We start from the raw sequence: 57,671 nt of genomic DNA on the forward strand, positions 1-57,671 counted from the left end.
TTGAACCCCGACATCGTCTCCACCGCCTGCCCCTTCTGCCTCGTCATGCTCACCGACTCCGTCAACGCCAAGAAGAACGACGGCCAGGCCAAGGAAACCGTCCAGGTCCTCGACGTCGCCCAACTCCTCCTCGACTCCGTCAAAACCCCGGCGGGACCCGAAGGACCGGAGGGTTCAGCGGCGACCGAGAGCGCGCCTGAGCCGGAGCCCGAGCCGGTGAAGTGACGCCATGGACAGACAGCGGTAAGTACGCGGGCTAAAGCTGACAGGGGCCGAGTTTCTTCTCGGCCCCTGCGGCGTTCTCGGGGGCGTACGGCGGTTCGCGGCAGCGGCGTCGGCGTACGCCCGTTCCCCGTCAGGGGTGTACGTAGGCTCCCGTCAAGGGCGTACGTAGGCTCCGTCAGGGGCGTAAGTAGGCTCCCGTCAGGGCGTGCTCAGCGACTGCGTCCCCAACACCCCCACCAGCGCCATCCGTTCGGCGTCCTCCGTGCCGGGCTCGGCCGTGTAGATCATGATCCGGAGGTCGCTGCCCGCGACGCTCAGCACATCGCAGTCCAGGGTCAGGGGGCCCACCTGCGGGTGCTCGATGGTCTTGCGCGAGGCCTCGGGCCGGCCCACCGCGCCCGAGTCCCACAGCTCGGCGAACCGGGCGCTGTTCGCGCGCAGTTCGGCGATCAGCCGCCGCACCCGCTGGTCCGCCGGATAGCGGTTCGCCGTCGCACGCAACTCGGCGACCTGCGTGGCCTCCAGCGTGCGCAGGCCCTCGGGTGTGTGGCGGACGCGGCTGCCCGAGCCGAGGAAGTTGCGCCACACCGCGTTGCGCTCGTTGCCGTGGTACTCGCCCATCAACGCCACGTACGGCGGATTGGCCAGCAGCAGCGTCCACGCCGCGTCGGAGACCGCGACCGGCGTCCCGGTCAGCCGGTCCAGCATCCGCTGCACGCTCGGCGTGATGTACGCGGGCACGGTGCCCTTTCCCGGCGGTACGAGCCCGGCGACGTGGAACAGGTGCTCGCGCTCGGCCCCGGACAGCCGCAGCGCCCGGCCCAGCGCCTCGACGACCTGTTCGGACGGGTTGGCGGCCCGGCCCTGTTCGAGGCGGGTCACATAGTCGACCGAGATGCCGGCCAGCAGGGCCAGCTCCTCGCGCCGCAGCCCGGCCGCGCGCCGGTGCCCGCCGACGGGCAGCCCGGCCGCCTCCGGGGACACCCGGTCCCGCCAGCGCCGCACCAGGTGCCCGAACTCCGTGGTCGCCATGACACCACTGTGCACCGCCCCGCTCGGATCGTCCTGGTACCGGCAGTCCCAGGAAGACGGGACGCCTGGCTGACCACGCCTGCACGGCGCACCGTAGGGGCATGACAACGACACTGATCACCGGAGCGAACAAGGGTCTCGGCTTCGAGACCGCCCGCCGCCTCGTCGCCGCGGGCCACACCGTCTACATCGGAAGCCGGGACGCCGAACGCGGGCGCCTGGCCGCCGAGCGGCTGGGCGCGCGAGCGGTCCAGCTCGACGTCACCGACGACGCCTCCGTGGCGGCCGCCGTGCAGACCGTCGAGGCCGGCGGCGGGCTGGACGTGCTGGTCAACAACGCCGGTATCGAGGAGAGGGCCGGCGACAACGGCGTGATCGGCGCCCCCGACGTGACCGCCGACCTGATGCGGTCGACGTTCGAGACGAACGTCTTCGGCGTCGTCCGCGTCACCCACGCCTTCCTGCCACTGCTGCGCCGGTCCGCCGCCCCGGTCGTGGTGAACGTGAGCAGCGGCCTGGGCTCGATGGCCCGGATCACCGCCCCGGACACCCCGACCTACGGCTACCCGGGCGTCGCCTACCCGGCCTCGAAGACCGCGGTCAACCTGATCACCGTGCAGTACGCGAAGGCGCTCCCAGCCATGCGGATCAACTGCGTCGAGCCCGGCTACACCGCGACCGACCTGAACGGCCGCACCGGCACGCAGACCGTCGAGCAGGGCGCCGAGATCATCGTCCGCATGGCCCTGACCGGCCCCGACGGACCCACCGGCGGGTACTTCGACGTCAACGGCCCGATCCCCTGGTGATCCCCACGTGACCCACCCCGCACGTCGCTCCCCTTAACTCCCCGCCGCAACAACGCCATCATGTGCAGGTTGTTGTTCTGGACAGTGTGTTCGAGATGGATGGTGCGCGTGCGAATAATCGGGCGGCGAAGCGGGAGACCGGGCGGACGCGGAGCGCGTACGACGGCTGCCGGGCTCGGAGGTGTCCTGCTCCTGGCGCTCCTGGCGGGATGCGCGGGAGCGGGCGACGAGAACTCCGGGCCCGACGCCGCCCACGACCCCGTCGTCGCCGCCAAGGCACCCGCCCGGCTCCCCGTACCGCGCGGCAAGGGCAGCGGGACGCCGGACGACTTCAACGGCGACGGCCACTCCGACCTCGTACTGAACGACCTAGTCAAGGGCCCCGACGACACCCACGGCGACGACGCGGGCATCGGCGTCGTGTACGGATCGGCCCGCGGCCTCACCCCCGGCGCGCGCCAGCTCCTCAGCCCCACCCGCCAGGCGGCCGCCACCGACGGCCAGCTCCCCGCCGTCTTCGACGCGGAGGCGAGCGCCGACCTGGACGGGGACGGCTTCACGGACCTGGTGGTCTCCACCGACCCGCCGTACGACGGACAGGGCATGCCCCCCGTACCCCTCCAGATCCTCTTCGGCTCCCCCTCAGGCCTGACCGGCAAGGCGGTCAAGCTGACCATCCCCGCACAGGCGCGGGACGGCAACGAGTGGCCGGACCAGCCGGTCCCCGGTGACTTCGACGGCGACGGCGCGACCGACCTCGTCGTCCACGCCTCGAACGGCCAACTCAGCTACCTGCGCGGCCCGTTCACCCGCAAGGGCGCCCCGCGCACGGCAGGCGCCCCCCTCGCCTCCCCGGGCAACGTGCCGACGGGGCCCGCGGCCGACGTGAACGACGACGGCTACGACGACCTCCTCATCCGTACGGCGGAGGGCACCGCGGCGTCCGCGATCGTGCTCGGCGGCCCGGAGGGCCCCACCCGCACGGGTGCCGCCCTGCCGGCCGGCATCGACGTCGCCCTCGGCGACTTCGGCAAGGGCAAGGCCCTGGACGCGGCGGTCGGCGCGATGGGAGAAACCTCGCTGCGCTACGACCTGCCCGGCGCCGCCCGCGGCACCCTCGCCACCGCGGGCTCGGTACTCCACTCCGGCGACTTCGACGGGGACGGCCTGAGCGAACTCGTCTCCAGCGGCTCGGAACTACGCCTGCTCCGAGGCCGTACGACCGGACTGTCCACGGCGGGCATGGTGACCGTGCGCCCGCCCGCCCAGGGCACCACCCGCGTCCTCACCATCACCGACTTCACCGGCGACGGCCACGCGGACCTGGTCGTACGGACCTACCCGGGAGAGACGAAGGACACCGTCGCCCTGTATCCCGGCGGCGACAGGACGAGCCTGATAGCCCGGAGGCCGACGGTCACCTTCTCCACCTCGGAGTTCCTGGGAATGGACTCCTGACACTTCCATCCCACCGGCCTCAGAAATTTACCGAACACACGTACAACCCTTACCACCCGCCACGGGTCTCCTGTTCGCTGACCGGCACACCCAACCCCGTTACGACGCGCGGTAGTTATGGGCGGTCGGCACCCCGTTCCACCGCGGATGCCCGACCGGCATCCCCCGCCTGCCGCAGGAGACCCCCGCATGCACATGCAGCATTCGCACGCTGCGAAACTCGCCCTCGCGACGGTCACGGCGGCCGCACTCACGGGCGGCCTGCTCACCTTCTCCGCCGCGACGGCGACGGCCGCCGACTCCTTCAGGGTGGCGAAGGCCGACTTCAACGGCGACGGCATCGGCGATGTCGTCGCCTCGGCACACGGCGCCAATGTGAACGGCCACAAGGGCGCCGGCCAGATCGTCGCGCTCTACGGCGGCGCGGGCGGCACCACTTCCGCGAGGCACTCCACGATCAGCCAGAACACCGCCGGTGTCCCCGGCACCGCCGAGGCCGGCGACGGTTTCGGCGCCGAGTCGGCGTACGCCGACCTCAACGGCGACGGGTACGACGACCTCGCCGTGACGGCCCCCTACGAGAAGACCGGCACCGACACCAACGCCGGCGCCCTCGCCGTCCTCTGGGGCTCGGCGAGCGGCCTCACCGGCAAGGGCGCGTCCATCGCCGACCCGGCCCCGTCCGCGCACGACTACTGGGGCAAGGACCTGGCCGCGGGCGACTTCGACGGCGACGGCAAGGCCGACCTGGCCGTGGGCAACTCGTCCGGCACGATCTACGTCTACAAGGGCGGCATCACCTCCGCCGGCGCCCCCGGAAGCGGCCGTTCCACCCTCAAGCCGCCGCTCTCTCCCGGCACCGACAGCAACCCGTACGGCCCGTTGAGCCTCACCGCGGGCGATGTGAACGGCGACGGCCGCACCGACCTGGTGGTCGACGGCTACGAGAAGAAGACCCAATACGGCTGGAACACGAACTACTACGTGCCCGGCACGGCGACCGGCCTCAAGACCGCCTCCGCCAAAACGCTCAGCCCCGGCATCGTCACCGCCATCGGCGACATCAACGGCGACGGCTTCGGCGACATCGTCAGCGGCGCGGGGTGGGACAACAAGCTCAGCGACGGCACGACCATCCCGGGCGCCTCGAACGGCGGCCGGGTGAACGTCACCTACGGCTCCGCGTCCGGCCCCGGCGCGACCACCGGGATCAGCCAGAACACCGGCAAGGTGCCCGGCACCTCGGAGAAGAACGACAGCTTCGGCTGGGACCTCGACCTGGGCGACGTCAACGGCGACGGCTACCAGGACGTGGTCGTCTCCACCCCCAACGAGGACATCGCCGGCGTCACCAACACCGGCACGGTCACCGTCCTGTACGGCACCGCGAACGGCGTGAAGACCGACGGCGCCGCGCAGCTCTTCGCCCAGAGCACGGCGGGCGTCCCGGGCGCCGACGAGAAGGGCGACCTCTTCGGCGCGGACGTCAAGCTCGACGACGTGAACGGCGACGGCAGGGCCGACCTGATCGTCGGCTCGTACGAGAACAGCGCCAAGGGCGCGATCACCTATCTGCCCTCCAACGGCACGAAGATCACCACGACGGGCTCCCGCACCATCGCCCCGAGCACCGTCGGCGTCGCGACCACGGGAACAGCGCAGCTCGGCGCGGTCTTCGCCGACTGAGCCCCTCCGCCTCCGCCGGGTCCGCACCCACGGGCCCGGCGTCCCCCCCTCCTCGCTCACCCAGGAGCCCCATCTTGCACAAGCGCACCCTTCTGCTGGGCGGCTGACCTGGCGCTCAGTCCCCGTTCCGGCACGGCCCCCACCTCCCATCCGGCGGCGGGGGCCGTCGCATTTCCCCACCCCTGACAGCCCTTAGGGGATGTCACAGCTCAGCCGCAAACCCGCGCCCGGAGGGCCGGGTCCGGCACATCACTCTGCGGGACCAGGTACGTTCGATTACGTGGCTGGATTCAGGATCGGACGCAGCGGCCGGGACAACCGGGCCCCGCGAGGGCGACCGCAACAACAGCAACCGTCGTACGGGCAGCAGGCTCAGCGGCCTCCCCAGGGAGACCAGCAGCCGCCGTACGGCTATCCGCCCGCGCCCCCGCAACGGCAGCAGCAGCAGCCGTACGGCGGGCAGCAGGGCGGCTGGCCCCAGGCCGGGAACGGCGGTGGTGGCAGTGGCAGTTATGGCTACGGCGAGCCGGAGTACTTCGGTGACGGGCACCCGCAGCAGGGTCCCGACCCGTACGCGGCGAACCAGCCCGGACACACCCACGCCTTCTCGATCGACGAGGACCACTACAACCAGGGCGACACGTACCGCGCCGGCCAGGCCTCGGCCCCGCCGGTCGGCCCGCGCCTGCACTGGAAGGACCTGCTGAAGGGCGTCATCACCCGCCCCAACAAGACCTTCCTCCAGATGCGCGACTACGCGATGTGGGGCCCGGCCCTCATCGTGACGTTCCTCTACGGCCTGCTCGCCGTCTTCGGCTTCGACGGAGCCCGCGAGGACGCGATAAACGCCACCCTCTCCAACGCGATCCCGATCGTCCTGTCTACGGCCATCGCGATCGTCCTCAGCACGTTCATCCTCGGCGTGGTCACCCACACCCTCGCCCGCCAGCTCGGCGGCGACGGCGCCTGGCAGCCCACGGTCGGCCTCTCCATGCTGATCATGTCGCTCACGGACACCCCGCGGCTGGTCGTCGCCATGTTCTTCGGTGGCGACGAGTCCTTCGTCCAGCTCCTGGGCTGGGCCACCTGGCTCGCCGCGGGCGCCCTGCTGACCCTCATGGTCAGCAAGTCCCACGACCTCCCCTGGCCAAAGGCCCTCGCCTCCTCGGCGATCCAGCTGATCGCGATTCTTTCGATCATCAAGCTGGGGACGTTCTAGACGTTCTTGACGGTGTGGCGGAAGCGGTAGACGGGATGGGAAGGGCCCCGGTCGACGACTCGACCGGGGCCCTTCTCCGTACGGCCTGCACCGCCCCTACGCCTGCCTACGCGTCGAGAACCTGCCCGGCCCTCTTCACCACAGGCTGCTCGACGCTCCAGGCGTCGTTGACCTAATGAGGGTCGTTGCCGACGAGCCATCGCCGCAGGTCAGCGACGCACGGCAACGCCCTGGGGCCCTCAGCTCGATCAGCTGAGGGCCCCAGGCACCTTCTTGGAACAGATCCGGAACTTCGCGAGCAAGTCAGCGCCAGACCGGCTCGATCAAGCTCGGATCGAACTTGCGTTTCCCGCGCCCTGCGGGATGGATCAGCACGGCTGACAGGCTGTGCAGGATCAGCGCTTGCTGACGCTCGATGGGGAGCGATCGGAAGTCCTCGCCGATGTCCGCACTCAGCGATTTCGCCTGCTGCCGTTCCTTGTTGAACCGTCCGCGTTCGAACTTCAGCTCGTCACGACGCCGTTCCAGGTCGGGCAGGAGCTGGAGCAAGGTCGAGACAGTGATCTTCTTGGCCCTCGCGGCTTGGGTCAGTTCAGCGATATCAGCCTCGACGCCGGCCAGCTCGCCTGTCTTCTGCCACTGCTCCACCGGGTCGGCAGCACTGTCGGCAGCCTTCTGACGCTGCTCCGCGAGAATCAGGCTGATGATGAACTCGTCGACGGGATCACCAACGCGTCCGACCTGTCCGCACCCACCGTTGACCACCGAGCACTGATACGTGAACGTGGCGGCCTTGGAACCGGGCTTGCGACGTTTGTTGACCTGCCCTCGGATCTTGGTGTGGCACAGCCCGCAGCGTGCGATGCCGGACAGCAAATACTTCCGTGCCAGCATTCGGCCAGGGTCTCTCCGCTTGCGCTCGGCAACGACAGCGCAGACCGCTTCCCACTCTTCGACGGTGTTGATCGTCTCCCACTCGCCGATGACCGGCTGGCCGGCATCGTTGAGGAGGATCTCTCCGCGGTAGGTGCGGTATCCGCACAGGCGCGGGTTGGTCAACATGTGCTCGACATGGTGATGAGCGGTCCGAGTCGTCCCCTCGCGGGGATGCCCAAGTCCTCTCCTCTGCCAGTCGGTGCGGATGGTCCCGATCCGCACGCCGGCCAGTAGCTGTAGCTGGGCAACACGAATGTGCTCAGCGGCTTCGGGGTCGACCTTGCGTCCGCCCTTCAGCCAGCCATAAGGCGCGGGACCACCGCTCGACTTGCCCTGCCGGGCCAACTCAAGGTGCTTGCGCTGGATTCGGCGCGAAGCGTCATGGGACGACTTGTTGGCGAACGCCACCATGACTCGGGCCATGGTGCGCCCATCGGCCGTGGAGAGGTTCACGTCGTTGGTGACGGTGGCGAACACACGTCGCTTGCGCTCGTCGTAGAGGTCGATGAGGCGTTCAAGGTCCCTCGGCTGGCGGGCGAGCCGATCGAGGTCGTACGCCACGACTCCGTCAATCAGACCGTCCGCCAAGTCGCTCAAGACCAACTCGAACTCAGGGCGCCGTACGTTCCGCTTGAACGCGGAGACGTCGTTGTCCTCGTAGATCTTCGCGACGTCCCAACCTCGCAGCTCCGCAAGTCGCTCGCAGTCCTCCCGCTGGCGTGCAACGCCGAGCCCATCACCGTCATCGTCCCTGGACATCCGCGTATAGACGGCGACCTTGAGAGCCATGACTAGGCCCGCCCCTGGAGTACAAGGAGGCGCCGCACCCATTGCTCATCCCTGGCCGGAGCACGCCGTAGGTGCTTCGCGATCCACTCGTCCTTCGTCATCACGGACTTCCGTACTTGCTGCGGGGACTTGTTGTCGGCCATCAGCCAGCCCTCCGGAAGCAGCAAGTTGTGCCAGCCAGGTGGCAGTCAGTCATTTGGTGGGCTCTCCTTCTGTTCCGGGTGCGGGTTCGAGGGATGCAGCCAGCCAGGCTTCGGCGGCGGACAGGCCGGTTCCGGCAAAGGCCCAGTGCGAGAGGACGAGGGTCGTGTCGGTCTCGCCCTCGGGGGCTGCAGCGGCTTGGACGCGGCGCCATTCGGCGCGGGCATCGCGGAGGGCGCCGAGGGTGGTGGAGTAGCGGCGGGACTTGGTGGAGAAGTGGCCGCGGAAGCCGAGCATGTGGGCCCAGGCTCGGAGCCGGAGGTCTTCCAGTTCCTTGCGTGCACCGAGGGTCCATGCGGTTCGGATCAGTCGGCGGGCATGGTCGCTGATGTCGAGTTGGGCCAGTTCGGCGAGGAACTTCAGCGGGCGGTCGAGGGCTCCCGTCGCGGTTTCGGCGCCCTTGGTTGCGTACTTCGCGATGTACGCGGCTACGGCGCGGTCGGTCAGTTCCTGGCCGCCGTCGAAGTCCTTGCTGCGGATGGTGCGTACGTCGAGTTGGCGGCCGAAGGTGAAGCTGTGGGCGCGTCCGTCGATGACTGGTCCGTCCACGCGGACATGGGCCGCGGCGGCACCGATGGCGTCGGTGAGCAGCTCGGCGGTGGCCCAGGCGGGAGGTGGGGTGTCGCCGCCCTCGGGTCCGTCGATGCGGATGACGGCGTGGAAGTGGACGGCGCCGCGCTTTTGGTACTCGGCGACCTTGGCGAAGGACACCCGGGCGTACTCGCGGAACGCGCGCTGCGAGAGCCCAGCTCGCTTGGCGACCTCCCGGCGCAGGTAGGTCGAGAAGCGGCGCCACAGGGCCCCGGCGTGCGCGTTCCAGAGCACGGCTGCTTCGTAGTCGTACGTGTCCGGGTTGAGCGGGGTGCCGAGCGCGGCGTCGTCCTGGTCGTGGCGAACGCCGCACCGGCAGCGCCGGACCGAACCGGCCGGGCCGGATGGGCTGGATGGGCGGTTGTGGACGGGGCCGAAGCCCGGTGCGGTGAAGGTGGCGAAGACCCGGGGGTGTGCGGCAACACGTTCCGGGGTGCCCTTGCCGCCGCGCAGGCCGGAGGTGATCAGGTGGAAGGTGTCGCGGCGGTAGACCTCGGCGCAGGCCGCGCAGCGCGTCGTACGGCGGTTGTTGCAGCGGACCAGGAGGTGACCGGCCGGGAGAGTGGAGGAGTCGAGGCGGTGGAGGACGTTGCCTATCTCGCCGGTTCGGGTGTTCACGTCGTACTCGGTGCGGTGGCCGTCGAGGCGGATCGGGTGGGTGCAGCCGCCGAGGCCGGAGAGCTGGCGGAGGAGTCCGGGCATGGTGCCGAACGCGGCCAGCTCAGCGAGTTCGGGCAGCGGGGCCGGGGTGGAGCGGGTGATGATGGCTTTCTCCTTCTGGCTTCGGTCAGGAGGGGTAGGGCCCCCGGGGCGGCGGATGCTTGGCGGTATCGAGGCCGTCCCGGGGGTCTGCTGATCAGTGGCTTTCAGCGGCGGTGCTGGTCGCGGAGCATCGAGCGCAGGACCACGGCGGCGACGGCGACCGATATGGCCGTGACGGCGACGGCCGCCAGGAGCGCGGTCAGGACGACTCCGCCGACGAGGACGGCCGCGACCGCTCCGGTGCTGATGGAGATCTGCGGGGCCGCGCGTCGCACGGGTGCCGGATCGGCCGGGGTGTGGGTGTGTGCGGGCGGCGGGGGCGGGTTGTCGGGGTACTTGGGCAGGAACACGGCGAGCCCTCTTCTCATCTACTCGTCTAGTCGTGTGAGCCGTTTATGACGTCCACGCCAGAGCGCGTGCCGGACTCGATGGCCGGAGCCATGAAGGTCTGCGAGAGCCAGAAGCCGAACAGGGCGATCAGGACGACGATCCAGGTACGGACGCCGAGGAACTTGACCGCTCCCCAGGCGAAGAAGCCGAGGACGACAACGAGCGGCAGGCTGACGGTCAAGGGGTAAGTCCTTTCAGCGCACGGGGCATTGGTGGGTACGGGCGGCCAGTTCGGCGGCGGCGCGGCTGTCGTAGTCGGCGGAGAAGCCGCAGCGCGGAGCGGTGCAGGCAGCGGTGTGCTTCTCTCGGCCCCGGCCGTCGTAGGACGTGCCGACCTGAACGGGGCCGATACGGGTGACGGAGCGGAAGCGGCGGTTGGCGGTCACAGCGGATCTCCTTTCAGAGGTGAGCGGCGATGGCCTCGGCCATGGGTGCGGGGACGCCGAGGCGTGCGCGGAGGGTCGGGGTGTCGATGACCGCTCCCGTACGGGTCTGGTGCTCGGCGGCTACCTTTCGGGCGTGCTCGACCAGGGCGGCCGGGACGGGCACGGCGGGCCGGGCGGGTGTTGGATCCACGGCGGGTTGCGCAGGTGGCTCGGGTACGGGTTCGGCGTCGTCCTCTTGGCCCACGGCGTCCTCAGCGGTTGTGGGCGTCGAGTGGGCGAGGAACGTTCCGCCGAGGAAGGCGACCGCAGGCCAGCCCGCGACGAGGATGCGGAGCCAGGCCGGCACCTGGTTCATGTCGAGGAGTCCGGCGGTGGCGACGTTCGCTCCGAGGGATGCGGTCAGTGCGATGACGAACCAGCACCACCCGGCGGCTTTCGCGTCACCGGTCCGCAGTCGGCGCCAGGCGGCGACGAGCAGCAGGTCGCCGGAGATGGGATACGCCCACGCTTTCCATCCGCCCTGACCGGCCGCCGCAGCGATGTCGTGCAGGTGGGCGAAGGACAGCGCTGCGGCGATGACCGCTTGGACGAGCACCGCGTCGACACGGGCCAGTTGGGCACGCATGATGCGGCTCCTTCCGGATTCAGGCATGGGAGGGGTAGGGAGTTGGCGCGAGGGCGGTCACGCCGACCGGGGTTGGGAGGGGAAGGTCAGTCGGTCACTGGACGCGGCTGGACGACCGGCTTCGGAGACTCGACAGGTCGTACAGGCACGTCGGGACGGAAGGGCTTGAGCGCGGGCAGGTCGGGCACCAGGTGCGCGGACTCCCGGCAGACCTCGGCGGCATCGCCGAGGGACAGGTACGGCGTACGGATGCGGGACCAGCCACCGGAGGTGTCACCGGCCACGGCCAGGCCGGGCCGCTCGGGAGCGATGGCGCAGGCGGCGGAGACTGCCTCGGGGGCGATGTCGCCGAGTGCCATTTTGGCGGAGGCTTCGTCGTTGACGCGGTGGCAGACACGGCCGGTCAACTGGGCCCGGAGCATCGTCGCGCCCTTGCCCAGTTCGGCGCCGAACCGCTGTCCGCAGACCTCCAGGTAGATCCCGGCGGCACGGCCGAGCTGAGCGAGCCGGATGAGCTGAGTGACCATCTCGTCCCGCCGTTCCTCATCCTTGCGGGTGGCCACGAGGAAGAGTTCGGCCACCTCATCGACGAACAGCACGATCGGTACCGGGCGTTCGTGCTCGGGCAGGCCCCAGACGTCCGAGGTGATCTCCTCGGCGGGCATACCCGGCGCGATGCCCTGTCGTGCCTTGATGAGGTCGTACCGGTCCTCCATTTCCTTGATGAGCACCGGCAGCAGTTCGGCCGCCTGCGCTGGATCAGTCGCCAGTGCCGAGAGCCGCGAGGCGAACGGCGCCAGCTCCACGCCCCGCTTGCAGTCGATGCCGACCAGGGCGACAGATTGCCGGGCGAGCCCGGTGACGAGGTGGCGCAGGTACATGGACTTGCCGGACAGCGTTGCGCCGAGGGTCAGTTGGTGCGGAACGGCCCGGTAGTCCCGTACGAAGGGAGTGGCGTCCTCCCGCAGAGCCACGGGGACCTTCAGGAGCCCGGACACGGCCTTGCGCGGCATCTTCACGTTCCGCAGTACGTCGAAGCCGACGAGCCGCAGCTCGACCACACCCGGCTTGACGGTCGTGACGTAGACGGCGTGAACTCCCCAGGCGTGCCGCAGCCGTTCGGCCGAGGCGGCGACGTCGGCGGGTTCCTGCCCGGGGGCGAGCCGCAGACATAGCCGCAGCCCGGTCGAGGTGGGCCGGATGATGCCCCGACGGGGCGGTACGGGGCGGACTTCACGTCGGGTGGTGGCCTTGACCGCCACCACTCGCAGTCGGGACGGAGCCACGGTCAGCCCGCAGGCTTCCATGACCGAGCTGTACGAGGTGAGCAGCCGGGCCGTAGAAATCGGCAGGCCGACCGCGGACCAGTAGACGCCGGGGTGTTGGGCCCGGGCGTAGGCAGCCCCGCCGCCGAGCGCGGCGACAGGACCACCCACCTCCAGAAGCGTTGTCAGGTCGGTCATCAGGCCGTGGCCCCTATGCCAGCCGGGAAGGCAGCCGGGGTTACAGCGGCGGCCCGGAACGCGATCCCGTGCCGCTGCTGCCCGTTGAACACGCTCTCCCACGGCCGGGCGACCAGCCCCGGCAGCGAGACGGGAGCTCCGAGCGCGAGCCCCTCGGAGACACCACTCTCGGGAACCGTGACCTTGATGAGCGACGACTCCCCCTCCTCGATGTAGACGACGCCGAGCGTCATCAACGCTTCGCCGCTTACGACGTCCTTGGCGATCTCGCCGGTCTGACGGTCGCGGACCTTCGGCTCGGGAGCTTCGGTCAGCAGGATCGTCGCGGCGGCGGTCTCCACACGGATGGTGCGCAAGATTTCTTCCTATCTACTCGTCTATATGAGTTGCAGCCTTCGAACCCGATCTCCGGGAACGACGACCACCCTGCCACACAACTTGCCCACTCGTCTATACGAGTATGCCTGTTGGAGCATACGAGTTGAGGAGGATAGACCGCGCGCCCGACTCGGCAACCCCGACTGTCAGACCCGTACGGCACGATCTGATCATGCTGATTGCCACGAACGCCCGAGGTCACACGGTGAAGCGCCCTTCGAAGCCCGCGATAGGCACCATGCTCGCCAACCTGGGGCGCGACAACGAGCACATGGTCGTCGAACGGCAGGACGAGGATCTCGCAGGTGACTGGTACATCCAGGTTCTGATGCGTGAGAACAACACGTACCAACTGGAGTACCGGGACGGCGTTGCGGCGGAGCACTACCAGACGCAGACCGTCTCGCAGAAGAAGGTGCTCCGAGCGCTGCTCGGCTGGGCGGCCGGCACATCGGACTGGCGAGAAGACTTCATGTGGAACAACATCAGCTCGATGTTCGAGCCGCCCGCCGCCGTGGGCATGGACGAGCCAACTGCCTGACGTCTGCCCGCTACTGGCCACACGATCACGTCGCCGGAAGTTGGTACGACAGCACGTACGCGTCCGCCGCCATGACCGTGTCGCAGACCTCTACGGCCCGCCCGTCGGTGTCGTACGCGGTACGGATCAGGTGAATCACCGGCACACCGGCAGCCAGCCGGAGCGTCTTCACCTCGGAAGGCGAGGGCATCCGGGCCCGGATCTCCTCCTCGAAGTGGTCGAGGCGGTGGCCCAGTTCCTCAAGGCGGGCATAGATGCCGCCAGGTCCGGGATTGGGCTCAGCGATCTGAGTGCCCCGCGCGATGTCGAGCGGGAGGTACGAGGCGGCGAACTCGACCGGACGGCCGTCGAGCAGGTACCGGCGCCGACGTGCGAGTACGCGCCGCACGGAACCGAGGCGAGTGGAGATGTCCTGGCTGGCCTTCTCCTCCTTGACCTCAAGGCTGTCGACCTGGGGGTGACTGCCCGCGGCATCGGCCTCGACGATGAACGCGGACTTGCCCTGCTCGCGGTGGCGCCGGGCGAACCGGTCGGAGGCCAGCCGGCGGACGGGCGGGCGCGGCCGTACGAAGACGCCTTTGCCGTGCTCCGCGTGCACCAGGCCCTCGCCCTGGAGGATGGAGAAGGAGTTTCGGACCGTCATACGGGATACCCCGTAGTGGTCGACGAGCTCGGCTTCCGAGGGCAGCTTTTCTCCCTCGGTGAATCGCCCACGGTCGATGGCCTCGCGCAGCTGGTCGGCGATCTGCCGGAACACCGCACGGTCGCTCGTGGGGTCCAGGTCGCCGAGCTGGCTGGTCGGGAGTGAGGTCACGTTTACTCCTTTAGGTATCTAGACGAGTGGGCGAGTTTTGTTGCTACGGTGGAGAGCCTAGCCATCCGAGAGGGCAGAGGAACGTGAGCACTGACCGTCCGCACTCCGTGAGCGTTGCCGGAGTGATCATCGACGACCAGCGCCGGGCCCTTTTGATCAAGCGTCGCGACAACGGTCAGTGGGAACCTCCGGGCGGCGTCCTCGAACGCGACGAAACCATTCCCGAGGCACTGCAACGAGAAGTCCTCGAAGAAACCGGAATCAAGATCGCGCTTCCCGCGACCCTCACCGGCGTCTACAAGAACATGACAGGCCTGATCGTCTCGCTGGTCTTCCGCTGCGAAGCCGCCGACGGGACGCCCGCCACCGGGGATGAGACCCGCGCACTGCGCTGGGCCACACGCGAAGAAGTCACCGAACTCGCCGACGAGGCATACGCGATCCGCGTCCTGGACGCACTCGACTCCCTCGACGGGGCATCCCCGCCGGCCATCCGCGCCCACGACGGCGTGAAACTCGTCTAGCCCGAACCCGCTGCACATGGCGGCCTACCAGCATAAAGGAACTTGTATGCACGAGTATACGAGCACCGCTCGGGTCTGGGGCCTCACTTGCCCAGGTTTCCCAGAAGAGGTGAGCCGAGCGCGCCGCTGGACACGGGACATCCTCAGAGGCTCACCCCTGGCCGAGGATGCCGAGGTGATCGTGAGCGAGCTGAGCACGAACGCGATCCTCCACACGGCCAGCGGCCAGGAGTCCGGCAGCTTCCATCTGGCGCTCGCGGTGTCCGCGCAGGTCGTCGCGCTCTCGGTCACGGACGGCGGGGGCAACGGCAATGCCCCGAAGGTCGAGCACCAGGACGAGGACGCTGAACACGGCCGGGGCTTAGGCATGGTCAGTGCCATCGCCCACCGGGTGGTCGTCCACGACAGCAACGGCGGCTACACGGTCACCGCAGAACTCTTCGTCGATGCTCGGCCAGGAGGTCACCCGTGCTGATGGACAAGCCCCGCCGCGGCTACTGGTGCGAATGCTGGACCCAAGACATTGCCGAGACAGGATGGCCGTCCCTCCTGGCATCCTTCGACGCCTACTCGGCACCCCAGGCAGACAGATGGGTTGCAGTCGCGCTCCGCACCATCTCACCAGCGCTCGACCCGGAAGCCTCCGACGAGGCATGGGCCTGGCTGTACGAAGGTCGTGCCGAGACAAGGAGGGCTCTCCTGTGCTCCGAGCCCTGCACGGTCTCCGTCACGCACACCAGCACCCGCATCACATGGACGATCCGCCCCGTGCTCTTCCTGCCGCTCGCACATCGCCATGCCGTAGAACTCCCAGACTGCGCAAAGGAGTTCAAGCGCTCCTAGCGAGGGCGTCGGGCGGCAGCCTCGGACTTCTCGACCCAGTCGAGGTACCAGTCTGCAAACTCGGCCTGCACGTGCGGCGCTCCGAGGGGATGGAAGATGCCGTCTCCCGCCCGCTCGTCAAGCCACATACGGCCACGTTGCGGACCGGAGACGACGAGCCAGGAGCAGTAACCGCAGCCCTCGTGGCTGAGGTTCACCGCGCCGGACGTCGACCAGTCGAAGAGCGCCTCATCCTCCTCCAACCAGGCACGATAGGCCTCACGGAACGCGTCCTCATCCTCAAAGGCAGACTCCACAGGCTCCTTGGCACTGTGCTCGGCCTGGACCAGTGCGCTTTCTTCCGCTGCCGGGAAAGGGAACCGCAACCGGTCGTGCAGCATGCCGCCGCCCACGTCGGTCCACAGCCACCCGGCGTCGCTCCGACTCAAGGAGCTGAGTCCGTAGCCCGGCCCAGCGCCGCCGGCGCCAACCTCAAGCAGAAAGCCCCGGTAGTCCTCGGGTAGCTCAAGGGCCCACTGAGCCTCTGACTCGCTGACTTCTGATTCCGAGAGTGGATCAGCAAGCCGGAAGTGATGGCCACGTGCCCCGTACCGGTCCCAGGCGTCAAAGACTTGCCGTGCCCGATCCGCGCGAGACAACTCCTCAACTCGCTTACGGACACCGCTCCAGTTCATTGCCCCCATGAGCCGAAGCGTAGGCCAAAGCACCTGAACCCCAGCGAGCGTCACGCACCAACTGCAACCCCGGCGTCAAGCATCAACCGAGACCCGACAAGCCCCACGTGTCCGACTGAGTTACAACTTTCTCTACTGGTTCAAGTCCCGGCTGCGCTCCGCTCCGCCGGGCGCGCTCCACGGCTCCGCTCCGCCGCCGCTCCTGCCTTCGGCCCGCTCCGGCGGGCTGCGCCGACGCGCGCCCACATGTGGATAGGGCCGGTAGCCATGAGTCGAGACTTGGCACCACAACAAGGACATGCCTCTGGCGGGGGCGCTCAGACTCTGGGATGGAGGGGGCTGCGCTCGCGAGTGCCGGCCGATCGTGGCGAGCGTCGTAGGCTCCCATCCCGTCCACCGTCGACCCAGGCAGAGCCGAGCAGACGAGGCCCAGGGCGTCAAGGTCGTTCGTACAGTGGCGCGCTCCACCTTGACGCCCTGAACCACGCCTGCTCCACGGTGTGTGGGTCGACGGCGGACGGGATGGGAGCTGGGTTGAGTGGTGGGTAAAGGAGGGGGCAGGTGCGGCAGGTCGTTGGTTTCACGTGAAACATCGACACGCCCCAACTCGCTTTTGAGGAAGCAGACTTGGGGGCGGTAAGCCCTGACTCACCCGAAGCCAGTGGGATCACGATCACTCGCCCCATCGCGGCTCCTGGCCAAAGTCACATGCCGCCCGATGTGCCACGGACCGCGAGAAGGGAGCGCACACGCTACGAATGCGCCGGGGCGATGCTCCCTGCGCCTACTCATGTCACTCTGGGGTGAGATGCGACGCTAGGAGGCCAGCCTTCGGGGGCCATCCTGATACGCAGGAGTCCGCGCATGATGAGCACGCAAACCCTCCTCCTCATATTGCTACTCACGCTTGTAGGCGCCTTCTTGTTGGCGTTCTTCCTAGGATGGCTGGTTAACAGAGAGCCGGAGGCGACTCAAGTGTGGCGGCCGTGCAGGAACACACCGAGTCACGCCATCAGGTATGTGACCGGCACAGGTGGGGCCGAAGCCCACTGCAAGGTGTGCCCTATCCCCCGAGCAACTGCACAGAGCTCGACAGCCGGCTAGCGGCTCATCGGAGCTTTGAGTCAGGCCGTCTCTGGGCCGTCCGACAGCAGTCAGCGACGACCAACGACGACAGTTGACGTCAGATCTCCCCCAGCTCAGAGGGGGATCACGAAGTATCGCCGCAGGTACCAGCCTCCGGACGTAAGTTGAGGTCGTACAGGTGGGCTCCCGCAGCACAGCAACAGCGATCATCCGCCGTGCCACTGTCGTGCCAGAACAGGCGGGAACTCACGGTAAATCACGGGGAAAGCCACGACAGGAACAATGGTACCCATGGCGGCATTTCGCCTGGTCAGACACGGAACTAGCCGCCAAGTCACCTGAGCTTCCCAAGCTGATGGTGTGAGGCGGGAAATCCAGCATGGGCGCGCAGGAACCGGGGCGGGCGCTTCGGGCGTTTTGGCTTCAAGACAGGGGCAGCGTTTCTACGCTGGGTTCTTTCGAAGCTGCGCAGATCGGGGGATCAAGTGAGTGCTGAAATCGTGCCGTTGGTCGAGCAGGCAGGCCCGTGCCTGACGGCCGCGGTGGGGGCTTACGGGGCAGCGGTACTGACCCGGGCCCAGGACGTTGCTGCCGACGCCACGGTGGGTCTCGGGCAGCGGATCCTTCAACTGGTCTGGCGCCGCAGGGACGAGGCGGGCCAGGCCGAGTTGAAACGCGTGGTGGACGAGGCCGCCGACGAGCAGAACGACGCGTACTCCACAGCGGTGCTGAGCAGGCTACTCAGGCGCGCGTTGCAGGACGATCCCGGCCTGCGGGAGGAACTGGCCGCCCTGCTGCCAACCCCGGCGGCGGGCACGTTCAACATCACAGCGTCCGGCAAGCGGTCGATTGCCGCCCAGCACATCGACACCGCGATCACCGGTGACGGTCACCTCCAGCCGCGGCCATGAGTACGGATGATGCCGCGTACAGGCTTCGGATCGAGACCCCCGGTGAGCGGGCGATCGGGGCCCAGCAAATCAGAGACGCCTACACAGGCGATGTGAACGTCCTGCCGGCCAGGGCGCTGTACGCCGCGAATAGGGTCACCGCGGCCCCGGGCACCTCGAACCTGCCCCCGGCCACGCTCTGCCTGGGCCGTGAGGAAGAGCTCACCTGGCTCCGGCACATCCTGACGGATCAGTGCGAAAGTGCGATCACGCAGAGCGGGGCGGTGCACGGGCTGGGCGGGATCGGCAAGAGCACCTTGGCCCTGCGCTATGCCCACCGCCACCGTGACGACTACACCTTGATCTGGTGGATCAACGCCGCCTCCCCCAACGAGATCGAGACATCCCTAACTGAGCTCACCCAGGCTTTGGTCCCCGACTTGGCGGCCACGGCTGAGCGCAAATCGCAAGTAGCGTGGGCGATGCAGTGGCTGGCCTGGCATCCGGGCTGGCTGCTGGTCTACGACAACGTCGAGGATCCCGACGACCTCGCCCCGTACACTGGCGCACTTCACCAAGGGCACCACCTGGCCACCAGTCGGCGCGCCACGGGCTGGCCCGACAGCGCCCCCACCTTGACACTGGGCAACCTCAATCCCGACGATGCAACGACCCTGCTGTGCCGTCTCATATTCAAGGGCGCCACACCCACGCCACGGCAGCAGGCGGACGCTCACGCCCTCACCACCGACTTGGGATGCTTTCCTCTGGCGATCAAACAGGCTGGCGCCTATCTGGCCCAGAACCGAGGCATCAGTCTCGACGCCTATCGCCGTCGCTTGGGCACCAAACTCGGTAAGGCCGCCCACGGCATCGACCGGAAACGCACCATCATTCGAGTATGGAGCGTCACTCTCCACGCCTTGGAAGAGGAAGATCCGCTGGCTGTGGAGGTACTGCACACTGCCGCCTGGCTCGCCCCCGATGACATCCCGCACGCGCTGCTCAACCTGCCCGGCACCGACGCGGACGACACCGCAGAAGCCATCGGCACCCTGGCCGCCTACAGCATGGTCACCGACACGGGGACTGCACTGCGCATACACCGACTGGTTCAAACCGTCCTACGCAGCTCCCTGGGCACTGACGGCACCCAGCCGCCCCGGCACCTTCAAGGACGCGACAGGGCCGAACAAACGGTCCTCCACCACCTGGCCCCGCCTCCAGGCCAGGAGAGCACAACCGAAAGGCAGTGGGACGCGCTCACACCCCACCTGGTCACCCTTGCTGCGACCACCCCGCCAGGACACGACAACGCTCCACTCGCCGACGGATATATCACCGCTGCCTACCGTCTCGACCAGCAGGGCCACACCGCCCGCACTATCCCGCTGTTCCAGGCCGCTCTCGCCCAACGTAAGCGGGCATTTGGCGATGCCCATCCCGAGACCCTAACCTGCCGCAACGACCTCGCTCACGCCTACCTTTCGGCGGGGGACCTGGGGCGAGCCATCCCTCTGTTCGAGTCCACGCTCGCCCAGCGCGAGGAACTGCTCCGCGATACCCATCCCGACACCTTGCAAAGCCGCAACAACCTCGCCAACGCTTACCATTCGGCTGGGGACTTGGGGCGAGCCATCCCTCTGTTCGAGTCCACGCTCGCCCAGCGCGAGGAACTGCTCCGCGATACCCATCCCGACACCTTGCAAAGCCGCAACAACCTCGCCAACGCTTACCATTCGGCTGGGGACCACAGAAGGGCCATCCCTCTGTTGGAGGTCACGCTCGCCCAGCGCGAGCAGTTGCTCGGCGATACCCACGTGGGGACCCTGCAAAGCCGCAGCAACCTCGCCTACGCCTACGGGTCTGTGGGGGAGCACAGGAGGGCCATCCCTCTGTTGGAGGTCACGCTCGCCCAGTACGAGCAAGTGTTCGGCGATACCCATCCCGACACGCTGACCTGCCGCAACAGCCTCGCCAACGCCTACCGGTCTGCGGGGGAGCACAGGAGGGCCATCCGTCTGTTGGAGGTCACGCTCGCCCAGCGCGAGCGGGTGCTCGGCGATACGCATCCCGACACGCTGACCTGTCGCAGCGACCTCGCCTGCGCCTGCCTTTTGGCGGGGGACTTGGGGCGAGCCATCCCTCTGTTGGAGGTCACGCTCGCCCAGCGCGAGCGGGTGCTCGGCGATACGCATCCCAGCACCCTGACTAGCCGCAGCAACCTCGCCAACTCCTACGGGTCTGCGGGAGACCACAGGAGGGCCATCCCTCTGTTGGAGGTCACGCTCGCCCAGTACGAGCAAGTGTTCGGCGATACCCATCCCAGCACCCTGACCTGCCGCAACAGCCTCGCTCACGCCTACCTTTTGGCGGGGGACTTGGGGCGAGCCATCCCTCTGTTGGAGGTCACGCTCGCCCAGCGCGAGCGAGTGCTCGGCGATACGCATCCCAGCACCCTGACCTGCCGCAGCAACCTCGCCAGCGCCTACCATTCGGCGGGGGACCACAGAAGGGCCATCCCTCTGTTCGAGGCCACGCTCGCCCAGTACGAGCAGGTGCTCGGCGACACGCATCCCGACACCCTGACTAGCCGTAGCAACCTCGCCTACGCCCGTGTCGCTGCCGAGGCCGTACAGCAACCGGATACAGCAACCCCAGCAACAGCCCCCCACCTCCAGCCCCCCTCAGGCACTTCCGGCTAACCGGAACACCCCTCAGCGACCGATCCACATAGAGCTACGGATCAGAAGGTGACCGTGCCTTTGCCGTGCCCGATCGAGCGGTAGCTGACGGGGAACCACGGTGGTTGGCGGACAGCGCGCATGAGAACGGCCCCCGACCGAATTCCGGTAAGGGGCCGTTCACGTGCGGTGGGTGTGGGATTTGAACCCACGGTGACATCGCTGCCACAACGGTTTTCAAGATCGCTCAGGGGTTCACTCACACATCGAGACTGCACCGGATTCAGCTCTGACCACCAGTCGCAGGGTCTTCCGGGGCAGGCTCATCTGGCGGGTTGAACGTCTGCTGTAGGCCGATGATGCAGAGGCACACCACAAGGACAAGCAACACGCTAAACAGGACCCACGACCACCAGACCCCTGGAAGAACAAGCAACCAAAGCAGCGGAAACCCGATCACTATGATCATGCACACGGCGCCCAAGCTCGCCCAGTTCCGTCGATGCGCAACGTATCGGGATTGCCGGGACGCAACTGCTCCAAGCTGGCTCCTGATCAGGGCGTCCAGCTGAGCAATCTCGTGAGTCCACTGATCCGGAGGCCCAGCTCTCAGCTTGCCTAGCAATTCCCAATTGCGTTCAAGGTCAGCGATAAGTCGAGCGTCGCGACGATTCTGGATGATGCCGGTGACCAATGGTCCCGCTGCCGCAGCGGCCACAACAACTATGCCCCCCAGAAGCGGCGTAAGCCATGAAACCAACCGCGTTCCCCTCACCGTTCGCTGCGTACACCGTGACTGTCAGCAGCCTAGGACTCGGCAGTGACATCAGGGGGCGAGGAAGCGACTCCGGGCAGCCCTGGGGCCGTCAAAGGCTGCTCAACGACGACCAACGCTGACAACCACCGACAGCTAAGCCGCAGTCGCAGCCTTGAACGATTACTCGGCCGCAGGTCAGAGATCCGGCCCTGCACTTCTTCGGCAACTGACCTCAACCTCGCCGATCAGCGGCAGACAGTGAGGCTTAGGCCTATAACTGCAGTATGGAGTTCTTCCTTCCGGAGCCCAGCTCCGAGATCGAGATCGAGGCGCAGTACGCCATCCTCGCGAAGGCCGCACGGTGCGAGGTACCGCCGTCTGACAAGCGGATCTATTCCGTGACGTACATACACGACGGTGTCGAGTACGAAGCCACCGTTGGGCGTCGCCGTCAGGCGACTGCCCCGTCGCGCACCAGGCCGAAGGCAGGACGGCCCGCTCCGTCGCCACGGCGCTACCCATCTGGCCGGGTTGTTCAGGCAATCTTCGCTGGGACCCCCTACATGGTTTGGCAGGTCCCAGGACATTCAAGTGAATGGGCGAATCCGGCGATGGTCGGTCGACCCACGGAGATCATCTACTTCGATCCCGCGTGATCGCTGCGTGTCCGAGCTAAGCCACAGGTCAGAGAGCTTCCGTGTTTGGCTTGGCCGCTTCCCCCGACTTATGTACTGGAGGCAACACACTCCACGGAAAGTTGATCCACTCATCGGTCCGCTTCCACACGTACTCGCACTTCACGAGTGACTGGGGCTTCTCGTAGATCACGGCGCTGCGGACCTCGGCGACGGCGTCGACGCAGAAGTCGCGGACCAGTTTGAGCGTCTTGCCGGTGTCGGCGACGTCGTCGGTGATCAGGACCTTCTTGTCGGAGAAGTCGATGGTGTTGGGGACGGGCGCGAGCATGACGGGCATGTCCAGGGTGGTGCCCACGCCCGTGTAGAACTCGACGTTCACGAGGTGGATGTTCTTGCAGTCGAGGGCGTAGGCGAGGCCGCCGGCGACGAAGACGCCTCCGCGGGCGATGGAGAGCACGATGTCGGGCTCGTACCCGTCGTCGGCGATCGTCTGGGCGAGTTCGCGGACCGCGACGCCGAACCCCTCGTAGGTGAGGTTCTCGCGCACGTCGCCCGCGCCGTCCCCGCTCACACCTGGGTCCGGTGGAAGTTGAGGAAGGAGCGGGACGCCGTCGGGCCGCGCTGCCCCTGGTAGCGGGACCCGTACCGGTCGCTGCCGTACGGGAACTCGGCCGGCGAGCTGAGCCGGAACAGGCACAGCTGCCCGATCTTCATACCCGGCCAGAGCTTGATGGGGAGCGTCGCGAGATTCGACAGTTCGAGGGTGACGTGCCCCGAGAAACCGGGGTCGATGAATCCGGCGGTGGAGTGGGTGACGAGGCCAAGGCGCCCGAGCGAACTCTTCCCCTCAAGCCGCGAAGCGAGATCGTCGGGCAGTGAGATGACCTCGTACGTACTGGCGAGGACGAACTCCCCGGGGTGCAGGATGAACGGCTCGTCCCCGTCGGGCTCGACGAGGCGAGTCAGATCCGCCTGCTCGACGGACGGATCAATATGTGGGTAGCGGTGGTTCTCGAACACCCGGAAGTAGCGGTCGAGCCGCACGTCGACACTCGACGGCTGCACCATGGATTCGTCGTACGGATCGATCCGCACCCGTCCGGCATCGATCTCGGCCCGGATGTCCTTGTCTGAGAGAAGCACGCCCCGAGGATACGCGGGGGGCTGTCCGCAATCGCGCACAGTCCCCCACGCCTCACCCACGGCCGACCGCCGGCTGCCACTGAATGCCACATGCCTGCCACTGGCTGCCGCCGACAACTACTGGTTGCTCTCCACTACTGCCGGCTACCGCTTCTCGAGCGTGACCGGTACGACGTTCCTTAGCCGCGCACATCGCGGACACCGGATCAGCCGGCCAGGGCCGAGCCTCTCGGCCTGCTGCATCGGGAACGAAGCGGTGCTGAACACGTGCCCCTCGGCACAACGGACGACGGTGCGCTCCATCAAGTCCTCAGAGTCCCTTCCCCAAGAGCCGCGTCTGACTGACGACGAACCTCCACATTACGGGACGAACAGGATGACCATCGAGGAGGCACTCCGGTCACACACGGCCCCTCTTTCCCGTCCCCACGGTACGCCCCAACTCCGGCCCCCCGCAGCCGCGTCCCCTCCCCCCAAACGCACCCTGACCCCGCGGCTTCAACGCCGGGGGGTCGGGCATGAGGTAGAGTGAGCGGGCATTCGACACCGGCTCAACCGGCGTCTTTCGCGGGTGTAGTTTAGTGGTAGAACATCAGCTTCCCAAGCTGAGAGTGCGAGTTCGATTCTCGTCACCCGCTCCAGTTGGAACCCCAGGTCAGTGGCCTGGGGTTTGTTTGTTGTCCAGTCCGGTTCGAGGGCAGCGCGCCCTCCGCGTGCGCTGACTAGTCCGGGCGACCGCCGCGGCGCAGTGCGCGGGTGCACCAGCCGATGATCGCGGCGTTGACCGCTGCCCCGAGAGCGACGGCGATGATGGCCATGACGTTGTTGTCCGGCAACACGAGGAGCACGAGGCTGGCGGGGGCGGTGGCGAGGAGCGGGATGACGCCGGCCATGGACTCGTCCGAGCTGTCGCCGATGGTCACCACAGTGCCCACGCGAGCAGGACGGCACAGACGCCGAGGTAGGCGAGGCCGACGACGCCGATGTGGTCGTGCAGTCGGCGTGGGACAGATCGGCCGGAATCAGTACCGGTACCGGTCATCAGGAGGGACCCCTTGGTTGCGTCTGGGTGGTCAGAGGTGGGTGCCGGGCGGGTTCGGGCGGGCGAGGCCGAGGTCGTACGCGAGGATCGTCGCCTGTACGCGGTCGCGCAGGCCGAGCTTGCGGAGCAGCGCGTTCACGTGGGACTTCACGGTGCCTACGGTGATGCCGAGTTGCTCGGCGATCTCCGTGTTGGTGAGTCCGGCCGCGACCAGGGTGAGGACGCCCCGCTGGCTGCCGGTCAGGCTGTCCAGTTCGGGGGAGCTCCCGACCGGGACCGCGGCTGGTGGTCCGGACGCGTAGTGGCCGATGAGGCGGCGGGTCGCGGACGGGGCGAGTACGCTCTCGCCGGCCGCCACCTCCCGGATGCCCTGCAGTAGTTGGGAGGGGAGTACGTCCTTGAGGAGGAAGCCCGAGGCGCCGGCGCGCAGCGCGTCGAAGACGTACGCGTCGAGGTCGAAGGTGGTCAGGACGAGGACGCGGGGCGCGTTCTCCCGTCCGGTGATGATGCGGGTGGCAGCGATGCCGTCCAGTTCGGGCATGCGTACGTCCATGACGACGACGTCGGGAGCCAGCTCTTCGGCCAGCCGCACCGCGGCGGCGCCGTCGGCGGCCTCGCCGACGACCGTCATGTCCTCCTCGGCGTCGATCACGGCGGCGAACCCCGCCCGTACGATGCCCTGGTCGTCGACGACCAGCACGTTGAGGCTCATCGGTGTCTCTCCTCGTTGTCCGGGTCGTCCTGCGTGACGGCGAGTGGCAGCCGGAGACGGACCGTCCCCTGCGGGCCGGTGGTCAGAGTGCCGCCGAGCGCCGCGACCCGCGTGGTCAGCCGCTCCCGTACGGCGGAGTCGGCGGCGCGGGGCACACCAGTGGCCGTGAGCGTCAACGTACCGTTGTCCACGTCGAGTTCGAGCATCGCGGGCTCCTCGCCGCCGGCCGCGAGCACCGTCTCGGCGGCGCGGTAGGCGGCCAGGTCGACGGCGGTGGGCAGCCGTTCCGGTACACGGTCGGTCAGCCGTATCTCGATGTCCCGGCCGGTGGCCCGGAGCTGGTGGGCGAGCAGGTCGAGCGCCTGGAGGGTGGGCTGCGGCCGTAGTTCGGCCCCTGTCTCGCCCTCCCGGACGGTGTCGAGCAGGGTGCGCATCGCGGCCAGAGCCTCGCGGGCGCGGGTCGCTGTCGCGTCGAGTCGGCCCGCCTCCGCCTCGGTGACCATGTCGGCGGTGCGGGCCAATACCGTGGTTTCGAGACCGGCGGCTATGCGGCGGCGCTCGGTCCAGGCGGCGCGGACGGCCTCCTCGGTCCAGGCGGCGAGGCGTTCGTCGTGGGCGCGGCGGTCGGCTTGTCGGCGCCGGGTGCGGAGGCCTCCGGCCAGGTGAGCCGCGGTGCCTGCGAGGGTTGCGCCGACCGTAGCTCCCGCGACGACCGCCCAGATGGGAGCGGCCGTACCTCGGTCCAGAACCGCGGTGGTGGCGGCCACGGCGTGCACCAGCACCGTGAAGACCGTGCGGAGAACGGTCGTGACGTGGCCGCGGGCCGGGGCCGGTGGGGGCTGGTCGCTGCCCCGCTCATGAGGGATCCCCCTCGCCGCGGAGCCGCCTTTCGACACAACTCCGCGCCCCTTTCGAGGCGTTGCGGTTCGGGTCGGTTCCATCGCGAGCGCCGCGCACGTGGCCAACAGGCTCAGCGCGGGCGGGAGGAGGACGGGGCCGCTGTAGTTCCCCACCGCCATCGCCACCGGCCACAACAGCGCCAGCCCCAGCAGCATCCCGTACGCCGTCCGCGGGGCCCTCCGCAGCCACAGCAGGGCCACCGCCTGGCCCGCCGCCAGCAGGGCGAAGAAGACACCCGCGGATACCCGCGCCGCGCTCGACGCGTCCTCGGCCCGGATGACCAGCACGGGCAGCAGCGGCTGCAGGACCAGGCCCGTCGCCGCCACCACCTGTGCCACGCGGTAGGTCCTCGGCGCCGACGGTTCCACCGTCGTGGCCGTCCGGCCCGGCAGTACCGCCCGTACCTCCCAACCGCCCTCCGCCGTCGGGCCGCTGTGCACCGTGCCGCCCGCCTCCCGTGCCCGGGAGCGCAGGAAGCCCTGCCCGCGGCCACCGCCGAGTCCCGCACCGTGCGCCACCGCACCGGCCGACGGGGGCGTGCTCGTGACCACGACGTCGGTGCGGGTGTCCCCGTACCGGCACAGCACCCTCGTATGCGCGCCGGGGGCATACCGTGCCACGTTGGTCAGCGCCTCGCGCACGATGCCGTACGCCGCCTCCGCGACGGCGCCGTCCGGCAGGGGGTCGATCTCGCAGTCCACCCGCTGGTCCAGGCGCCGGAACCCGGCGGCCAGGCCCAGCAGCCGTTCCTCAGGTGACGGCACATCCCCGCGGGAGGGCGCCGGCGCTCGTACCGCGCCAAGCGCGCGGGTGACCTCGCGGCCGGTCTCGCCCGCGAACTCCAGTGCCTCCTCGGCCAGTTCGGGTCGGCGGTCGCGCAACCCGAGGGCCGCTCCCGCCGTGACCACCACGGCCGTCAGATGGTGGGCGCTGATGTCGTGCAACTCCCTTTCCATACGGCGCCGTTCGACCGCCGGGAGCCGGTGGCGCTCGGACTCGGCCCGCTTCAGCAGTTGTTCGGCCGCTCGTCGTGCGCGACGGGTCCGCCGTACGAGCAGGCCGGCGCCGCACGCGGCGGCGTACAGCAGAGCGGTCAGGACGAGGTCGAGCCCGTCGCGGTCGCTGAGCCCGTGCAGGCTGATGCCCTGGAGGAACTGCCAGGCGGCGAGCGCCACCACACACAGCACGGCGGTGAAGGAGTCGCGTTCGGTCGCCACGGTGAACAGGGCCAGCGCGGCACCCGCGGTCCCGAGCACCGCCATCGCCCCGGCCGGCAGCGGCCCGGCACCCAGCGCGCAGGCGGCGGCGACCACGACGAGGGTGGCCACCGGGCGGGTACGGCGCAGGGCGAGCGCGGCCGTCACCACTCCGGCGACCAGGGCCGCCACGAGAAGGGCGGACGCGGGCGGGACGGCCCCGCGCACCAGCGGCGCCCCGGGCCACACCACGGCCTGGGCGCAGATCAGCAGGACCGGGAACAGCCGGTCGTCGGTTCGATTCATGGCGGATCAAGGCTATGGCCGCAGGTGAGCGGCCAGACTCCGGCTGGAGGCGGATTCCGTTCTCTTACCTGGGTTGCAGAGTCTCTACCTGTGGTTCGACGCACCAATCGTCCCGCAGCGCGAGGACGGCGCCATGCCCCCGGCCATAGGCTCGATCACATCGAGAACGCGGTCGGCCACCGCTTCTACGACCACTTCCAAGACCGGCTCTACCAGCGGTTCTTCCACGCTCTTCCGCGTATCCAACCCAACTCTCCACCCAGTTCAAGGGGATCACCATGTCCAAGCGCATTCTCTTCTCGTCGCTCATCGGCGCCGTCGTCCTCGGCGGAGTGGCCGCCGGCGGTCTCGCCCTGGCCGCGGGCCCCACGGAGCCGACCCTGGAGCACGGATCGGCTCGCTACACGGCTCCGTCCGACGGCAGCGCGGGCTCGCTCACCTACACCGTGGACGTGAGCGACGACTCAGGCATCCGGAGCCTCAAGGTCCTTGCCTGGCCCGCGAGTTCGAAGCTCGACCCGACCGCGGCGGAGCTTCGCTCGGCGGATGAGAGCGCCAAGTGCCGGAGCACCTCGGACGAGACCGCCCGCTGCACCTACGGGGAGAAGGTCACGAAACAGGAGGCGGCCGACCTGGCCAAGGGCACCTGGTACGTCTCGGTACTGGCGACGACCAAGGACGGGGACACGACGTTCGTGCCCCGCGCCGCCACGTTCGACGTCACACGCTGACACGCCTGTCGAACCGTCGTTCAGTGAGGCGGTCTGCCGGAAGCGCGGCTTCCGGCAGACCGACCCTGCTTGTGCGCCGACTCTCCGCGGTGCCGGACTTCACGGCGCGCACGTCTTCCCGGGCCCTCACCGCGCCACTCGCCCAGAACCGGATTTCCTACGCGGCGCACGCTCCGCCGCCGACCGCGCACAACGGCGGACTGGTGGTCCAGGAGATGCTTCCTTGCTGTCGCCACACGCCGGACCGATGGCCACAGGCGTGCCTTGCGGACGGTCACGTCGAGCCAGGCAGCAACCTTCTGCTGTCGCTCGTCGTCGGAGTGCTGATAGATCGCCCGGGCACACCATGCGCGAGCGTGAACCGGCCCGGCGCCGACTCGGCCAGCCGCGCGCGACCGGGCGTTTCGCCTTCGACCGCAGAGCCTCCACCCGTGCCAGAACCACCTCCATGCCGAGCACGGCGGCCATCTCCTGTCTCGTCAGAGGCCCTTGACCGAGCCGGAGCAGGACACCGCACAGCTCGCGGCCGCACCCACCCCAGGCCACTGACCAGTCGTCAGCGGCCTGGGGGTCCTCAGTCCTCAGCCGTCAGGATGCGGGTGAGGGTTGGGAACGGATCACGCCGGCACCAGCTGCCATTGCTGGTTGGCGCCGCCAGCGGCGGTCCACTGCACGACCTTGGCGTTGTCGCCGGTGTCCCAGCCGTACACGTCCGCCGCCAGCCCGCTGTCGTGGCTGACGATGGTGAAGTACCCGTCGCCGGTGGGTCGTAGGTACCACCGCTGGTTGGTGCCGCCGGTGGACGTCCATTGCTGAAGCTGGAGCCCGACGGTCGAGGAGTAGCCGTCGACGTCGAGCGCCTTGCCGCTACTGACGTAGCTCAGTGTGTACGCGCCGCCGGGGGCGGTGTTGATGGTCCAGGCGCCGCCATCCGCCTTCTGGACGATCAACGCGCGGTCCGCGGACGAATCACCGGCCACGGCGAGCGCCTTGCCGCTGTTGCGGTTGACGATGCGGTAGTCCGTGCCCGCCACCGGTTCGTTGGCGATCACAAAACGGTCGATGGTGCCATAGTCGTTCGTCGCGGCGGCCCGCTTGGTGCCGGTGACGCGCACCTTGATCGTGTGCGTGCCGGAGGTCAGCCGGGGGCTGGTCCACACCGAGACGTCGCCGGCGCGCGACGCCGAGTACAGGTCGACCAGCGCCTCGGTCCCGCCGTCGATGGAGACACCCACGATGCCGTGGCTCGGCGCCGTTACGGCGCGCAGGGTGACGCCGGTACCGGTGAAGCTCAGCGTCGCCGCGTCGCCCGCGGTGTCACTGTAGGAGTTCGTACCGGCGTACGTGCCGGACTCGTCGCTCGCGTGGCCCCAACTGCCGTTGTAGGTAACCGCGGTGGCGGCGTCGTCCACATTGGCCGCCGCGCTGGTGCCCAGGTTGAGGTACTCGACCGAGTCGGTGAACGTGGTGGTGCCCGACTTCGTGGTCGACAGCACCAGGTACACCCGGGACCCGCTGGCCGGCGCGGTGAACGAGACCGGCCGGGTGACCCGGGAGCCGAGCGGGATGGTGAGGGGTTCGCTTCCGGACGCGATGACCGCGCCGTCGGGCCGGTCGAGTCGCGCCGTCCAGTTGAAACCGACGGAAGTACCGCTCAAGTCGTCGTTGAAGACGGTGATGTTCCGGGTGACGGTGCTGTTGTGGGCGTACGAGTCCACCTTCTCCGGGAGCGGGAAGGTGCCGTTCTCGTCCGACTCGCCGGAGGCCGACCAGTAGGGCAGGTCGACAGCGGCGATCGGGTTGAACGCGGCCTGGATCCGCTGGATCTGCGGGTTGCTCCACGGGGCGGACAGGTTGTCCTCACCGTAGACGGGGTTACCGCCCTCTTCGAGGATGAAGTCGGTGCTCTTCACGCCGGGTACGAAGCCGGCCCAGCCGGACAGCAGGGTGTAGGGGCGCAGGTCGCTGGCGTCCTTGGCGCGCTTGGCGATCGTCGTGGTGGCGAACCACTCGAAGCCCTGCTTGGTGTTGGCCTTGTTCCAGACGTACTCGCCCTCGCCGTCGGGCCGGCCGGCCAGGTCGGCGCGCGCCTCGCCGTACTTGCCGATGCCGTCGATGTAGTGGGAGAAGACGGCGAAGTTGCCGTTCAGCATGTTGGGGTACGGGTTGGTGTTCCAGGCGGTGTCGACGCTGACCGGCCGGGTGCCGTCGTTGCCGTTCATCGCCGCGTACAGGTCCTGCTCGAAGGACTCGGAGTCGAAACTGCTGATGTCGTTCTCGTTGCTCTGGCTCCAGCGGATGATCGAGGGGTGGTTGCGGTCGCGCAGGGTCAGCGCCTTGGCGTGGCTGACCATGTTGTCGTGCCCGGCGACGAAGTCCTGGCAACTGCAGGTACCGCGGATGGCGGTCTCGTCGATGATCATCAGGCCCATCTCGTCGGCCACGTCGAGCATGTACGGGCTGCCCGGCTCCTGATGGATGCGGACCACGTTGTAGTTGAGCCGCTGGTAGTTGTCGACCGCCTGCGGCCAGCCGCCGTTGCCCGCGGACGGCGGGAGGAAGCCGGGCAGCGTGTCAAAGGCGTCACCCTTGCCGCCGTTGTCGATCCGGTCGTAGTTCGCGCCCTGGAGGCTGTCACCGCGGAAGTTCATGCGGACGCCGTTGACGTAGTAGTACTCGCCGTTCTGGGTGGTGTCCCGGAACCCGAACCGGTAGGTGGCGTCGCTGGTACGGCCGTCGTCGGTGGACGCGTGCACCGACAGCTGGTGCAGCTGGGCGCGGTACCCGGCGCGGTAGGGCACGTTCGGCCACCAGTACGAGGAGGAGCCGAGGTTCCACGCCACCGGACCGACCGTCACCTTGGCGGTCGAGTGGGCGGCCACGGTGACCGTGCGGCTGGGCAGCGACGGGTAGGTGAACGACCCACCGCCGTCCGAGGCGAGCGAGCCGGTCAGCGTCACCGAGCGCGAGCTGCCGGAGGTGTTCGTCACGGACACGTCGTAGGTGAGGGTCTGGTTGGCCACGGAGGTGCGGACGAACGCGTCGCTGACGTGCACCGCCGGGTAGACGCGCATGAACGCCGAGCGGTAGATGCCCTGGGGGATCGCCTCGGACCAGTTGGCGGCGTCGGGAACCAGGGTCTGGTTCCCACTCGCGTTCTTCAGGCCGTAGCGGCCCTTGACGTTCACGGTGATCGTGTGGGTGGTGCCGGGGGCGGCGAAGGCGGATATGTCGAAGTTCGACGGCGTGAAGGAGGTGGTCTGGGTGCCGACCACCTGTCCGTCCACCGACAGCGTCGCCTCGTGGTTCACCGCGCCGAACTCGATCCACACCGACTGCGGCTGACCCGTGTTCGGCACGGTCACGGTGCGCGAGTAGGTCGCCTCGTTCACGTCGGTGAAGCCCTGCTTGTACCAGCCGCCGCCGGGCACGTTGATCGACGTCGCCGCGCGTCCCTTCGGCGTGAAGCCCCAGGTTCCGGCCAGGTCGACCGAGCTGAGCGCGCCGTTGCCCGCGGTGAACCCGTTGATGTCGGTCACCGTCGTGGCGGACGCCGTCGTGGCGGACGCCGATACCGGCGCGGCGGACGCCGATGGCGGCACCGCCAGGACCCCGGCAAGCAACGCCCCGAGGACCGCAAACAACTGTGCGAAACGTCTCCGACGTGGCGGCGGGCTGTGCTGGTGCATGATTGCTCCTCGGTGTGCGGATCGAAACAATGTGAACGCTCACATCCGCCGCCCACGGCCTGTTTTTGGCCGTCACTGCTGGGGTGGCGAACGCGCTCGAAGACCGGCTCTCGCTCAGACCCGTCTCGGTGTGCCGTCAAGCAGCGTTCGTGCTCAAGGACTGGCGACAGCGGCTCCCGTACGTTGGCCCACCACGGGACCGCGGTGTGTCCGCCTGGACAACGGGCACTCGAGAGCTCGACTTGCGGTTGGCGGTCGATGAGGACCCGGCGCTTGCAGTTCGTGATCGGGACGGGGATCTGCGCTGGTCACTGGTACGAGTACCTGATGGGTGCTGTGGCCTGCGCCTTTCCCCGCCGCGAGACCCACTTCACCTTCTGGCAGCCGGCTGAGGGACTGCTGCCGGCGCTGGAGGACGTCACATGCCGAACCCTGACCGAGGCCATCGGCCACACCGGCCCGCACCGCCCGCTCCCCCCGCGCGAGCTGGGACGACCGCTTGGTCCTGGACACGGCTGCCGCCCGGGCCGTGGCCCACCTCGACGGCGACGGCGTTCTGATCGCGGACGAGACCGGCGACGGACAGGCCGACGGCGAGGTCTCGGTGCTCCTGGCCCGCCGTCACCGCTACACCCTGGCGGTCTCCTACCACCGCTGCTGGAGCCCGACGCCGGTGAGCCTGGCGGGATCGGTGGGCGTGGTGTGCCTGCGCTGGGAGAACGAAGAAGACCTCCAAGCCGCGCAACAGGCGATCGGTCTGGACAAGGGCCAGGGCACCAGCCGGACCAGCCGACACCACTGGACCAGCGTCGCCCTGGCCGTCGACGCCTTTCGCGGTCATCAACTCGGTCATCGCGCCCGTTGCCCTCGGCTCGTGAAGCCGTGTTGATCACTCAAGGACATACGGGCCCCCGTCTTGATGCGTCAAGGAGATGTCCGGCCCACGACGACAGCAGCTGGAACATGGGATGTATGTATAGGGGGCACCGAAAGCGTTGTCTATGCTTCGCACAGAAACGGCAGTCGCGAAGAGCTCTTACCTGCGGTTACAGTGAAATCGACGTGAACCTGTGACGACGCGGTCACTCAGCTCCTACCTCAGTCATAGGATGGCTTGCCAGGTTGCCGCCGCCTGGGCGACGAGCAGGACACCCAGGTTGTCGGGGTCGACGACCCGGCGATCGAGCGGAGGATCACGGTGAAAGCTGCCGCCCAACCCCGAGACGCGGTCGACACCAGGGGCGCCAGCGTCACCCGGACGTTGGTCTACGCCTACCGCACGACCAGTTGACCCGAAAAATACTTCCGGCTCGAGGCAACCCTTTGCGGGGCCTGTGACCACAAGGAGTCGGATCCGGCCTTCGGAGCCTGGATCCGCCTTTGTCTGGTGAACGGCATGCAAGGAGAGCACCTCCCCATGAAGAACCCCACGACCGGCGGGCGCCGCGGGCGTCACCGCAGGCGCTGGACCGCGACCGGTCTGCTGCTCGGCGCGCCTGCCCTCGTCGTGCCGTATCTCCTGTTCACGCAGGAGGACTCGCAGGCCGCGACGGTCGACGGTGACGCCTACTACCGGCTTGTTTCCGTGCGCAGCGGCAAGGTGCTGGACGTCAACAGCTTCTCCACCGCCGACGGCACCCGTATCCAGCAGTGGACCGACCAGAACACCGCCAACCAGCAGTGGAAGCTGAAGCCCACCGGGGACGGCTACTACGAACTGGTGAACCGCAACAGCGGCAAGGTGCTGGGCATAGCCGGCGATTCGACCGCCCAGTCGGCCGCCGCCGAGCAGCAGACCGACAGCTCCGCCAAGTCCCAGGAGTGGCGGATCGACGATGTGAGCGGTTCCGACGCCGTCACCTTCACCTCCCGCGGGAGCGGTCTGGTGCTGGACGTCTCCGGAGGCTCCTCCGCCCAGGGCGCGACGGTCATGCAGTATTCCGACCGGGGCAGCACCAACCAGCAGTGGAAGCTGGTGAAATCCGCCGCGAGCCAGACCTCCGGCGCCGACAAGGCACAGACCACGGCCGCGGCCGGACCGTACGTGTGGAACAACGCCCAGATAGTGGGCGGCGGTTACGTCACCGGGCTGGTGTTCAACCCGCACGAGAAGGGTCTGCTGTACGCGCGTACCGACATGGGCGGCGCCTACCGCTGGGACACCGCGGCCGAGCAGTGGATCCCGCTCACCGACTGGGTCGACGAGAAGGACTGGAACCTGCTGGGCATCGATTCGCTGGCCACCGACCCCGTCGACCCCAGCCGGTTCTACGCCGCGGCGGGCACCTACACCAACGGCTGGGCGGGCAACGCCGAGTTGCTGCGCTCCACGGACCGGGGCCGCACCTTCAAGCGCACCGCTCTGCCTTTCAAGCTGGGCGCCAACGAACACGGCCGCGGGGCGGGCGAGCGGCTGGTGGTCGACCCCGCGGACAACGGCACCCTGCTGCTGGGCACCCGCAAGAACGGCCTGTGGCGCAGCACCGACCACGGCGTGACATGGAGTCAGGTCTCCTCGTTCCCCGTCAAGGACGGGGCGAGCAGCGGCGCGGGCATCGCCTTCGTGACGTACGGCCCGGCCGACAGCAAGACCGTCTATGTCGGCGTCGCCGACAAGTCCACCTCCCTGTACCGCTCCACCGACGGCGGCAGCACCTGGCAGGCCGTCTCCGGGCAGCCCACCGGCGAGATGCCGCAGCACGGCGTGGTCTCCGGTGACGGTTCGCTGTACCTGACGTACGCCAACTCCATCGGTGACGCGACGGCGGGTTCGGTGTGGAAGTACACGCCGGCCGACGGGGTGTGGAAGAACGTCTCCCCGTCCCAGGGCAACTACGGGTTCTCCGGTCTGGCCGTCGACCCGCAGAAGCCGTCCACGGTGATGGTCGCCACCCTCCACCGGTGGTGGCCCCAGGACGAGCTGTACCGGAGCACCGACGGTGGCACGACCTGGAAGGCACAGGCCGCGAAGTCGGAGCGGGACGCCTCCGATGCTCCTTACGTCGGTACCGGCATCGGGCACTGGATGACCGCCATGGCCATCGACCCCTTCAACTCCGGGCACATGCTGTACGGCACCGGCGGCGGGATCTGGCGCAGTGAGGATGCCGACGCCACCGACAGCGGCGGCACCAGCCACTGGACCGTGGGGGCCCAAGGGCTTGAGGAGACCTCGCTGATGGACGCGGTCGCCCCGCCCGGCGGCGCCACCGTCCTCTCCGCCATGGGTGACCTGGGCGGTTTCCGCCACGACTCCCTGACGAAGGTGCCCGCCGGGCGGCTGGACAACCCGATGATGATCACCAGCACCGACATCGACTTCGCCCAGTCCAACCCCTCGCTGATGGTCCGCGTCGGCCGTGGCGGCACGCAGGACGGCGCCTACTCCACCGACGGCGGCAGCAGCTGGAACGGCTTCAAGTCGGAGCCGGTGGGCAGCGCGGCCAGCGGCCAGGTCGCGCTCGCGGCGGACGGCTCCGCCATCGTCTGGACCCAGGCCGACCAGGCCCCGTACCGCTCGACCGACAAGGGGGCGAGCTGGTCGAGGGTCAGCGGCCTGGGCACCGGCGCCGTGGTCGTCGCCGACCGCTCCTCGGCCAGGACCTTCTACTCACTGGCCGATGGCACGCTCTACGCCAGCACCGACGGCGGCGCGACCTTCACCGCCCGCGCCGCCAGCCTGCCCGCCGGCGAGCTCACGGCCGTCCCCGGCATCGCCGGGGACCTGTGGATCTCCGGCGGCGGCGAGGGGTTGCTGCACTCCACCGACGGCGGCCGGACCTTCACCGCGCTCAACACGGTGAAGTCCGCCTCCGCCCTCGGCTTCGGCAAGGCCGCGCCGGGCGCCTCCTACCAGGCCCTGTACCTGATCGGTACCGTCAAGGACGTCACCGGCGTCTTCCGCTCCACCGACAAGGGCGCCACCTGGCTCCGCGTCAACGACGATGCCCACCAGTGGGGCAGCATCGGCGGTGTCGGCGTCATCACCGGTGACCCCGACACCTTCGGGCGCGTCTACGTCGGCACCAACGGACGCGGCCTCCAGTACGGCGACCCGTCCTGACCCCAACGCCCGAGCGGGGCCGCAGGCACAACGCCCTGTGGCCCCGCCATGGCTGAGGGACCTCGCCTCACCACAGTTCGGCAGGCGACAGAGTCCGCCCCCCACCGAGGAGGGATCTCGGCCGGCCAGCCCTCCGAGGTCCTTCTCGTCCCCTGCAAAGCACAGGGTCCGACTCGCGGCCGACGACGAACTCCGAGAAATCGCGTCCACGTGCACTCGTGACGGCACCATTCAGCCGGCACAGGAATCCAGGCATCCAGCACATGGAAGCGACACCGGGGACCTGCGCCTCGCCCGCTCTGCGACTCCGTGCCCTCGGCGTGCCCGTGAGGGCGGTCGACCTCGGGCAACAGGGGTGCGAGCCGACCGAAACAGCCACTTCGGCACAGTGCGTCTCCGCAGGTCAGAGCGAGAGGGGCCAGTCAAGCGCCGTCGCTTCCCAAGCTGAGAGTGCGAGTTCGATTCTCGTCACCCGCTCCAGTTGGAACCCCAGGTCAGTGGCCTGGGGTTTGTTTGTTGTGCAGGCCGGCGGATGGGGCGGCCGGTCTGGGTCAAGGGGCGCTCAGCAGGTCGGCGAGCAGGTGGAGTTTCTCGGCGTCGGGGGTGCCCTCGGCGGCGGTGCAGACCATGAGCGCGGGGCCGGGATTACCCGGTATCGGGTAGGCGTCCCAGTCCAGGTTCAGTTCGCCGACTCGGGGGTGGTCGAGGCGCAGCTGGCCGCGGGTCGGTTCCTCGACGTCGTGGAGGGCCCACAGCGCCGCGAACTCGTCGCTGCGGACCGCGAGTCCACCCACCAGCTCGACCGCGCGCGGATGGCGGGGATCGGCGGCGACCTGCGTCCGCAGCATCCCGATCAGCTCCGCGACGGTGGCCGCCCTGTTCGGGCACGCCCGGTCGGCCTCGGGGCTCAGGAACAGCGCCAGCAGGTTCCGCTCCCTCTGCGGCTGCCGGGTGAACTCCCCCAACAGGGCACCGCCGAGCGGGTTCCAGGCCAGCACGTCCAGGAAACGGCCGACGACCAGGGCGGGGGAGGGCATCGTGCGCAGCAGTCGTAGCGTGGTGTCCGGTACCTCCTCCGGCTCGTACGAACGCGGCAGGTGGGCCGGGGTACGTGCGGCGACGGCGAGGCTGTGCAGGTGGCGGGTCTCCTCGGCGGAGAAGTTGAGGGCGCGGGCGACGGCGTCGAGAACCTGTTCGGAGGGCCGTACGTCGCGTCCCTGCTCCATGCGCTGGTAGTAGTCCGAACTCACCCCGGCCAGTAGTGCCAGTTCCTCGCGCCGCAGCCCGGCGACGCGCCGCCGCGGGCCGGGCTCCAGGCCGACGTCCTGCGGGCGCAGCCGGGTTCGGCGGGTGCGCAGGAACTCGGCGAGTTCGCGTCGGGGATCGTCACTCATGGCGTGGGAGGTGTCGGTCACGGCGCCAGTATGCCGCCGGCGCGGACCGCGAGGGTGGGTCTGCCGGACCCAGGAAAAGGAGAACGACCGTGATGTCGCGTGCGGGGTCCAGCATCGGACACGCCACAGCCGGTCACGGAAGGACAGCGACATGAAGGCCGTTCAGATCATGAGTTTCGGTACGGCGGACGTACTGCGGATCAATGACGTGGACCGTCCCGCTCCCCGTGCGGGTGAGGTACTGGTGTCGGTCGAGGCGACCAGTGTGAACGGACACGATGTGATCGTCCGCTCGGGCCAGGTGAAGATGGTCTCGGGGCGCCGCTTCCCGATCGGTGCGGGACTGGACTTCGCGGGCACCGTCGCCGCGACCGGGGCCGGTGTCGAGAACTACCGGGTCGGGGACCGGGTGTGGGGCATGGTGCATCCCCGGCAGCGGCACTCCGTCGCCGGGGCGGCCGAGTACGTCGTGGTCTCCGCGAGCCGTGTCGCGCACGCCCCGGCGGACCTCTCGTCGGTCGAGGCGGCCTCCCTGGTGGTCGCGGGCGCTACGGCACTGATCGCGCTGCGCGACAGCGTGCACCTCGCGGACGGGGAACGGGTCCTCGTGCGGGGCGCGGCCGGCGGAGTCGGCACGGCCGCCGTCCAACTCGCGCACGCCATGGGCGGCCATGTGACCGCGCTGGCCCGCGACCGGCACGCCGAGCTCCTGACCGACCTCGGCGCCGACGAGATCCTGGACTACCGCACCACCACCTCGGACCGGATCGGACCGTTCGACGTCATCCTCGACACCGTCGGCACGGAACTGCACTGCTACCGGAGCCGGTTGGCCAAGGGCGGCCGGATGGTCACCGTCGGGCTGTCCCCGTCGGCCCTGGCCGCGATCGCCGCGTCGAGCGTGCACGGATCCCGCCGCATCCGCACCTTCAGCGCCAACCCCGAGACCTCCGTGCTGCGCGACGTGGCCGACCTCGTCACTTCGGGCTCGCTGCGGCCGGTGATCGACAGCGTGTACCCGCTCGCGGACATCGCCGCGGCGCACGAGGCGTTCGAGCGCGGCGGCGTCGTGGGCAAGCACGTGGTGACGGTGCCGCGCAGCTCCGTCTGACCGAGTCCGGTCGGCGGACGGAGGACCGGGCGCGCAGGCGGAGGATTGATCCGCCGGGCTCTGGTCCAGGTCCTTAGAGACCATCTCATTTGGCTACACCGGTATCCTGTGGGTCATGGTGGGGATCGTTGAGCGGCTGGTGCCGGACCGAGTTGTGGGAGTTGTTCCAGCGGGTGGTGCCGGAGGCGCCGTCGCGGCCGCAAGGTGGTGGCCGGCGGCGGCACGGTGACCGGGAGGTGCTGGCCGCGATCGTGTTCGTGGCCACGTCGGGCTGTACCTGGCAGCAGTTGCCTTCCGCGTCGTTCGGCCCGTCCGGAGCGACGGCCCACCGGCGGTTCTCGGAGTGGTCGAAGGCCAGGGTGTGGGCCAAGCTCCACCGCCTGGTCCTCGACGAACTCGGGGCGCGTGGCGAGCTGGACTGGTCGCGGTGCGCGATCGACTCGGTGAACATGCGGGCCCTGAAAAGGGGGACCTGACAGGTCCGAATCCTGTCGACCGGGGCAAGTACGGCTCGAAGATCCACCTGATCACGGAACGCTCCGGTCTGCCCATCTCCGTCGGAATCTCCGGGGCCAACCTGCATGACAGCCAGGCCCTGATCTCTCTCGTGAAGGGCATCCCGCCGATCCGTTCGCGCCGTGGTCGGCGGCGGCGCAAGCCGGGCAAGCTCCACGCCGACAAGGGCTACGACTACGCTCACCTGCGACGATGGTTACGCGGGCGAGGCATTACCCACCGCATCGCCCGCAAGGGAGTTGAGTCCTCACAACGCCTGGGCCGCCACCGCTGGACCGTGGAACGCACGATGGCATGGCTCACCGGCTGCCGCCGCCTCCACCGCCGCCACGAGCGCAAAGCCGACCACTTCCTGGCCTTCACCAGCATCGCCTGCACCCTCATCTGCTACCGCAGACTCGCCAAATGAGATGGTCTCGTAGTCGGTCACCATCAAGCCGTTCGGCCACTTCTCCGCCGACGCCGTCGCGACGTAGCGGCGCGGCTGGTTCGTCGGGAGGGGAAGGACCTTGTTAGTGCGGGTGTCGATGGTCTGCCACTTCGACAGGTCGACGCAGTCCTCGATCGTCGCGGTCGGCAGCTTCGCGACCGCGTCGAGCGAGGTCACCTTCGCGTCGTGTCCGAGCTCGCCCCGGATCACGGTGCGCTGTTCCTTCATGTGGGCCAGATCCGAACGGGACTTCGACAGCGCGTCGGTGCTTGCGTAGTTCTCCAGGTCGGTGCCCTTGGCAACGGCCTTCCCGTTCGAAGTTACTCATCGGTCACCCGGTCTGTCCAGAGTCCGAGTCTGTGATCCAGCGCCCTTCGGCGGAGTCGTGCACGTACGCCGGCCTCCCCCTGGTCCCGCTCGTGCGGAACGGCTTCCCGCCGTCCGTGATCCGCACCGTCCCCGTACGGCCCCCGGCGCTCCACTCCAGCTCCAGGTACCAGCGGCAGTCGCAGCCCGCCGTCCGCGCGGAGACCAGCAGCTCCTCGGGGTCGGAGGAGGTGACCTTGTACGGGAAGGAGACGGCCGGGATCTTCCGGACCTTTGCGCCGGAGGCGTCAAGGCCGTCGACGGGCCTCGCGAGCGGGCGCGGCCGGTCGAGGTCCACGGCGAAGTGGCGCGGGGTGACGGCGCCGCCACAGCCGTTGTCCATCCGGTACGCGTTCCACGGCAGCGGCGCGGCGCGGTCGACCACGCGCACGTGCAGGGCATGGAGGACGACGGCGTCGGACGGCGACCGGCCCTGGACCGTGATCCGCACCAGCGCCTCCCCGCCGTGCACGGCACCGTGCGTCCCGGCCCACGCCCCGGAGTCGGCCGCGACCGGCGGCGGGGCGACCGCGCGGGGGGCCCGGTCCACGAGGTAGGTGTGCCCGCAGCCGCCCTCCCAGAGCTGGGAACCGATGCTCCAGGTGAAGGGGAGGGGGGCCGCGGTCCGCCCCGGAGCGGTGGAAGCGGGAGCGGGGGCGGAAGCCGTACGGGTGGGGTGGCCGAGCAGGGCGGCGGCGAGGGCGAGCACGACGAGGGCGACGGCGGCGGCGACGAGGGGAGCGGGGGCGCCGCGACGGGGTCCGGCGCGGTCGGGTCCGGCGCGGTCGGGTCCGGCGCGGTCGGGTCCGGCGCGGTCGGGTCCGGCGCGGTCGGGTCCGGCGCGGTCGGGTCCGGCGCGGACGGGTCCGGGGCGGTCGGGTCCGGGGCGGGGCCGGGGCCCGGTTCCGGCGCGGACGGTTCCGGGTTCGATTCCGGCGCGGACGACACGGCTGGCACAGGCGTGGGCGCGGGCGAGGCCGCTCGGCGGCGGGCGCGGTCCGCCTCCGTCCAGGCCGCCTCCAGGGCCCGCCGTTCCTCCTCGTCCGCCCCGCACAGCAGGGCGAGGCGGTCGACCACGGCGAACTCCTCCGGGACGGTCGCGCCCGAGCAGTAGCGGTGGAGGGTGGACGCGCTGACGCTCAGCCGCCGGCCCAGCGCCTCGTAACTCCTCCCGTCCCGCGCCTTCAGCGCGCGCACGAGCCCCGCGAACTCCTCGACGGCGGCGTCCTTCGGCATTCCATCCCCCTCGACCCTGCGTCCCATTCTTCACGTCCTTGCACGTCAGCGGGGGTGGAATGGTTCCGGGACGGCTGGTGGGCGCGTGATCGTTGCAGCCGGCGGGCGCCGGCCCCACGCTGGTTGAGCACTGACCGAACGAACGACCCGACGGGGGATCCACCACCATGAACAAGCTCCGCACCGCACTCGCCACCGCAGCCGCTGCCGCACTGGGCCTCGCGGCCCTCGCCACAGCCCCGGCGCAGGCCGCTGCCCAGCCCGCCTTCCTCGCCGCCTCCCAGATGCCGCCGTCGTCGACGCCGTGGACCGCCACCCAGGTCTTCACCGGCGTCCCGGAGAACGGCGGCGTCCTCTGCGCCCCGTACAAGATCCCGGCGCAGAACACCCGCTACCGCGAGTTCAGCACCGAGCTCGACACCAACGGCGTCCAGGTCACCACCGTCGCCCGTACCGAGGCCGACGCCGTGAAGCTGGTCGACACCCTCCGCGGGGCCCTCGCCGGCTGCGGCCCCCTGCTGGAGCAGCAGAACCCGGGCCTGCAGGCCGTCAGCGCCTCCCACGGCAAGCTCGCCGTCGAGGAGGGCGCCTGGGTCTACAGCCTGGACACCGCCGACCCGCAGATCGGCATCTCCGACATCCACCTGTTCTCCGTCGGCCGCGACGGCCGCACCGTCACTCTCGTCCGCTGGGGCCAGATGGGCGACCTCGAGGACGCCCCGCTGACCGCCTTCCGCACCACGACGAAGACCGCCGTCAACAAGCTCCACTGACCCGGGGGCTCCCCCGAGGGCTGACCACAGCTCGACAGCGGCGCGGCCGGAACCCGGGCGCGCCGCTGTCGTGCCCACCTGCTCCGCCGGCGGCGACCACTTCCTGGCCTTCACCAGCATCGCCTGCACCCTCATCTGCTACCGCAGACTCGCCAAACGAGATGGTTTCTTAGGCGCGAGCGAGTCCGAGAGGGACGGATCGGGCGGCGGGCGTTGTCGGTGATCCTGATCCGGACGTGAGGTGACCAGCGGCGTGAAGACGGACGGGCACGCGGGCGTGTGACGCAAGGTGGCGGCGGCCAACTGGCTTTCACAGTCGGCGTGTTGCTGTGTCACGACTGTGTGACCGCGCTGTTCTGAAGCGAGGACAGGCGTGACCTGTGGGGTCTGGGAGAACTCATAGTGATCACAGAGCGGGAAACGGTGGAAACGCCGGAAGCTTCCGCTACCCCGCCCCCGGAAGGAATCTCCCGTGATGAACCGCCACCTGCGCCAGGCCATCGTCGCCACCGCCATGCTCAGCGCCGGACTGTTGATGACGGCATGCCAGAACGGCACCGCCGACAGCTCCTCCAGCAAGAGCCCCGCGGACACGGCAAGCCCGGTGGCGGCCGCGGACAAGGCGTCGGGCTCCAAGAAGTCGAAGGGCGTCAGCGGCTCGTTCAAGAACGGCAAGGTCACCTATCTCGCCTCGGGCAAGTACATCGTGTCCGTACCGGGCAAGGAGGACCAGCAGTTCTGGGTCGCCGACGACACCGAGGTCTACGGCGCCGGCACGATATGCGGCGAGGCGGGGGCGAAGGTGGACGCGCCGTGCACGCTGGACCAGTTGGAGGCGGCCCTCAAGAAGGGTGCCGTGAACGCGGACGTGGAGATGAAGGACGGCATCGCGACCCTGGTGACCGAGCGCCGCGCCGCCCAGCAGGACTCCGGCTCCGACGAGGGCTCCGACTCCCGCGACACCGTCGTCGAGGGCATCGACGAGGGCAACGGCGTCAACGGAACCTGGTTCGGCAACGTCTCCTACCTGGCGCCGGGCAAGTACACCGTCACCGACATGAAGGGCACCGAGCAGCAGTTCCTCGTCGCCGACGACACCAAGATCATGGGCTACGACGACATCTGCGACGCCGTGAACACCGGCCCTGGCGGCGAGGGTGGCATCGAGTGCACCGAGGCCCAACTGGAGAAGGCCGCCAAGAAGGGCTTCTCCGCCGAGGTCGAGGTCACCAACGGCATCGCGACCACCATCACCGACGACCACTGAGCCGCGGGCCGGCCGCCCCTGAGTCGTCAGTGACGGCGACGGCGTACCGACTTGATGTGGGTCAGCGGATCGTCCAGGCCTGGTTGTCCCAGCCGCTGCACTCCCACAGGACCACCACCGTTCCGCTCGAGCCCCCGAAAACGCCGACGCATTTCTGCGACTGATCGCCCAGCAGTTCCTTACCGGAGAAGTGGAATCGCTGGCTGGCGTCGCCGCCGCACCCGGTCAGTTGGATCTCGGTCCGGTCGGCGGTCGCCCCTCCGGCCACGGTCATGCATTTCCCCGCTGACCGGATGCTCCCGTCCGAGCGGATGAGCCATCGCTGCGCCGCGGAGTCGTCGCACGTGGCCTGGACCAGCTGTATCCCGTCGGTCCCGGAGCCGCTGCTCAGGCACTTCCCCGAGCCGTCGACCACCAGGGCGTGACCGGCCGGGGCGACCGATGAGCCGGATCCGCTGTCCGTGGTCGGGCTCTCGTCTCCGGGTTCCGGGGCCGAAACCTCTTGTCCGGCCAAGGGCGTCGACCCCTGCGAGGGGGTGTCCGTCGGCGGTGACGTGACACTGGGACTCGCAGAGCCCGACGGTGAGGATTCGGAAGAGGCTGTCGGTTTGTCCGCGGACCGCGACGTCGTGGTGTCGCCGGCGGGGAGTGGGCCGGCCGACGCCGTGGCGCTGCCGGCGTTCTTCTCCGTCGTCGTGTCGACCAGCAACGCGATCGTGATCAGTGCCGCCGTGGCGACCGCTGTGGCCAGGACGACCCGCTTCTTCGAACGGCTCGTACGGCTCCAACGGCCCGTTCGGCCGGCGGGCCGCGGTGCCTGCGGGTCGGTCGTGACCGGGGCCGGCTTGGCCTCCGCAGCCTGAGCGTCGGCCGCCGTACGGGCGGCGGGCGGAGTGGCAGGCGAAGTGGTGGACCGAGTGGTGGAGTCGCCCACTCCGTGTATTCGCTGCGGGTCGGCTCCCGAGGTCCGCAAGAGGTGCTCGGCGTCCTCGGCCGATATCCGGTCGGCCGGGTTGCCGGCGAGCAGGGCCTGGATCAGCGGGGTCAGCGGCCCCGCGTCCCGGACCTCGGGAGCGGGCTCCATGGCGATGGCGTACATCGTCGCCGTGACCGTGTCCCGGAGGAACGGTGAGCGCCCGTCCACCGCCTGGAACAGCGTGGCGCCCAGTGCCCACAGGTCGGCCTCCGGGCCCGGCTTGGCGCCGACGAGACGCTCGGGGGCCATGAAGTCGACCGAACCCACCAACTGGCCGGTGCGGGTGAGGGTCGAGGTCTCGGCGGCCTGGGCGATACCGAAGTCGGTGAGGACCACCCGGCCGTCCTCGGCGAGCAGGACGTTCGCCGGCTTCACGTCCCGGTGCAGAATCCCCGCCCGATGCGCCGCCTGTAACGCGGCGAGCACGCCACGGCCGATCCTGGCGGCCTCTTCGGGCGGGACCGGGCCGTGCGCCTTGATCAGGTCACTGAGGGTGGTGGACGGCACGTACTCCATGACGATGATGGGCAGGCCCTCGTCCTCCACGACATCGTGGACGACAACGACATTGGGGTGGCTGATCCGGGCGGTGCTGCGGGCCTCGCGGCGGGTGCGCTCGAAGAGAGTGGCGAGTTCGTCGGCGTCGAGATGCGGCTGGGGGTGGAGCTTCTTGACGGCGACCTGGCGGGTGAGGAGATCGTCGTGCGCGCGCCACACGGTGGCCATGCCGCCTCGGCCGAGCCGGTCGAGAATGCGGTATCGGCCGGCGATAAGCCGTCCTTCGTCGGACACCGTGGGTTCCTTTCGGCTGCTTCAGGGACCGATCCGGCCAGCGGCGTCATGGGGCTCCTTCGCCCGGCCACCCGCCCAACAGCCCCTCGATCAAGGCCAGTTTAGGAGCGCACTGCCAAGCCGCGTAGGCGGTCGTGCCGATGCCGGGTGACGACCTCGCATCGATGTCGCTCACCGATGTCGCTCATCGAAGGGCCTACGAGGTGAGCGGTGAATCGCCGGAGGTCTTCAGGACGTCAGAAGACGCCCTTGTACGCCTGCCATCCCGAGGCGGTCTTCGTACGGGGTCCGAACGACCCCTTCCCGTCGCCGTTGTTGCGCCACAGGTTGCCGGAGGTGTCGCGGGAGATGATGTCCGCCCTGCCGTCGCCGGTGATGTCGCCGACGCCGACGATGGTGTTGTAGGAACCGCCCCACGCCGCGAACAGCTTCACGCGCGCCTTGAAGGTGCCCTTGCCCGTGCCGAAGTACCGGTACAGGTTGTTGGACTTGTCCTGGGCGATCAGGTCACCGACACCGTCGCCGTTGAGGTCGCCGACGCCCACGATCTTCTTGTACGTCTTCCAGTTGGAGTAGAGCGTCACGCGCGCCGACAGTTTGCCCGACGAAGTGCCCTTGTAGAGGTAGACGGCTCCCGTGGAGGAGTTGCGGGCGATGAGGTCGGGGCGGCCGTCGCCGCTGACGTCGCCGGGCGAGGTCAGCACGTCGTACTGGTTCCAGCCCTTGCCGAGCGAGGTGTGCGGGGTGCTCGTGATGAAGGACTGGCCGCGCATGGTCCGGTACACCCGCAACTCGCCGCTGCTGAACCGGACGAGGATGTCGTTGCGGCGGTCGCCGTTGAGATCGCCGAACGGGACCGGCGTCACGGAGGAGGGCCAGCCCGAGGCCGACATGCTCGTGCCGAAGGCGCCCGTACCGTTGCCCGGCCGGTAGCTGATGACGCCGGACGAGGTGAGGGTCAGGACGTCGCCGGTTCCGTCGGGCGCCCAGGTGCCGCTGTTGGTGAAGTCGTGGCGTACGGCGGCTCCGTCGGACACCCGAACCGTCTGGGACACCGTCAGCGCCGGTCCTGAACCGTCGGCGGGCGGGGCCGTCAGCTTGAAGGTGTACGTGCCGTTGGGGACGAGCGCGCCCTTGGTGTCGCGGGTGTCCCAGCGCGCTGTCAGGTTGCCGCTCACCGCTCCGCCGGAGAGCGTGCGGACCACGCCGCCGGTGGCCTTGCTGGTCACTGTGGCCGTCCAGGAGGCTGCGGGCTTGGAGAGCAGTCCGCGCCACTGCCACCACGGGCTGCCGGCCGCGCCGCTATCGCCCGAGTTGTCGGTCACCTCGGACTCGGTGACGGCGAGGCGTTGGGTGGCGACCTCGCTGGGCACCAGGTGGATCCGCTGGTCCGCGTCGACGTAGGCCGCGGGCCCGCCGAACTTGTCCACGGTCCAGGTCACCCCGCGCAGACCGGAGGTGCCCGCCGCGAGGTCGCCGATCTCGCGGGTCGCCGCGGTGCCGTCGGCGAAGGCGGTGAGGAGGAGCGCCCCTGCCGCGGTGTCGTGCCGGACGAGGTAGCCGTCACCGAGCAGGGCCTGGCCGGACGGGACGGGGATGTTCTTCTTCGCCGTACGGTCCCAGACGCCGGCCGTCGCGGTCGGGCCGCACGACCAGTAGATCCAACGGCCCACCGCCTGAAGCTCCTTGGGGACACACGGGGCGCCGGTGCCGACGGTGTCGGTGGTCCTGCCGGTCTTCAGGTCCTTGGCCGTGACGACACCCGTGCCGGAACCCGGCGTCCACAGGCTGGTCCCCCAGACGGAGGCGGCCGTGACGGAGCGGGTGACAACGGGCTGCAGATCGCTGTAGACGCCCAGGTCACCGACGTACTGCTTGGTGGGGGAGGTGCCGTTGACGATCGCGTAGCGGCCGGTGACGTCGAGGACGGTTCCGGCGGTCGAGGGCAGGAAGAAGCCCGCCTGATTGTCGAGGGACTGAACGTACGAGTCGACGGCGGGGTCGGGCTCGGCGGTGAACGTCACCACCTGTCCGTCGCCGGTGGCATAGGGGCCCGCCCCGCGGCCGTTCCAGGTCTGCCAGGTCGGCGCGCCCGGCGTCCCGTCGGCGGCGATCCGCCGTGTGTAATAGGCGCCCATGAAGCTGCTGTCGGCCTCGTCGGTGGCCAGGGTGCCGTTCTGCAGTGACAGCCGGTCGATCCTCGCGGCCACCGGCGGTACGGCGGTCAACTCCGTCAGCGTCGGGGTGTCCGCCCCCGTGTCGGTGACCCGGCGTACCGCCCAGTGCCCGGCGTCGGTTCCGCCGACGGTCAGCAGACTGCCGTCCGGTGCCGGGACGAGGGAGGTGTTCGCGTGCCGGAGCAAGGTGATCGGGTCACCGCCCGCGAGGGGGACGGCCATGAGGCGCTCGCCGGACTTGTCGGCCCAGTTGCTCGGGTCCGACGGCACGGAACGGGCGACTACCAGCCAGCCCCCGGCGATGCCCACGTACGGGCTGCCCTCCGTGCCGGGCAGCGGCACCGTCGTCCCGGCCGCGGAGAGGTCGGCGCGGTCAAGGACGTGTGCCACCTTGATGTCGGACCACCAGACCAGCCGGTCCGCGCTCAGCGCGACGCCGGTCGGGGCGGCGGGGACAACCACATCGGCGGTGACGCTCGCGGTGGCCAGATCCACCAGCGCGAGGTGCCGCTCGCCTTCCGCCGAACCGTAGTTGATGACGGCGGTATCGCTGTCTCCGCCCAGCACACTGAAGTTGACCTTGATGCCGGTCGGCCATCCCTGGACGAGAGTGCCCTCGGCGGGAGCGCCGTCGCCGTACAGCCACAGCACCCGGTTGCCGTCGACGTCCCGGGCCTGGGTCAGCACATGGCTGCCGAAGGTGGCCGTGTACGAGCCGTGGGTGAGGGCGACGTCCGTGGTGGTACCCGCGGGGACGTCCCGGAGGACCACCTTCTGGCTGGACGAGACGACATCGGTCACGACGTCGGACGACGACCCCAGGTATGCGGGGAGTTCGAGCCGGGACAGGGCGCCGAGCTCGGTCGTCGCACCGGTGGCGTACGACGTCCACTGGTAGCCGGAACTCCCCTCCTGGGCATGCAGATAGCCGCTGGGGCCGACGCTGTGGATCCGGTCCCGGCGCGGTATGTAGCGGTCCGACTGGAAGACCTTCTCCGCGGCGAGGGCGGTGCCTGCGAGGGCGGTGTCTGCGACACCGTTGTCCGCGTCGGCCGTGACGGCGAGCGGGCCGGGACCGACGGTCACGGCGAGGACTGCCAACGTGGCGACGAGGGCATGGGCGGTGGTACGACGGGCCATCGTCGCCTCCTGGGCTTCTCAACAGAAAAGGCGTGAGGGGACCGCGACGGCCGTTCAGGCGCGCGTCGACGGTGTCGCGAAAATGTTCAGCCCCCCGGCTGCCCCCACGCACAGCGGGATGACAGTAACAGCAGGTCCCAGGCGTATCAGGAGCTCCAGGGTAAAGAGATCGCTAAGGGCCCGACTCCGGCCGTCGCTCGCCCAGTTGTCAGGAAACCACTCCGGGATTGTCCTTGATCGGTAACGGACGCATCCGGTGGCCGCCGTCACTCGTCCTGCCAGGTGGTCGCAGGGTGACCGGGGCATCGGCGAGTAACTGCGGGGAAGCGGGGCGGACATGGCACGGCACGGTGGACGGCGGGGCTGGTACGGCAAGGTGCTCGGCACGGCGCTCGGGGTGACGTTGCTCGCCGCCGGTGCCTCGGTGTGGACCGCGCAGGCCGGTGCCGTGGGCGGCTCGTCGCCGAAGGGGAGCGCGTCGGCCGGGCCGGGCGGTGACGTCGAGCCGGTCGCGGTGACCATCGCGCACGCCTCGGACAAGGGGGCGCGCGGCGTCAACATCACCATCGACGACGGCCCCGACCCCGTGTGGACCCCCCAAGTGCTCGACGTACTGCGGGAGTACGGGGTGAAGGCCACGTTCTGCATGGTGGGGACGCAGGCGCAGGCCCACCCGGACCTCGTGAAGGCGGTGGTCGCGGCCGGGCACCGGCTGTGCGACCACTCGGTGTCGCACGACACCACCATGGACAAGAAGACCCAGGCCTACCAGTCGCAGCAGATCCTCGACGCCGAACGCATGATCACCGAGGCGTCCGGGGGCGTACGACCGATGTACTACCGGGCGCCCGGCGGGGCCTTCACCCCGTACAGCCGCAAGCTCGCCGCGTCCCGCGGTATGCGCCCGCTGGGCTGGAACGTGGACACCAAGGACTTCGAGCAGCCGGGCACGGACGCCATCGTCGCCAGCGTCGAGCGGGAACTGCCCAACGGGCCGACGGTCCTCTTCCACGACGCGGGAGGCGACCGCTCCGAAACCGTCGAGGCCCTGCGCCGGATCCTTCCCCAACTCAGGGAGCAGGGTTACTCCTTCGGCTTCCCGGTGCGCTGAGCCCCCGCCCGGGGCGGGTACCGCCCTACGCGGTGGTCCTCGGCGTTGCCGCCGTTTCCACGCTGCTCACCGTGGCCGGGCCCGCGGGCTCAGCCGTGCAGCGAGCGGTACGCGGCGACCGCCCCGGGGTGCAGGGGGATGCTGCCCGTGCCGATCAGGCTGCCGACGTCGAGGAACTGGGTGCCGACGGCGTTGTCGGGAACGAGGGCCGTCGCGCGCAGGACCAGCAGGCGGGTGAGCGCTTCCGTGACGCCGCGGGGGAGGTCGGGGCGGCACACCAGCAGGTTGGACACGCCGATGGTGGCGACTCCCCCCGCTGTCCGGTACGCGCTCTGCGGCAGGGAGACCTCCTCCAGGCCTGCCCCGGCCAGGCCGTCGCGGCCGCCGAGCCGGGACAGCAGTCCGGCCAGCGGCAGGAACCGCAGTCCGGGGTCGTCGTCGAGATCGGTGAGGGTCGGCAGGGGTACGCCGCCCGCGACGAGCAGGGCGTCGACCGAGCCCGCCCGCATCGCGTCGGCGGCGTCGGCCAGCGGGAGGTGCAGGACGGGGACGTCGGTGCCGGGGGACAGGCCCGCGGCGTGCAGGATCCGTTCGCCGAGTACGGCCGCGCCCGATCCGGCCGCGCCGAGCGAGACGGGGTGCCCGGCCAGGTCGGACACGGCGCGCACGGGCGAGTCGGCGCGGACGACGAACTGGAGGTAGGTCTCGTACACCCTGCCGATCGCGCACAGCGGCACCGGACGCGGGAAGAGGCCGGTGTCCTGGGCGGCCCGCGCGGTGTCGGTGAGGACGAGTCCGAGATCGGCACGGCGGTCGCGGAGCAGCTCGATGTTGGTGACGCTGCCGGCGGTGGTGCGGATGCGGCAGCTCAGGCGGGGGTACGCCGCCGTCAGTTCCGCGGCGAGGCCGCGGCCGAACGCCTCGTAGAACGCCGTGGGCTCCCCGGTCGCGAAGCGCAGGACACCGCTCGGCCCCGGACGCTGCCGGGAGGCGTCACCCGTGAGCGCACCACCGAGCACAGCGACGGCCACCGAGCCGAGGGCGGCGTGGAGAAGGCTGCGGCGGTCTACGGGGTGGGGGGTGAGGCGGGGGTGCGGGTGCGGGTGCGGGCCAGCGCGGCGGGTCATGGCGCACCTCCGCCGCTGTCGGCTCCGGCGGTCCCGTCGGTCCTGTCGACCCCGCTGGTCCCAGCGACCCCGGCGAACCCAGCGACCCCGGCGAACCCAGCGACCCCGGCGAACCCAGCGATCTCATCGACCCCGTCGGTCCCGTCGACCCGGGCGGACCAGTCGACCCCAGCAGACCCGCCGGACCCAGCGACCCCACCGGACCCGTCGACCCCGTCGACCCCACCCCCCGGCACCACCGCCCTCCCCCGCAACCCGCGCGGTCGCGCCGACACCAGTTCCAGGTGGCCGCCTCGCCCCGCCAGTAGTTGTTCGGCGATGGCCAGCCCCAGGCCCGTACCCGCCGTGCCGTCGTGGCGTCGGCGGCCCGAGCGCCAGAATCTGGTGGTGGCCTGGGCGATCTCCTCGGGGGTCAGGCCCGGTCCGTTGTCCGTCACCGTGAGGACCGCGTGGGGGCCTTCGGTGGTGCAGCGCAGGGAGATCTCGGCGTTGTCGCCGGCGTAGTTGATGGCGTTGTCGAGCAGGATGTCGGTGATCTGGGCGAGTTCGTGGTCGGTGCAGGCGGCCATGACCGGGCCCGGCGCGGCCCGGAGCGTGAGGTGGGCGCCGGCGCGGCGGGCGACCGGGTCCCACAGCCGGTACGCGGCGGCCGCGACCGCCGCCGCGTCGCAGCGGGCGTCGGAGCCGTCGGTCACGGTCAGCTCCCCGGCCCGGTGTTCCGCGGCGGCCAGGGCCAGCATGCCGTCGAGCAGGGTCTCGAGCCGGTCGAGCTCGGTGGTGACGCCGGTGTACGTGCGGTCGGCGGACGCGGGCAGGTGGGAGTGCAGGGCGTCGACGCGCAGCCGGAGCGCGGCCATGGGGTTGCGCATCTGGTGCGAGGTGTCGGCGAGGAGTCTGCGCTGCTGTTCCAGGGCCGCCGTGACCGTACTCGCCATGCGGTTGAAGCCGGTCGCGAGCTGGCGCAGTTCGGGTGGACCGCCGGCCCGGCTCTGTTCGGGCGGGAGTCCCGCGGCGAGCTGGCCGACGGCCCGGTCGAGGCGGCGCAGCGGGCTGACCACCCACTCCGTCGCGCCCCGGGCGAGGACCGCGCAGGCGACGGCGACCAGGGCTGTCCCGGCGAGGACGAGGGCCCAGCGCCGGGTGATGTCCTCCACCGCGGTCCCGACCGAGGCCCGCAGCACGACGGCCCCGGAGACCCGGGTCCCGGTACCCGCGGACTCGGCGAACATCCGGTACCCCCGTGACCAGGGGCGCAGCGAGCGCGCGGGACGCGCGGTCTGGTTGCGCAGCGCCCCGTCGAGCAGCCGGGCCACGGCGGGATCGGCGGCCCGCATACCGCCGGTCTGCACGACGGGGCGGCGGCGTGTGTCGGTGACGACGAGCGGCTCCCCGTACAGCTCCGTGAAGCGGCGCGCCTCGGCGGTGACGGCCGAGGTGTCGCCGCTCGCCGCGGCCTGGTCCATGAGCGAGGCGAAGCGGTCGAGGTCGGCGCTGCGGGCGAGGACGAGCTGCTGGGTGCGGTCGGACGCGGTGAACAGCAGCAGCGGTACGGCGAACGCGGCCACCGCGATCACGACGAACAGGAGCAGAGCGGCCTGGACCCGGGTGCGCACGCGTCGGCTCCTCAGTCCCGGAGGTCCCGGGCGTCCCGCGCAACCCGGGCGTCCCGTACATCCCGTTCGTCCCCGGGCTCTCCGAAGCGGTAGCCGAAGCCCCGGATCGTGGTGAGCAGTTCGGGTCGGCGCAGCTTGGCGCGCACCTGGGTGAGGTGGACGTCCAGGGAGCGGGACACGGCGTGGTGGGCGTCGCCCCACACCTCGTCCAGGAGCTGCTCGCGGCTGACCGCCGTGCCCGCCCGCCTGGCCAGCGCGGCGAGGACGTCGAACTCCTTGGTGGTCAGCTCGACCTCCGCCCCGCCGGCCCGTACCCGGCGCGCGCCGAGGTCCACCTCGACGTCCCCGGCACGGACCGTACGTACGGCGGGAGCGCTCCGCACGGCGTTGCGCCGGGTGACGGCGTCGATGCGGGCGAGCAGTTCGGCGAGACGTACGGGCTTGACCAGATAGTCGTCGGCGCCGAGGCGCAGACCGCGCACGACCGAGCGCTCGTCGCCGCGTGCGGTGAGCACCACCACCGACATGCCGCTCACCGCACGCAGGGCGCGCAGCACGTCCAGACCGTCGGTGTCGGGCAGGCCCAGGTCGAGAATCAGCAGGTCGGAGCTGCGGTGGTAGGTCAGCACGTCCCTGCCGTACCGAACCCTCCTGGTGACGTGTCCATGGTCGTACAGGACCTCCACCAGCGCCGCGGCGACACCGTCGTCGTCCTCGGCCAGCAGTATCTGCACCCTGCCCACCTCCCTTCAGACTCGCTCCGCATCCGAATGTAGACCACACGGACCGGGTGACCGCCGGAGTGTTAAGGGGAGGTTAGTTCTGCGTCCGGGCCGCTCCATCGCCGGTGCGGGCGGAGCCAGGCTGCGTGGCACCCAGCAGTCTGCGAAGGACGCCTCAATGATCATCGATTGTCACGGCCACTACACGACCGCCCCGCCGGCCCTGGAGGCATGGCGCACCCGGCAGACCGCCTCCCTTGCCGACCCGGCCGCCGCCCCCGCCCGCGCGGAGCTGCGCATCAGTGACGACGAGCTGCGCGAGACCATCGAGCCGAACCAGCTGCGGCTGATGGACGAGCGCGGCATCGACGTCACGGTCTTCTCGCCCCGCGCGTCGTTCATGGCCCACCACATCGGGGACTTCGACACCTCGGCCACCTGGGCCGCCATCTGCAACGAACTCTGCCATCGCGTGAGCCACTTGTACCCGGAGCGCTTCGTGCCCGCCGCGATGCTTCCGCAGTCGCCCGGCGTCGACCCCGCCACCTGCGTCCCCGAACTCACCCGCTGCGTGGAGGAGTTCGGCGCCGTCGCGGTGAACCTCAACCCGGACCCCTCGGGCGGCCACTGGACCGCCCCGCCGCTCACCGACCGCTCGTGGTACCCCCTCTACGAGAAGCTGGCCGAGTACGACATCCCGGCGATGATCCACGTCAGCACCAGCGTCAACCCCGCCTTCCACACCACCGGCGCGCACTATCTCAACGCCGACACCACGGCGTTCATGCAGCTCGTCCAGGGTGACCTGTTCGCCGACTTTCCGACCCTGCGCTTCGTGATCCCGCACGGCGGCGGCGCCGTCCCCTACCACTGGGGCCGTTTCCGGGGCCTCGCGATGGCGCTCGGGAAGCCTCCGCTGGAGGAACACGTCCTGGGCAACGTCTACTTCGACACCTGCGTCTACCACCAGCCGGGCTCGGACCTCCTCTACGACGTCATCCCGGCCCGCAACATCCTCTTCGCCTCGGAGATGATCGGCGCCGTCCGTGACATCGACCCGTGCACCGGCCACCACTTCGACGACACCCGTCGCTACGCGGAGGCCGCCAAGCTGCCCGCGGACGACCTGGCGGCGGTCCAGGAGCACAACGCCCGCGCGGTGTACCCCCGCCTGGACGCCCTGCTGAAGCGCCAGGGCCGGTGAGCCGCGTGAGCGGACACCCGAACGCCCCCAGGACACCGGGCTGGCTCGACTGGTACCGGAACCCGTCCAGACCGGCCTTCCGGCTGCCGCCGGGGACCGTCGACGCCCACTGCCATGTCTTCGGACCACAGGCCGAGTTCCCCTTCGCGCCGGAGCGGAAGTACACGCCCTGCGACGGCGGCAAGGAGGAGTTGTTCGGTCTCCGCGACCACCTGGGCGTCGCCCGCAACGTCATCGTGCAGGCCACCTGCCACGGCGCGGACAACTCCGCCATGGTCGACGCCGTACGGTCGGCCGGCGGCAGGGCACGCGGCATCGCGACCGTCCGTCCGGACATCGACGAGAGCGAACTGCTCGAACTCGACGCGGCGGGCGTGCGCGGCGTGCGTTTCAACTTCGTACGGCGGCTGGTCGACACCTCGCCCGAGGACGACCTGCGCACGATCGCCAAGAAGGTCGCCCCGCTGGGCTGGCACGTCGTCCTCTACTTCGAGAGCGTCGACCTGCCCGAACTGGAGGGATTCTTACGGTCGTTGCCCGTTCCGCTGGTGGTGGACCACCTGGGACGGCCGGACGTGACCCAGCCGGTGGACGGGCCGCAGTTCGCCCGGTTCCTGCGCTTCGTCGAGGACAACGACGTCTGGGTGAAGGTGAGTTGTCCCGAGCGGCTCAGCGTGACCGGACCGCCGGCACTGGACGGCGAACGCCGCTCCTACACCGACGTCGTCCCCTTCGGCCGCCGCGTCGTCGAGGAGTTCCCCGACCGGGTGCTGTGGGGCACCGACTGGCCGCACCCCAACCTCACCGGCCACATGCCGGACGACGGACTCCTCGTCGACCACCTGCCGCGGGTGGCGGTCACCGACGAGCAGCGGCACAAGCTCCTCGTCGCCAACCCGATGGGCCTGTACTGGCCCGGCGAACCCTTCTGACGTCCCCAACTTTCCCCTGTTTCCCCCGAGTTCTCCCCGACTTCGACAAGGGCCGCTCATGCAACACGCCAACGCGCTGAACCGGCTGGACCGGCTTCCGGTCTCCCGGTTCCACAAAGTCACCCTGCTCGCCGTCGCCTTCGCCTACTTCTTCGAGTTCGCGGACATCAACAGCTTCGCCACCACCGCGCCGAAACTGATCAAGCTGTGGGGCGTGACGGTCGACCAGATCGCCTACGTCACCTCGCTCTCGTTCGTCGGCATGTTCGTCGGGGCGATCGTCGCCGGGTCCATCGCCGACCGGTGGGGCCGCAAACGGGCGCTGCTGTGGACGACGCTGTTCTTCGGCGTCTCCTCGTTCGCCGCGGTGTTCTCCTGGGACCTCGTGTCGCTCGGCGTGTTCCGCGTCCTGACCTCGGCGGGCCTTTCGGCGATGACCGTCGTGGGGGTCGTCTACGTCAACGAGATGTACCCGTCCGCGATCCGCGGCAAGTACCAGGCGTACGCCATCACGATCGGCATCTGCGGTACGCCCGTCACCAACCTCATCGCCAGCGCGGTCGTACCGCTCAACGACTGGTCGTGGCGGCTGGTCTACCTCTGGGGCTCCCTCGGCATCCTGCTCGTGCTGTTCACCCGGCACCTCAAGGAATCGCCCCGCTGGCTGGAGAGCAGGGGAGAGCACGCGGCGGCGGACGCGGTCCTGCGGGAGATCGAGACCGGCGTCGCGGCGGAGAAGGGCCCCCTTCCCGAGCCCGCGCCCCCTGTCGAGGAAGCGCCCTCGACGAAGGCGCCGCTGCGACTGCTCCTGCGGAAGAAGTACCTGCTCCCGACGCTGCTGCTCACCGTCCTGTGGACGACCCAGACCATCGGCTTCTTCGGCTACTCGAGCTGGGCACCCACCCTGCTGGCCAAGGAGGGCTTCAGCGTCGAGAAGTCCGTCTTCTACGTCGCCCTGAGCACGGTCGGCGCACCGCTCGGCTGCTATCTGGCGTCCCTGGTCACCGACCGGTTCGAGCGCAAGTGGTGCCTGGTCGCCTTCGGCACGGTGATCGCGGGGTGCGGTCTGCTGTACGGGCTCACCTTCAACCCGGTCCTCATCATCGTGTTCGGCTTCCTGGTGAACCTCTTCGAACGCGGCTACACCGCCCTCGCGTACGCCTACTCCCCCGAGCTCTTCGACACGCGGAGCCGCTCCCTGGGAACGAGCGTCTCCTACGGCCTGGGCCGGCTGTCGAACGCCGCCGGTCCACTGATCGTCGCGGCCCTCTACAACGGCCACGGCTACCGGAGCGTCTTCTACTTCATCGCCGGTTCCTGGCTGCTCGGCGCGGTCGTCCTCGCCGTCTTCGGCACCCGGACCCGCTCGGCGCGCCTCGCCGAGGCGGGGCGGCAGCGGATGAGCGCCCCTGTCTGAGGTCGCCGGCCGGCGCGGTGTGATCGAACGCCCTACGGACGCCCGCGCGCCGCGAGCGTGTGGCGCACCGCGTATGCCACGGCCCCGGCCATGAGGACAGCGGCACCCCAGGCCACCGACGTGGCGGGGAGGGTGAAGGCCAGCAGCAGGCAGCCGGTCAGCCCGACCACGGGGACGGCGCGCGGGGGCCGGTTCTCCTCCTCGGTCAGCGTCCATGCGGAGGCGTTGGCCACGGCGTAGTAGGCGAGCACTCCGAAGGAGGAGAAGCCGATCGCGCCCCGTACGTCCGTGGTGGCGGCGAGGACCGCCACCACGGCCCCCACCAGGAGTTCGGCGCGGTGGGGCACCTTGAACCGTGGATGCACGGCGGAGAGGGCATGAGGCAGATGGCCGTCCCGGGACATCGCCAGCGTGGTCCGCGAGACGCCGAGGATCAGCGCGAGCAGCGACCCGAGGGCGGCCACCGCCGCTCCCACCCGGACCACCGGAGCCAGCCCCGGCGCCCCCGCCTGCCGGACCGCCGCGTCCAGCGGGGCGCTCTCGGCGGCGAGCCCGTCCGGCCCGAGGACCAGCAGCAGGGAGACGGCGACCGCCACGTACACGACCAGCGTGATTCCCAGGGCGAGGGGAACCGCCCGCGGGATCGTCCGGGCCGGATCCCGCACCTCCTCACCCAGGGTGGCGATACGGGCGTACCCGGCGAAGGCGAAGAACAGCAGGCCGGCCGCCTGCAGGACACCGCTCAGGGACACGTCCGGGCCGATGTCCAGCCGCCCGGACCGGGCGTCGCCGGAGGTCAGACAGGCCACCACCACGGCGGCCAGCACGGCCAGTGCCACGGCGACCGCCGACCGCGTCAGCCACGCCGCCTTCTCCACGCCCACGTAGTTCACCGCGGTGAGTGCCACCACCGCCGCCACCGCGAGGGCGTGCGCCTGGTCCGGCCACACGTACGAGCCCACCGTGAGCGCCATCGCCGCACAGGACGCGGTCTTCCCCACCACGAAGCCCCAACCGGCGAGGTACCCCCAGAACGCGCCCAGTCGTTCCCGGCCGTACACGTACGTCCCGCCCGACCGCGGATAACGTGCGGCCAGCCGAGCCGAGGAGGTGGCGTTGCAGTACGCCACCACGGCGGCGACGGCGAGTGCCAACAGCAGCCCTGAACCCGCCGCACGGGCGGC

Annotated in this window: 49 protein-coding genes, 1 tRNA gene and 4 pseudogenes (1 of these 54 running past the window's edge); 26 read left to right on the forward strand and 28 right to left on the reverse strand. The window is 69.6% G+C overall.

Translation table 11 applies throughout. The features are described 5' to 3' along the window. Positions 1–225, forward strand: a 225-nt coding sequence (locus tag ACIBLC_RS13080) for a hypothetical protein (protein WP_399210958.1), incomplete at its 5' end; no start/stop codon positions are given. A gap of 198 nt (positions 226–423) precedes the next feature. Here ACIBLC_RS13080 and ACIBLC_RS13085 read toward each other — a convergent pair. After that, entirely contained in the window at positions 424–1,257 is an 834-nt protein-coding gene (locus ACIBLC_RS13085; RefSeq protein ID WP_399210959.1) for a helix-turn-helix transcriptional regulator, read from the reverse strand. Between the two features lie 101 nt (positions 1,258–1,358). On the opposite strand from ACIBLC_RS13085, the gene ACIBLC_RS13090 reads away from it, so the two are divergent. The 4 genes from ACIBLC_RS13090 to ACIBLC_RS13105 all read left to right on the forward strand — a co-directional run bounded on the left by ACIBLC_RS13090 (position 1,359) and on the right by ACIBLC_RS13105 (position 6,429). Continuing rightward, positions 1,359–2,066, forward strand: a complete 708-nt coding sequence (locus ACIBLC_RS13090) for an SDR family oxidoreductase (protein WP_399210960.1) — start codon at positions 1,359–1,361, stop codon at positions 2,064–2,066. Between the two features lie 108 nt (positions 2,067–2,174). Further along, positions 2,175–3,524: an FG-GAP repeat domain-containing protein gene (locus tag ACIBLC_RS13095; protein WP_399210961.1), complete on the forward strand. Its 1,350-nt coding sequence runs from the start codon at positions 2,175–2,177 to the stop codon at positions 3,522–3,524. 195 nt (positions 3,525–3,719) lie between these two features. Then, complete coding sequence (locus ACIBLC_RS13100) at positions 3,720–5,210, forward strand: FG-GAP and VCBS repeat-containing protein (protein ID WP_399211405.1); 1,491 nt, start codon at positions 3,720–3,722, stop codon at positions 5,208–5,210. Positions 5,211–5,409: 199 nt separating this feature from the next. Continuing rightward, positions 5,410–6,429 carry a Yip1 family protein gene (locus ACIBLC_RS13105; protein ID WP_399210962.1) on the forward strand — a complete coding sequence of 340 codons (1,020 nt, stop codon included), beginning with the start codon at positions 5,410–5,412 and terminating at the stop codon, positions 6,427–6,429. 303 nt (positions 6,430–6,732) lie between these two features. On the opposite strand, the gene ACIBLC_RS13110 is transcribed toward ACIBLC_RS13105, so the two are convergent. From ACIBLC_RS13110 to ACIBLC_RS13150, 9 genes are all read right to left on the reverse strand, one after another. Continuing rightward, on the reverse strand, positions 6,733–8,154 hold the full coding sequence (locus tag ACIBLC_RS13110) for a recombinase family protein (protein ID WP_399210963.1): 1,422 nt from the start codon (positions 8,152–8,154) through the stop codon (positions 6,733–6,735). A 2-nt stretch (positions 8,155–8,156) separates the two neighbouring features. Continuing rightward, positions 8,157–8,297 (reverse strand): hypothetical protein, encoded by a 141-nt coding sequence (locus tag ACIBLC_RS13115; RefSeq protein ID WP_399210965.1) that lies wholly within the window; start codon positions 8,295–8,297, stop codon positions 8,157–8,159. A gap of 49 nt (positions 8,298–8,346) precedes the next feature. After that, positions 8,347–9,648, reverse strand: a complete 1,302-nt coding sequence (locus tag ACIBLC_RS13120; RefSeq protein ID WP_399210967.1) for a replication initiator — start codon at positions 9,646–9,648, stop codon at positions 8,347–8,349. Positions 9,649–9,812: 164 nt separating this feature from the next. Next, on the reverse strand, positions 9,813–10,058 hold the full coding sequence (locus ACIBLC_RS13125) for a SpdD protein (protein WP_399210968.1): 246 nt from the start codon (positions 10,056–10,058) through the stop codon (positions 9,813–9,815). A gap of 26 nt (positions 10,059–10,084) precedes the next feature. Further along, the gene (locus ACIBLC_RS13130; RefSeq protein ID WP_399210969.1) at positions 10,085–10,279 is read right to left on the reverse strand and encodes a hypothetical protein; all 195 of its coding nucleotides are present in this window, start codon (positions 10,277–10,279) and stop codon (positions 10,085–10,087) included. A gap of 13 nt (positions 10,280–10,292) precedes the next feature. After that, positions 10,293–10,484, reverse strand: coding sequence for a mobile element transfer protein (locus ACIBLC_RS13135; protein ID WP_399210970.1), 192 nt, complete (start codon positions 10,482–10,484; stop codon positions 10,293–10,295). A gap of 13 nt (positions 10,485–10,497) precedes the next feature. Then, complete coding sequence (locus tag ACIBLC_RS13140) at positions 10,498–11,109, reverse strand: DUF2637 domain-containing protein (RefSeq protein ID WP_399210971.1); 612 nt, start codon at positions 11,107–11,109, stop codon at positions 10,498–10,500. 86 nt (positions 11,110–11,195) lie between these two features. After that, on the reverse strand, positions 11,196–12,572 hold the full coding sequence (locus tag ACIBLC_RS13145; protein WP_399210972.1) for an FtsK/SpoIIIE domain-containing protein: 1,377 nt from the start codon (positions 12,570–12,572) through the stop codon (positions 11,196–11,198). Further along, entirely contained in the window at positions 12,572–12,928 is a 357-nt protein-coding gene (locus ACIBLC_RS13150; RefSeq protein WP_399210973.1) for a hypothetical protein, read from the reverse strand. Before ACIBLC_RS13150 ends, ACIBLC_RS13145 begins: the two co-directional genes overlap by 1 nt. Positions 12,929–13,122: 194 nt before the next feature. Between ACIBLC_RS13150 and ACIBLC_RS13155 the strand changes: the two genes are divergently transcribed. Continuing rightward, positions 13,123–13,491, forward strand: a complete 369-nt coding sequence (locus tag ACIBLC_RS13155) for a hypothetical protein (RefSeq protein ID WP_399210974.1) — start codon at positions 13,123–13,125, stop codon at positions 13,489–13,491. Positions 13,492–13,516: 25 nt separating this feature from the next. Here ACIBLC_RS13155 and ACIBLC_RS13160 read toward each other — a convergent pair whose 3' ends face one another. After that, positions 13,517–14,305 carry a GntR family transcriptional regulator gene (locus tag ACIBLC_RS13160; protein ID WP_399210975.1) on the reverse strand — a complete coding sequence of 263 codons (789 nt, stop codon included), beginning with the start codon at positions 14,303–14,305 and terminating at the stop codon, positions 13,517–13,519. A 107-nt stretch (positions 14,306–14,412) separates the two neighbouring features. Here ACIBLC_RS13160 and ACIBLC_RS13165 point away from each other — a divergent pair, with 107 nt between their 5' ends. The 3 genes from ACIBLC_RS13165 to ACIBLC_RS13175 are packed head-to-tail and all read left to right on the forward strand — an operon-like array spanning position 14,413 to position 15,672. After that, complete coding sequence (locus ACIBLC_RS13165) at positions 14,413–14,829, forward strand: NUDIX hydrolase (RefSeq protein ID WP_399211407.1); 417 nt, start codon at positions 14,413–14,415, stop codon at positions 14,827–14,829. A gap of 46 nt (positions 14,830–14,875) precedes the next feature. Further along, positions 14,876–15,304 carry an ATP-binding protein gene (locus tag ACIBLC_RS13170; protein ID WP_399210976.1) on the forward strand — a complete coding sequence of 143 codons (429 nt, stop codon included), beginning with the start codon at positions 14,876–14,878 and terminating at the stop codon, positions 15,302–15,304. Next, positions 15,304–15,672 (forward strand): hypothetical protein, encoded by a 369-nt coding sequence (locus ACIBLC_RS13175; RefSeq protein WP_399211408.1) that lies wholly within the window; start codon positions 15,304–15,306, stop codon positions 15,670–15,672. The genes ACIBLC_RS13170 and ACIBLC_RS13175 overlap by 1 nt, the downstream gene beginning before the upstream one ends. Here ACIBLC_RS13175 and ACIBLC_RS13180 read toward each other — a convergent pair. Next, positions 15,669–16,355, reverse strand: a complete 687-nt coding sequence (locus ACIBLC_RS13180) for an SMI1/KNR4 family protein (RefSeq protein ID WP_399210977.1) — start codon at positions 16,353–16,355, stop codon at positions 15,669–15,671. The genes ACIBLC_RS13175 and ACIBLC_RS13180 overlap by 4 nt on opposite strands. A 1,562-nt stretch (positions 16,356–17,917) precedes the next feature. Here ACIBLC_RS13180 and ACIBLC_RS13185 point away from each other — a divergent pair. After that, entirely contained in the window at positions 17,918–18,343 is a 426-nt protein-coding gene (locus ACIBLC_RS13185) for a hypothetical protein (protein ID WP_399210978.1), read from the forward strand. Positions 18,344–18,435: 92 nt separating this feature from the next. Further along, positions 18,436–21,027 (forward strand): tetratricopeptide repeat protein, encoded by a 2,592-nt coding sequence (locus ACIBLC_RS13190; RefSeq protein ID WP_399210979.1) that lies wholly within the window; start codon positions 18,436–18,438, stop codon positions 21,025–21,027. Positions 21,028–22,447: 1,420 nt separating this feature from the next. Here ACIBLC_RS13190 and ACIBLC_RS13195 read toward each other — a convergent pair. Continuing rightward, on the reverse strand, positions 22,448–22,972 hold the full coding sequence (locus tag ACIBLC_RS13195) for a phosphoribosyltransferase (RefSeq protein ID WP_399210981.1): 525 nt from the start codon (positions 22,970–22,972) through the stop codon (positions 22,448–22,450). After that, positions 22,969–23,544, reverse strand: a complete 576-nt coding sequence (gene dcd / locus ACIBLC_RS13200; RefSeq protein WP_399210982.1) for a dCTP deaminase — start codon at positions 23,542–23,544, stop codon at positions 22,969–22,971. The genes ACIBLC_RS13195 and dcd overlap by 4 nt, the downstream gene beginning before the upstream one ends. Before the next feature lie 567 nt (positions 23,545–24,111). On the opposite strand from dcd, the gene ACIBLC_RS13205 reads away from it, so the two are divergent. Continuing rightward, positions 24,112–24,185: transfer RNA gene (locus ACIBLC_RS13205), tRNA-Gly, on the forward strand. Between the two features lie 81 nt (positions 24,186–24,266). Here the strand turns inward: ACIBLC_RS13205 and ACIBLC_RS13210 are convergent. The 3 genes and pseudogenes from ACIBLC_RS13210 to ACIBLC_RS13220 form a co-directional block, all read right to left on the reverse strand. Then, a pseudogene (locus tag ACIBLC_RS13210) lies at positions 24,267–24,586 on the reverse strand (SCO4225 family membrane protein). A gap of 31 nt (positions 24,587–24,617) precedes the next feature. Then, the gene (locus ACIBLC_RS13215; protein WP_046703344.1) at positions 24,618–25,298 is read right to left on the reverse strand and encodes a response regulator transcription factor; all 681 of its coding nucleotides are present in this window, start codon (positions 25,296–25,298) and stop codon (positions 24,618–24,620) included. Beyond that, positions 25,295–27,700, reverse strand: a complete 2,406-nt coding sequence (locus ACIBLC_RS13220) for a histidine kinase (RefSeq protein ID WP_399210983.1) — start codon at positions 27,698–27,700, stop codon at positions 25,295–25,297. Before ACIBLC_RS13220 ends, ACIBLC_RS13215 begins: the two co-directional genes overlap by 4 nt. Positions 27,701–27,978: 278 nt before the next feature. Between ACIBLC_RS13220 and ACIBLC_RS13225 the strand changes: the two genes are divergently transcribed. Next, complete coding sequence (locus ACIBLC_RS13225) at positions 27,979–28,431, forward strand: DUF5707 domain-containing protein (protein ID WP_399210985.1); 453 nt, start codon at positions 27,979–27,981, stop codon at positions 28,429–28,431. 274 nt (positions 28,432–28,705) lie between these two features. Here the strand turns inward: ACIBLC_RS13225 and ACIBLC_RS13230 are convergent. Further along, positions 28,706–28,932: pseudogene (locus ACIBLC_RS13230) on the reverse strand (hypothetical protein); the annotation flags it as partial. A 116-nt stretch (positions 28,933–29,048) separates the two neighbouring features. Then, entirely contained in the window at positions 29,049–32,120 is a 3,072-nt protein-coding gene (locus tag ACIBLC_RS13235; protein WP_399210987.1) for an RICIN domain-containing protein, read from the reverse strand. A 499-nt stretch (positions 32,121–32,619) separates the two neighbouring features. Between ACIBLC_RS13235 and ACIBLC_RS13240 the strand changes: the two genes are divergently transcribed. The 3 genes from ACIBLC_RS13240 to ACIBLC_RS13250 all read left to right on the forward strand — a co-directional run bounded on the left by ACIBLC_RS13240 (position 32,620) and on the right by ACIBLC_RS13250 (position 36,183). After that, on the forward strand, positions 32,620–33,009 hold the full coding sequence (locus tag ACIBLC_RS13240) for a hypothetical protein (protein ID WP_399210988.1): 390 nt from the start codon (positions 32,620–32,622) through the stop codon (positions 33,007–33,009). A 225-nt stretch (positions 33,010–33,234) separates the two neighbouring features. Continuing rightward, positions 33,235–33,411: a hypothetical protein gene (locus ACIBLC_RS13245; RefSeq protein ID WP_399210989.1), complete on the forward strand. Its 177-nt coding sequence runs from the start codon at positions 33,235–33,237 to the stop codon at positions 33,409–33,411. 126 nt (positions 33,412–33,537) lie between these two features. Continuing rightward, complete coding sequence (locus ACIBLC_RS13250) at positions 33,538–36,183, forward strand: RICIN domain-containing protein (protein WP_399210990.1); 2,646 nt, start codon at positions 33,538–33,540, stop codon at positions 36,181–36,183. Between the two features lie 551 nt (positions 36,184–36,734). Here the strand turns inward: ACIBLC_RS13250 and ACIBLC_RS13255 are convergent. Further along, positions 36,735–37,577, reverse strand: a complete 843-nt coding sequence (locus tag ACIBLC_RS13255; protein ID WP_399211409.1) for a helix-turn-helix transcriptional regulator — start codon at positions 37,575–37,577, stop codon at positions 36,735–36,737. A 151-nt stretch (positions 37,578–37,728) separates the two neighbouring features. On the opposite strand from ACIBLC_RS13255, the gene ACIBLC_RS13260 reads away from it, so the two are divergent. The 3 genes and pseudogenes from ACIBLC_RS13260 to ACIBLC_RS13270 all read left to right on the forward strand — a co-directional run bounded on the left by ACIBLC_RS13260 (position 37,729) and on the right by ACIBLC_RS13270 (position 39,911). Beyond that, positions 37,729–38,688: an NADP-dependent oxidoreductase gene (locus tag ACIBLC_RS13260; RefSeq protein ID WP_399210992.1), complete on the forward strand. Its 960-nt coding sequence runs from the start codon at positions 37,729–37,731 to the stop codon at positions 38,686–38,688. A 115-nt stretch (positions 38,689–38,803) separates the two neighbouring features. Further along, positions 38,804–39,613 (forward strand): annotated as a pseudogene (locus ACIBLC_RS13265) (IS5 family transposase). Positions 39,614–39,719: 106 nt separating this feature from the next. Continuing rightward, positions 39,720–39,911: a hypothetical protein gene (locus ACIBLC_RS13270; protein ID WP_399210993.1), complete on the forward strand. Its 192-nt coding sequence runs from the start codon at positions 39,720–39,722 to the stop codon at positions 39,909–39,911. Between the two features lie 54 nt (positions 39,912–39,965). Here ACIBLC_RS13270 and ACIBLC_RS13275 read toward each other — a convergent pair whose 3' ends face one another. Continuing rightward, positions 39,966–40,709, reverse strand: coding sequence for a hypothetical protein (locus tag ACIBLC_RS13275; protein WP_399210994.1), 744 nt, complete (start codon positions 40,707–40,709; stop codon positions 39,966–39,968). On the opposite strand from ACIBLC_RS13275, the gene ACIBLC_RS13280 reads away from it, so the two are divergent. Next, positions 40,677–41,114: a hypothetical protein gene (locus ACIBLC_RS13280; protein ID WP_399210996.1), complete on the forward strand. Its 438-nt coding sequence runs from the start codon at positions 40,677–40,679 to the stop codon at positions 41,112–41,114. The two genes, ACIBLC_RS13275 and ACIBLC_RS13280, sit on opposite strands and share 33 nt — an antisense overlap. Here the strand turns inward: ACIBLC_RS13280 and ACIBLC_RS13285 are convergent. Beyond that, positions 41,081–41,263, reverse strand: a pseudogene (locus ACIBLC_RS13285) (helix-turn-helix domain-containing protein); the annotation flags it as partial. The gene ACIBLC_RS13280 and the pseudogene ACIBLC_RS13285 overlap by 34 nt on opposite strands. A gap of 140 nt (positions 41,264–41,403) precedes the next feature. Between ACIBLC_RS13285 and ACIBLC_RS13290 the strand changes: the two are divergent. Both ACIBLC_RS13290 and ACIBLC_RS13295 read left to right on the forward strand, forming a co-directional pair. Continuing rightward, positions 41,404–42,009, forward strand: a complete 606-nt coding sequence (locus ACIBLC_RS13290) for a hypothetical protein (protein WP_056789649.1) — start codon at positions 41,404–41,406, stop codon at positions 42,007–42,009. A 475-nt stretch (positions 42,010–42,484) separates the two neighbouring features. Further along, positions 42,485–43,276 (forward strand): hypothetical protein, encoded by a 792-nt coding sequence (locus tag ACIBLC_RS13295; RefSeq protein WP_399210997.1) that lies wholly within the window; start codon positions 42,485–42,487, stop codon positions 43,274–43,276. A gap of 61 nt (positions 43,277–43,337) precedes the next feature. On the opposite strand, the gene ACIBLC_RS13300 is transcribed toward ACIBLC_RS13295, so the two are convergent. Further along, positions 43,338–45,044: a serine/threonine protein kinase gene (locus ACIBLC_RS13300; RefSeq protein WP_399210998.1), complete on the reverse strand. Its 1,707-nt coding sequence runs from the start codon at positions 45,042–45,044 to the stop codon at positions 43,338–43,340. A gap of 236 nt (positions 45,045–45,280) precedes the next feature. Then, positions 45,281–48,361 carry an FG-GAP-like repeat-containing protein gene (locus ACIBLC_RS13305; RefSeq protein WP_399210999.1) on the reverse strand — a complete coding sequence of 1,027 codons (3,081 nt, stop codon included), beginning with the start codon at positions 48,359–48,361 and terminating at the stop codon, positions 45,281–45,283. Positions 48,362–48,698: 337 nt separating this feature from the next. On the opposite strand from ACIBLC_RS13305, the gene ACIBLC_RS13310 reads away from it, so the two are divergent. Next, entirely contained in the window at positions 48,699–49,472 is a 774-nt protein-coding gene (locus ACIBLC_RS13310; RefSeq protein ID WP_399211000.1) for a polysaccharide deacetylase family protein, read from the forward strand. An 89-nt stretch (positions 49,473–49,561) separates the two neighbouring features. On the opposite strand, the gene ACIBLC_RS13315 is transcribed toward ACIBLC_RS13310, so the two are convergent. The 3 genes from ACIBLC_RS13315 to ACIBLC_RS13325 are packed head-to-tail and all read right to left on the reverse strand — an operon-like array spanning position 49,562 to position 52,946. Beyond that, on the reverse strand, positions 49,562–50,599 hold the full coding sequence (locus tag ACIBLC_RS13315; RefSeq protein ID WP_399211001.1) for a TAXI family TRAP transporter solute-binding subunit: 1,038 nt from the start codon (positions 50,597–50,599) through the stop codon (positions 49,562–49,564). Continuing rightward, positions 50,596–52,212, reverse strand: a complete 1,617-nt coding sequence (locus tag ACIBLC_RS13320; RefSeq protein WP_399211002.1) for a sensor histidine kinase — start codon at positions 52,210–52,212, stop codon at positions 50,596–50,598. Before ACIBLC_RS13320 ends, ACIBLC_RS13315 begins: the two co-directional genes overlap by 4 nt. An 11-nt stretch (positions 52,213–52,223) precedes the next feature. Continuing rightward, positions 52,224–52,946 carry a response regulator transcription factor gene (locus tag ACIBLC_RS13325; RefSeq protein ID WP_399211004.1) on the reverse strand — a complete coding sequence of 241 codons (723 nt, stop codon included), beginning with the start codon at positions 52,944–52,946 and terminating at the stop codon, positions 52,224–52,226. A 166-nt stretch (positions 52,947–53,112) separates the two neighbouring features. Here ACIBLC_RS13325 and ACIBLC_RS13330 point away from each other — a divergent pair, with 166 nt between their 5' ends. From ACIBLC_RS13330 to ACIBLC_RS13340, 3 genes are read left to right on the forward strand one after another with little or no spacing between them, the layout of a single operon-like run. Beyond that, positions 53,113–54,138, forward strand: a complete 1,026-nt coding sequence (locus tag ACIBLC_RS13330) for an amidohydrolase family protein (RefSeq protein WP_399211005.1) — start codon at positions 53,113–53,115, stop codon at positions 54,136–54,138. A gap of 5 nt (positions 54,139–54,143) precedes the next feature. Further along, positions 54,144–55,070: an amidohydrolase family protein gene (locus ACIBLC_RS13335; RefSeq protein WP_399211006.1), complete on the forward strand. Its 927-nt coding sequence runs from the start codon at positions 54,144–54,146 to the stop codon at positions 55,068–55,070. Between the two features lie 58 nt (positions 55,071–55,128). After that, complete coding sequence (locus tag ACIBLC_RS13340) at positions 55,129–56,487, forward strand: MFS transporter (RefSeq protein ID WP_399211007.1); 1,359 nt, start codon at positions 55,129–55,131, stop codon at positions 56,485–56,487. Positions 56,488–56,519: 32 nt separating this feature from the next. On the opposite strand, the gene ACIBLC_RS13345 is transcribed toward ACIBLC_RS13340, so the two are convergent. Further along, positions 56,520–57,671: the 3' portion of an APC family permease gene (locus ACIBLC_RS13345; RefSeq protein ID WP_399211008.1), read on the reverse strand. 102 nt of this gene lie beyond the right edge of the window; 1,152 of the gene's 1,254 nt are visible here — the last part of the coding sequence; the start codon falls outside the window, past its right edge; it ends in the stop codon at positions 56,520–56,522.

Source organism: Streptomyces sp. NPDC050535, assembly GCF_044457665.1.
Taxonomy (GTDB): Bacteria; Actinomycetota; Actinomycetes; order Streptomycetales; family Streptomycetaceae; genus Streptomyces.

Coding starts and splice junctions, on each gene's coding strand:
- ACIBLC_RS13330 (WP_399211005.1), top strand. CDS start 53,113: ATGATCATCGATTGTCACGGCCACTACACGACCGCCCCGCCGGCCCTG.
- ACIBLC_RS13310 (WP_399211000.1), top strand. CDS start 48,699: ATGGCACGGCACGGTGGACGGCGGGGCTGGTACGGCAAGGTGCTCGGC.
- ACIBLC_RS13290 (WP_056789649.1), top strand. CDS start 41,404: ATGAACAAGCTCCGCACCGCACTCGCCACCGCAGCCGCTGCCGCACTG.
- ACIBLC_RS13295 (WP_399210997.1), top strand. CDS start 42,485: ATGAACCGCCACCTGCGCCAGGCCATCGTCGCCACCGCCATGCTCAGC.
- ACIBLC_RS13145 (WP_399210972.1), bottom strand. CDS start 12,572: ATGACCGACCTGACAACGCTTCTGGAGGTGGGTGGTCCTGTCGCCGCG.
- ACIBLC_RS13235 (WP_399210987.1), bottom strand. CDS start 32,120: ATGCACCAGCACAGCCCGCCGCCACGTCGGAGACGTTTCGCACAGTTG.
- ACIBLC_RS13100 (WP_399211405.1), top strand. CDS start 3,720: ATGCAGCATTCGCACGCTGCGAAACTCGCCCTCGCGACGGTCACGGCG.
- ACIBLC_RS13220 (WP_399210983.1), bottom strand. CDS start 27,700: ATGAATCGAACCGACGACCGGCTGTTCCCGGTCCTGCTGATCTGCGCC.
- ACIBLC_RS13110 (WP_399210963.1), bottom strand. CDS start 8,154: ATGGCTCTCAAGGTCGCCGTCTATACGCGGATGTCCAGGGACGATGAC.
- ACIBLC_RS13260 (WP_399210992.1), top strand. CDS start 37,729: ATGAAGGCCGTTCAGATCATGAGTTTCGGTACGGCGGACGTACTGCGG.
- ACIBLC_RS13105 (WP_399210962.1), top strand. CDS start 5,410: ATGTCACAGCTCAGCCGCAAACCCGCGCCCGGAGGGCCGGGTCCGGCA.
- ACIBLC_RS13120 (WP_399210967.1), bottom strand. CDS start 9,648: ATGCCCGGACTCCTCCGCCAGCTCTCCGGCCTCGGCGGCTGCACCCAC.
- ACIBLC_RS13115 (WP_399210965.1), bottom strand. CDS start 8,297: ATGGCCGACAACAAGTCCCCGCAGCAAGTACGGAAGTCCGTGATGACG.
- ACIBLC_RS13140 (WP_399210971.1), bottom strand. CDS start 11,109: ATGCGTGCCCAACTGGCCCGTGTCGACGCGGTGCTCGTCCAAGCGGTC.
- ACIBLC_RS13170 (WP_399210976.1), top strand. CDS start 14,876: ATGCACGAGTATACGAGCACCGCTCGGGTCTGGGGCCTCACTTGCCCA.
- ACIBLC_RS13180 (WP_399210977.1), bottom strand. CDS start 16,355: ATGGGGGCAATGAACTGGAGCGGTGTCCGTAAGCGAGTTGAGGAGTTG.
- ACIBLC_RS13255 (WP_399211409.1), bottom strand. CDS start 37,577: ATGAGTGACGATCCCCGACGCGAACTCGCCGAGTTCCTGCGCACCCGC.
- ACIBLC_RS13155 (WP_399210974.1), top strand. CDS start 13,123: ATGCTGATTGCCACGAACGCCCGAGGTCACACGGTGAAGCGCCCTTCG.
- ACIBLC_RS13085 (WP_399210959.1), bottom strand. CDS start 1,257: ATGGCGACCACGGAGTTCGGGCACCTGGTGCGGCGCTGGCGGGACCGG.
- ACIBLC_RS13215 (WP_046703344.1), bottom strand. CDS start 25,298: ATGAGCCTCAACGTGCTGGTCGTCGACGACCAGGGCATCGTACGGGCG.
- ACIBLC_RS13090 (WP_399210960.1), top strand. CDS start 1,359: ATGACAACGACACTGATCACCGGAGCGAACAAGGGTCTCGGCTTCGAG.
- ACIBLC_RS13305 (WP_399210999.1), bottom strand. CDS start 48,361: ATGGCCCGTCGTACCACCGCCCATGCCCTCGTCGCCACGTTGGCAGTC.
- ACIBLC_RS13340 (WP_399211007.1), top strand. CDS start 55,129: ATGCAACACGCCAACGCGCTGAACCGGCTGGACCGGCTTCCGGTCTCC.
- ACIBLC_RS13225 (WP_399210985.1), top strand. CDS start 27,979: ATGTCCAAGCGCATTCTCTTCTCGTCGCTCATCGGCGCCGTCGTCCTC.
- ACIBLC_RS13315 (WP_399211001.1), bottom strand. CDS start 50,599: ATGACCCGCCGCGCTGGCCCGCACCCGCACCCGCACCCCCGCCTCACC.
- ACIBLC_RS13250 (WP_399210990.1), top strand. CDS start 33,538: ATGAAGAACCCCACGACCGGCGGGCGCCGCGGGCGTCACCGCAGGCGC.
- ACIBLC_RS13175 (WP_399211408.1), top strand. CDS start 15,304: ATGGACAAGCCCCGCCGCGGCTACTGGTGCGAATGCTGGACCCAAGAC.